Origin of the sequence: Afipia massiliensis (assembly GCF_014203115.1) — a bacterium.
GTDB classification, from domain to species: domain Bacteria; phylum Pseudomonadota; class Alphaproteobacteria; order Rhizobiales; family Xanthobacteraceae; genus Afipia; species Afipia massiliensis.
Map to the genome: position 1 here is coordinate 1 of NZ_JACHIJ010000003.1, position 55516 is coordinate 55516.

A 55516-nucleotide genomic window follows, 5' to 3' on the forward strand; every position below is an offset into this window, starting at 1 on the left:
TTCGGTAAACCTGCTCTTACGCATCGTCTGTCTCCTGGCTGGAGAACAGAAATCCTAACTCAAAATCGAGGGCGTTTCAGGGGTGCAGGTCACAACCTGTGCCGCAAGCGTGGTCTGCTAGTCGGTTTCAGAGCGGCGATGGTTTAATGGGACCTCATCGGTCATCTAGGAGATATCGTCAAACATAAACGCTGGTTTATGTTTTAAAGGGCTAAGATTGGACGCACTGATCTCGCCCAATGAAGCGACAGCTCTGCGAGTTGCCGCCTATGGTGGCTGACATGCACGACGGCCGCCATTGGCGGATCGGCACTGATGATAGAATGAGCATTGTATCATCAGTTGAGCCCAACTAATCGGGGCGCAGGCATACTACAAACGAAAAGAACTAAAACTATATAACGTAAAGTTCTTTTGATCGGAGCCGAACAGGGTATCCGAACACAGAAGGCGCTCCGTCACCTTTGGTTGAAATACCAGTGGTGTAGTCCAAGGCGTAACGCGTTGGCTGCGAATAATATGCCGGGACGTCCGGTCTCCCCGCCGTTTCTGCAGCGAGCGCAAAAAGGCACATCGCTAATGAGACTGGTTTAGGGCCATAGGGAGCCACGAGCGAGGTGCGGTGTCCCTGATCTGTTACCTGTCTAATCGCATCGAAATTTTGAGGAAGGTCAAGCGCCCCAAGATGAAGGTGGGTCACTCCGCTATTATCCAGAGTGAGTGCGTCAGAGTCAGTTCGTATGGACATTTCTAGTCGTTCCACGGACTTCCAATTACGAGAGATTCCAGGGGGGCCCGGCGGAAACGGAAACAACATCGTAACGGACTTCGGCCTTTCAATGTCGAACAGATTAAGCACGCTTTGGCTGTGGTATCCAATTCCAACCAATGCAACGTCGCAGACCGACCGGCGGTCAAGAGATGTAAAGGTCGGTATGGTGCGAACGATCTCGGGATTCGAAGAAAGACTACGCGCGTAACGATCCCCGAGGGAGTAGGTATAAATTATATCGGCCAGCGTATCGTTCGCCTTTGCAAGTCGGGCAATCACAAAAAACCATCGCTTAGGAAATGAAGTTATATCGATAATAACAGCGGAAGAGGACCCTATCGCCTCTGTAAGTATTCTCTCGATTGTGTCGACGGTAGCGAGTAGATCCGCATCTACGATCCGCGTAGATGGAATATTTTTCGCTATTGCAATCTCTTTTTGGGCATCCAAGCTAACAAGCTCGGCGTCAACATCAATAGGGTCTTCGTCGAAGATACGTACGAATGTTGGGTTGACCTGGGAGCCAGCAACAGCGCTAAAAGACGAGAAGCATCGCTCCTCGTGAGAAATGCACCCAATAAAAGCCCAGCTACGCCCATGAAGTTTGGGCATCAACCAACTCAGCTCTCCCCAGGGAACGAACTTCATCACAAAAGAGACTGTTGAGTGGGCTTATTTGGCTGCGAAAAGACGCTGGATACACCGGCACTCTCGAGCCAGAAAGCCAGCTCCTTTATCGTTGCATAGTACGGCTCTTTGATGCGCTTGTAAGGAAGTCGAAGATATGGACAGAGTATAGGGCTGAAATACCATTTGAATCTAAATGCCCGATCCTTATCCTTCGTCGTGTGAGGAAGCATGATGAGATTGCTGTAGTCCGACAGTTCCTCGAGAAAGGCTCGCACTTTTGGAAACGCGTCAAGCTCTGATTCCTTAAGTGAGAATCCAGATGCTCCTGGATAAGTCATCTTACGATCGCTCATTACTCGTTCACGCAGCACTCTCGCTACTTCTGAAATGAAGCGCAGGCGCTCGGCGCTTTTTCCTGTTTCTTCAGCTATCTTCATGTACCAATGTTCGCTGGCCTTAAAAATTCCAACGCTCTGAAGGTCGCGCCCGATCTTTGGAATACCATGATCAACATCACTTCGGTTCGCTGCGAACCTGAGGTATTGGTCCCAGATATGCTGATTGATGCTTATAAAAACCAATATATTCCCGTTCGACAAATCGAAGATCTCTTCAGCGCCAGAGTAGATAGGTCTCTGTTGGTTCGCAGAAGCCAACTGTAGGAGAGCAAGGTCAATACGTTCCTTCCGCCAATAGAACTGTTTCTCCCAAGGTAAGTTACTGTCTCGAACTTCGAGATCGTCCCGATCACCCTTTTGCCGTATCCATGCTTCGCCCAGTCTTGCAGAGAGAGGATGGTTGGCCGCCAAAGTGGCAAGCCGCTTCTTAGTGCTCTCTCGCCAATCGGACGGGTAAGAACGCTCTACAGACTTGTTGTAAAGCTTTCCCTTTTGGTCGGGTGTCTCGGATTTTCCGTAAATCCTTTCGACTTCAATTGTTTCGCCATCGCTCGCAATTCCCGAAACTTTCATGCGCCTCTGAAATACGTCATCGGCAAATGCCGGAAAAATGTATGTTTTCCGATTCTCTCCACGCTTCAGCAGTATGTCGAGATCTACAAACTTATAGTCACGCTCCTCTTCGAGTCGGCCTTCCGATCCGAAGATTCGATTGTGACTCCTCCAAGAGTGGCGGCGCGAGCCAATGCGGTAAGATACTCGCGGATCACGGCGAGCAATTGCGCGGTTGATAACACTCCTATAGTCGACAGGTCGGCTTACACGGGGACCGGTACGGATATTGCCTAACTCCTCATATTGATCGATATCTACAAATACATTGGTTTCTGGCGCCAAAACGTGCTGCTCACGCAGAAGATCCGCCAGTTCTCCGACCGGCTCGCCTATAGAGGTTTTTGTCTCAAGAATATTCGTTGGAATTGCCCGTGTTCTGCGGTGAAGAAAACTCCGGTATTCCCTCACACGAGCTTGAAGACGCTGTTGGAGTTCGTTCCATGTACGCGCCCCACTAAGACCACCGTTCCAGATACCCCTGTTCGCCACTACTTGCGCGAATTCGTCAAGTGCATGACTGGTCGGCTGTAGTACACCGACCTCTTCGAGCAGTTGCTTAGAGCCTTGCTCGACGTAAAGCTGAATCGAGCGGAGCAGGTCGCTGGCGAGCAATGCATTCACGAAATCGCCGAACAACATTTCCACTTCCATAGGATCGTCGTCGTGCCAGTCCCGGTATCCGAAATCCGTAGAATTGCTGTGCGCAAGGTTTACAGCGCAAGATATGAAGCGACGGCGATCCTTTGGTACGGGAAACTCTGTTTGTGTTTGCTCGTATTTTAAGCGAGTTTCCGTTCGCAAAAGTGTGAGCAACATACTCTTCCCGGAGCCTTGCATTCCAACAACGACCACATTGCCCGCTCGCCGGGCTTGGCGCGCATGCCGCCGCCGGTCAGCGCGGCCATGCTTGCGGAATGATGCGGCGCGCGGACGCATCGTTCGTCAGCATCGCCGCCCACGCCTCCGCGTCGGAGCCGGTGATCTACCTGTCGCAAAATCCCGGCGCGGACTACCGCATCTTCGTGCAGTCGCACACGTTCAGCACCCGCGACGCCGCGGCGCTCGTGGTCGGCGCCGGACGCCGCGTCCGCATGGCCGAGCGCTCGATGTGAGCTTGCACCAGACTCGGCGACAAGAATTGGCGTTAACGTCTCGTTAGCCACGATTGTATCGCCGCCGACGATCCACAGGCGCTTCAAACACTTCGAAACGTCCCCCAACACATTCTCGCGCAGACCTTCACCCAACCGCGGAGCGGCCCTTAATGTTGCGAGTCTTGCGCATCAGATCGCGCTTCCGCCGTTTTGCCCGCCGCCATCCCTGGATCAGCGTCACGATCCGCTCGGCGATGATCTTCTCCGCGACCTTTGGCGGAGCCTACGGATTCATTACGGGAAGCCGGACTGAAGCTTACGATCCGCACGCCTTTGCGCTGGGCGCGAGTTTCCTGTTCGCACTGGCCTGTGTCGCGCTGGCGACGCTCAGCATGCGGATGCGCTGGCTGCGCAAGAAAATGCGCAAGATCGAGATGCACAACGAATCGCTGGTCGATCGCAACTGGGAACTGAAAAGCGCCGAGGAACACGCCCGCAGCCTGTTCGAATCCCAAAGCGACCTGATCGTCCTGCGGGACGGCGACGGCATCATTACCTCGGTCAACGACGCGTACTGCGCGCTCGCCCGCAAGCCGCGCGAGGCCCTGATCGGCACCCGTTTCACGCTGCCCGTACTGGAACAGGGCGCGATCGCGATCGAGCCGAACGGCACCCGCGTCCACGACCAGAAGATCGACAGTGCGCTGGGCCCGCGCTGGGTCGCCTGGCGCGAGGGCCTGATCCGCAGCGACGCTCATCAACCCGCCGACCTGCAATGCGTCGGGCGCGACGTCACCGACCGCGCCGAAACCGAGCGCGCGCTGGCCGAAGCGCGCGACCTTGCCAACTCCGCCAACCGCGCGAAGTCGAAATTCCTCGCCATGGCGTCGCATGAAATCCGCACGCCGCTGAACGGTATCCTCGGCATGAGCAACCTCCTGCTCGACACCACGCTGACCGCGGAGCAGACCACTTACGCCAAGGCGATGAAAACGTCCGGCGACGCCCTGATGGCGCTGATCGACGAACTGCTCGATTTCTCCAAGATCGAAGCCGGCAAGATCGACCTCGAACAGCGCCCCTTTGCGCTCGCCGCCATGGTCGAGGACATCACCGAACTGCTCGCGCCCCGCGCGCAGGCGCGCAAACTCGAGATCGCGTCCTATGTCGATGAACGCCTGCCGCAGAACGTGATCGGCGACGCAGCACGGCTGCGCCAGGTACTGCTCAATCTCGCCGGTAACGCCATCAAGTTCACGCAGACCGGGGGTGTCGCGCTGATTGTCGAGCCGGGCATCTGGCCGGGTGAAGTGTCGTTCCTTGTGCGCGACACCGGCATCGGCATTGCCCCGGAAGCACAGCAGCGAATCTTCCGCGAATTCGAGCAGGCCTCCGAGGGCACCGCGCGCAACTACGGCGGCACGGGTCTCGGGCTCAGCATCAGTGAGCGCATCGTCCGGCGCATGGGCGGGCGGATCACCCTGGAGAGCGCCGAAGGCGAAGGCGCAACGTTCGCATTTTCGATACCGCTTGCTGCCGCGAACAGCGGCGACAGCGCGGCTTCCGCCTTCGTTGCACCCGACCTGACCGACAAGTCGATCATGCTGGTGGCGCCGCAGAGCATCGAAGCCTCGCTGATCGCGCGGCGGCTGGAGCGCTGGGGCGCGCAGACCTGCACCGTGGCCGACGCATCGATTGCACGCGCGCTGCCGCCAGAGCGATCATGGTATGCCGTGCTGGTCGATTGCAGCAGCGGCGACACGCAGTTGCGCGATCTCGGCGAGGCGGCGCTGCGCCATACCGCCCACCGGATCGCGATGTTCACGCCGGCGGAGCGCCGCGACATGACGCCTGCGATTACCGCATTGTATACGGCCTATCTGGTGAAGCCGTTGCGCGCCGCCTCGCTGGCCGCGCGCCTGACATCCTCCGGCGCAGCGCTGGTGCCGGACCTGCCCGACGACGATGCAGTCGTGATGGAAACGCCGGATGCCACCGCAGAAAATGCTTCGTCGCGCGCCCTTTCGATTCTCGTGGCGGAAGACAACGAGATCAACGCGCTGCTGATCCGCTCTCTGCTGACGCGGCTCGGTCATCGGCCTGTCATCACCACCGACGGCGAGCAGGCCCTTGAATCATGGCTCGCGGCCGACAGCGCCGGCACGCCCTACGACGTTGTGCTGATGGACATCCAGATGCCGAAGCTCGACGGCATGACCGCGACGAGGCGCATCCGCGCCCATGAGGCGGGACGCAGCCCGCGGCGAACGACGATCCTCGCGCTGACGGCGAACACACTGGTGGACGATCGCTACGCTTGTTTCGAGGCCGGAATGGACGGCTTTCTGATCAAGCCGCTCGATCGCGACAAGCTGACTGAGGCGCTCGCTGCGCTTCCTGCATCGCAAACGGTTATCGCCTAGACAGGACTTCGCGTGCGCGCGATGTCATAAATCCGTATCAGGATCATGATTATTGAAGCCTCAGGGCTGCGCTTGGCGAATCAATGCGCGCAGCCGCGAGGAAGCCATGAGCGGCAACAAACCGGCGCCTGCGAAGCCGGATGCAAATTCCAGGTTGCTTGAACGGCAGGCCGTTCGCAGCCCGCTTGAAGCGTTTCGCCAAAATCCGCTGGTCCAGATGCTCCGGCCCGCCCATGCGAAGTCGGCGGCGACGGCTGCCGCGACATGGCTGATGCCCGGCCTGCGTGGCGAGGCCGTGCCGAACATGTTGCAGCCAGCCTCGGCGCAACTCGGGAAAATCGGTTCGCTGGAAGTTCGTCTCGCACAAACCAAGAGCGACGTGAAGCGCGCGCAGAAGCTGCGCTACAAGGTGTTTTACAAGAACGGTTCAGCCATTGCCGACGCCGCGACCATGTTCGCGCAGCGCGACAAGGATTCGTTCGACAAGATCTGCGACCACCTGATGGTGATCGATCATGCCGCCAAGCCGACGATGAGCGGCAAGCAGCCCGTGGTCGGAACCTATCGCCTGTTGCGTCAGGACGTCGCCGAAAAGCATGGCGGTTTCTATACCGGCGACGAATTCGACATCACCGGCCTGATGCAACGCCAGTCCGGCTTGAAGTTTCTCGAACTGGGCCGCTCCTGCGTGCTGCCGCCCTACCGCACCAAGCGCACCGTCGAACTCTTGTGGCACGGCGTCTGGAGTTACGTGCGCCGGCATAATCTCGACGTGATGATCGGCTGCGCAAGTTTCGAGGGCACCAACCCCGATCGTCTGGCCTTGCCGCTGTCGTTCCTGCATCACTTCGCCGCCGCCCCCGAGGGCTGGCGCGCCAGCGCGCATCCATCGCGCCGGGTGGAAATGAATCGTATTGCGAAGGAAGAGATCGATACCAAGGCCGCGTTGCGGATGCTGCCGCCGCTGATCAAAGGCTATCTGCGGGTCGGTGCGTTCGTCGGCGACGGCGCGGTGGTCGATCACCAGTTCGGCACCACCGACGTTCTGATCGTGATGCCGGTGTCAGCGATCTCGGGTCGCTACCTCGATCACTTCGGCGCTGGCGCAACGCGTCACGCGGCGTAAGGCGTCCCGTTACAAGCGGCGCAACTGAACCGTCTCGATGACGTGATCGCCGCCCTTTTTCAGGATCAGCGTCGCGCGCGGTCTGGTCGGCAGGATGTTCTCTTCAAGATTGACGAGGTTGATGCCGGTCCAGAGTGAAAGCGCCTGTTCGGTCGCTTCATTGTCGGACAGCTTGGCATAGCGGCTGAAATAGGATCGCGGATCGCGGAACGCCGTGTCCCGCAGAGTGAGAAAGCGCTCGACATACCACTCGCGCAGAATCGGTTCTTCCGCGTCGATATAAACCGAGAAGTCGAAGAAGTCCGACACATAAGGAACAGCCTTGCCGTCGCGCGGCAGGCGCCCGGTCTGCAGCACGTTGACGCCTTCGACGATCAGAATGTCGGGGCGGTCGATTTCGACGCCCTCGTTCGGAATGACGTCATAGGTCAGATGCGAATAGACCGGCGCGCGTACCGGCCGCCGTCCCGCCTTGATGTCGGACAGGAAGCTGAGCAGCGCGGGAAGATCGTAGCTTTCGGGAAAGCCCTTCTTCTGCATCAGGCCTTCGCGCTCAAGAACCTTGTTCGGAAACAGGAAGCCGTCGGTGGTGACGAGATCGACCTTGGGGCGCGGCGACCAGCGCGCCAGCAGCGCCTGCAGCACGCGCGCCGTGGTTGATTTTCCAACCGCCACCGAACCGGCGACGCCGATGATGTAGGGCATCTTGCGGTCCTCGATGCCGAGGAAGTGCCGCTGCGCCACGAACAGCCGCTGGGCCGCTGCGACATAGAACGACAGCAGGCGCGACAGCGGCAGGTAGATTTCCTCGACCTCCTTCATGTCGAGGCGGTCGTGCATCGAATGCATCCGCGCGATTTCTTCGGCGGTCAAAGTCATCGGCATGTCGTCGCGCAACGCGGCCCACTGCGCGCGCGAGAAAACACGATAGGGATTGTACTGAACCTGTTCGGCTCTCACATCCATGAGCCATTCCCTCCTGTCCGGCCGGCGCGTGTCCCCGCACCTGCCGGAAATGAACTAATCGCGCTTGCGCGCGGCTTTCTCTTCAAGCCCGGACATTTGCGTCCGCTGCGCCAGCGCGTCCTCGACTTCCGTCAGGCCGATGCCGCGCGATTTCAGCAGCACCAGAAGATGGAAGATCAGATCGGCGCTTTCGGCGATCAGATGGCCACGGTCGTTCTCGATGGCCGCGATGACGGTTTCCACCGCCTCCTCGCCCAGTTTCTTGGCGCAGTGATCAGGGCCTTTGTCCAGCAGCTTGCGGGTATAGGACGCCTCTCCTCCCGACGCCGCGCGGGCGTCGATGGTGGCGGCCAGATCGTGGATCGTAAAACGGCTCATAAAGCGCCTTCTATCACTTCCGTACCCCGGTAGGGAGCGCAAAGAGTTGATCTGATTCAGGTATTTGGCATACGGCCGCGCTCATGGATCGAGCCGCATCGGCAGCCCGGCGCGGACCATATGGTCCTTGGCCTGACGGATGGTGAACTCGCCGAAATGGAAGATCGACGCAGCCAGCACAGCCGTGGCGTGTCCCTCGCGGATGCCCGCCACCAGGTGGTCGAGGTTGCCGACTCCGCCCGAGGCGATCACCGGGACGTTCACGCTGTCGGCGATGGCGCGGGTCAGCGGAATGTCGAAGCCCTGCCGGGTGCCGTCGCGGTCCATCGAGGTCAGCAGGATTTCTCCCGCGCCCAGCGAGACCACTTCCTGCGCGTATTCGATGGCGTCGATACCGGTGGACTTGCGCCCGCCATGGGTGAAAATTTCCCAACGATCCGAATTGCCTGCGCGCGGAACACGCTTGGCGTCGATCGCAACCACGATGCACTGGTCGCCGAATTTTTCTGCCGCTTCCTTGACGAACTCGCGCCGCGACACCGCCGCCGAATTGATCGACACCTTGTCGGCCCCGTAGGTCAGAAGCGTGCGGATGTCCTCGACCTTGCGCACGCCGCCGCCGACGGTCAGCGGCATGAAGCAGGCTTCCGCCGTCCGCCGCACCACATCGAGCATCGTGCCGCGATTTTCGTGAGTAGCATTGATGTCTAGAAAGCAGAGTTCGTCTGCGCCCGCCGCGTCATAGGCAATCGCAGCCTCGACCGGATCGCCGGCGTCGCGCAGGTCAACGAAATTGACGCCCTTGACGACACGGCCGTCCTTGACGTCGAGACAGGGAATGACACGGGCCTTGAACATCGTTGCCGTCCCTATGCCGCCGCGCGCGCGTTGCGGATCAGCGTCAGTGCCTCCGCCGGATCGACACGGCCGTCGTACAGCGCGCGGCCGGAAATCGCGCCTTCCAGCTTTTTGGCGCGCGGCGACAGCATCGCTTTCACGTCCGCAATGGACGCGAAGCCACCGGACGCGATCACCGGAATCGAGATCGCGTCAGCTAGCGCAATGGTCGCGTCGAGGTTGAGGCCTTTCAGCAGCCCGTCGCGGGCGATGTCGGTGAAGATGATCGCGGCGACGCCGGCATCCTCGAATCGCTGCGCGATGTCGAGCGCGGTAACAGTCGAGGTTTCCGCCCAGCCCTCAACCGCGACCTTGCCGTCGCGCGCGTCGAGACCCACCGCAACCCGACCCGGAAATTTCTTCGCGGCTTCCTTCACCAGCGCCGGATCGCGCACCGCAGCGGTGCCGATGATAACGCGGCGGATGCCCTTGGACAGCCAGGCCTCAATCGTCGCAAGATCGCGGATACCGCCGCCGAGCTGCACCGGAAACTTCACGACCTTGAGCATGCTCTCGACCGCTTGCGCATTCACGGGCTTGCCGGCGAACGCGCCGTCGAGATCGACCACGTGAAGATATTCGAAGCCCTGAGTCTCGAAGGTTTTCGCCTGCGCGGCCGGATCGAGATTGAATACGGTCGCGCGCGCCATGTCGCCCTGCTCGAGGCGCACGCACTGGCCGTTCTTGAGATCGATAGCGGGAAAGAGAATCACGGCTTCCACTTCAGAAAATTCGAGATCAGGGCGAGACCAAAACGCTGGCTCTTTTCGGGGTGAAACTGCGTGCCGATCGCGGTGTCCTTGGCCACGATGGCCGTCACCGGCCCGCCGTAGTCGGCGCGCGCCACGACATCGGCTTCATCCGCCGCGTTCAGGTGATACGAGTGCACGAAATAGGCGTGGCGGCCCTTGTCGCCGAGCGGCAGCCGCTCCAGCACCGGATGCTCGCGCACCAGATCGAGCGTGTTCCAGCCCATGTGCGGAATTTTCAGATTCTCTTCGTTCGGCGAAATCTTCACGACATCGCCCGCGATCCAGTCGAGGCCCGGCGTGGTGACATATTCCTTGCCCTGCGTCGCCATCAGCTGCATGCCGACGCAAATGCCGAAGAACGGCCGCGCCTTGTCGCGCACCGCTTCCGTCATCGCATCCACCATGCCGTTCAGGCCATCGAGACCCTTGCGGCAATCCGCGAACGCACCGACGCCCGGCAGGACAATCCGATCGGCGCGGAACACGGTATCGGGATCGCGCGTGACGACGATTTTTTGCGGCTGCTCCATGCTGCGCGCGGCGCGCTCGAAAGCCTTCGCCGCCGAGTGCAGATTGCCGGAGCCGTAATCGATAATGGCAACGCTCAACGCGACGCTCCAGGTTCAGGAAACAAGCCGATCACGCTCTCCGACTGCGTCAGCGATGCACGCGGCAACGGCGGCGGTGAACTCGCGTTGCCGCGATTGCCGTCGCGCGCCGTCTTGGCGTTCCAGCGCTCGAAGAAGCGGCGCTCGGCGGCTTCTTCCGAATCCGCCACCACGATATCGAGCTGGCGCCATTTGCGGCGCGACAGCTTCCAGCGCCGCAGCGAGCCGGCCTCAAGACCGAACAGCAATGCGATGACGCCCATCACCAGAAAGCGCGCGCCCGACCCCACGCCGAACGACCACATTGCGACTTCCGCCGCGATCGTGATCACGAGATAGCCGAACGTCGCCAGCCATAGCCGGTGCCAGAGCAACCAAAGGATGGAGGCGACGAAGGCCCAGACATAAAATCCGTCCCGCACGAACACGAGCTGCTCCGGCGCCGTGCGCACATCGGTGCCGTAATAGCTCGCCGGCCCGTGAACCGTGTAAACCGCCATGATCGTTCTCCGGAACCCCGTTGCGCACGATCCACGAAAGATCGTGCACCGCACGATGGTCCAAAAGTGAATTCCAGCGCATGCCCGGCATGCGCTTCAGGTCAAATCAGCCGCCGAGCGTGCCCTTGGTCGAGGGAATTTCGCCCGCGGCGCGCGGATCGATCGCAACCGCGGCACGGAGCGCGCGCGCCAGGCCCTTGAAGCAGGACTCGGCGATATGATGGTTGTTCTCGCCATACAGCGTCTCGACATGCAGCGTCACGCCGGCATTGATTGCGAAGGCGTTGAACCACTCGCGCACCAGCTCGGTGTCGAACTCACCGATCTTGTCGCGCGGGAATTCGGCCTTGAACACCAGCACCGGCCGCCCGGAAATGTCGATAACGACGCGCGACAGCGTCTCGTCCATCGGCATATGGATGCTGGCGTAGCGGGTAATGCCCTTCATGTCGCCGAGCGCCTGCTTCACAGCCTGCCCGAGCGCAATGCCGACATCTTCCGTGGTGTGGTGGTAATCGATATGGAGATCGCCGTCGGCCTGTACGGTGATGTCGATGCGCGAATGCCGCGCCAGGAGATCCAGCATATGATCGAAGAATCCGATGCCGGTCGCGACATTGGATATGCCGGTGCCGTCCAGATTGACCGACACCATGATGTCGGTTTCCTTGGTCTTGCGCTTGATGGTGGCCGTGCGCATGAAAAGTGCTCTCCGAACGCCTCAGAACTCTTGGGAAAGAGCGTCCTTTTAACAGGCACATGACGCCTTCGCTACTGCGGGATGACGCGATTTTTGCCTGAGTTTTCAGATATGGTGACCGGAATTCGCCGCACCGGCGGACCAATTGCAACCGCCGGCGCCAGTGCCTAGATCAGGCCCTTCAACGAGGTATTCATGCAAGCATCACAGCCTGAGATCTGGCACGGGACCACCATTCTCACGGTCCGCAAGGGCGGCAAAGTGGTCATCGGTGGCGACGGGCAGGTTTCCATCGGCCAGACCGTTATCAAGTCCAACGCCAAAAAGGTCCGCAAGCTCGGCAAGGGCGACGTCATCGGCGGATTCGCCGGGGCCACCGCCGACGCCTTCACCCTGTTCGAGCGCCTCGAGGCCAAGCTCGAGCAGTATCCCGGCCAGTTGACCCGGGCCGCCGTCGAACTGGCCAAGGACTGGCGCACCGACCGTTATCTGCGCCGCCTGGAAGCGATGATGATCGTGGCCGACAAGGACGTCTCGCTGGTGCTGACCGGCACCGGCGACGTGCTGGAGCCGGAACACGGCGTGATGGCGATTGGCTCCGGCGGCAACTACGCGCTGGCCGCCGCGCGTGCCCTGGCCGATTCCGACCAAGACGCCGAGGCCATCGTGCGCCGCTCGCTCGATATCGCCGCCGACATCTGCGTCTACACCAACCGCAACGTTACCATCGAAGCGCTGACGAGTGCTTGATGCCTGCTGATGGCTACCAGTTCGTTCCGATGACGGCTGGCGACCTGCCGATGATCCGGCTGTGGCTGGCAACTCCGGAGGTCGTGGAGTGGTGGGGCGATCCAGATGAGCAGTTTGCCATCGTCAGCGGCGACCTCAGCGAGCCTGCGATGGAACAGTTTATCGTAACAGCGGACGGACAAGCGTTCGGTTACATCCAGAGCTTCGACCTCAAGGCCTGGCCGGACGACGCGTTCCGCGAGCATCCTGACGGCACAAGAGCCATTGACCAGTTCATCGGCGACCCCGACATGATCAATCATGGCCACGGCTCGGCTTTCATTCGCGTCTTTGCCGATCAGTTATTCGCAAACGGCGCGCCTCGCGTCATTACCGATCCCGACCCTGACAATGCACGCGCGATCAGGGCTTATGAAAAGGCCGGCTTCCGCAAGGAACGCATGGTCGATACGCTCGAAGGACCTGCTCTCTTGATGGTACGCAATCCATGACAGACTTCTCCCCTCGCGAAATTGTTTCCGAACTCGATCGCTTCATCGTCGGACAGGGCGACGCCAAGCGCGCCGTCTCCATCGCGCTGCGCAACCGCTGGCGGCGGCAGCAACTGACCGGCTCGCTGCGCGAGGAAGTGCTGCCGAAGAACATCCTGATGATCGGGCCGACCGGCGTCGGCAAGACCGAAATCGCGCGGCGGCTGGCGCGCCTCGCCGGTGCGCCGTTCATCAAGGTCGAGGCCACCAAGTTCACTGAAGTGGGCTATGTCGGCCGCGACGTCGAGCAGATCGTGCGCGATCTCGTCGAGGTCGCGATCCTGCAGACCCGCGAGCGCAAGCGGAAGGATGTGCAGGCGCGCGCGCAACAGGCCGCCGAGGACCGCGTGCTCGACGCGCTGGTCGGCGCCAACGCCGGCGCGGCGACACGCGATTCGTTCCGCAAGAAACTGCGGGCGGGCGAGTTGAACGACAAGGAAATCGAGATCGAGACCCAATCGTCCGGCGGCACGCCGATGTTCGAGATTCCGGGCATGCCCGGCGCGCAGGTCGGCTCGATCTCGATCGGCGATATTTTCGGCAAGATGGGCGGCCGGACCAAGACTCGCCGCCTGAGCGTGGCCGACTCCCACGAAATCCTCGTCAACGAGGAAAGCGACAAGCTGCTGGATAGCGATCAGCTGACGCAGGAAGCCGTGCAGGCGGTGGAGAACAACGGCATCGTCTTCCTCGACGAGATCGACAAGATCTGCGTGCGCGACGGCGCGCGGGCCGGCGACGTGTCCCGCGAAGGCGTGCAGCGCGACCTGCTGCCGCTGATCGAAGGCACCACGGTGTCCACCAAGCACGGCGCGGTGAAGACCGACCACATTCTCTTCATTGCGTCGGGCGCGTTCCATATCGCCAAGCCCTCCGACCTGCTGCCCGAATTGCAGGGCCGTTTGCCGATCCGCGTCGAGCTGCAGGCGCTGACGCGCGACGACATGCGCCGCATCCTCACCGAGCCGGAGGCCTCACTGCTTAAGCAATATGTCGCGCTGATGCAGACCGAAGGCGTCACGCTCAACATCACCGACGACGGCATCGACGCGCTGGCCGATGTCGCCGTGGCGGTGAACTCGACCATCGAGAATATCGGTGCGCGCCGCCTGCAGACGGTGATGGAGCGCGTGCTGGACGAGACGTCGTTCCATGCGCCCGATATGGGCGGTCAGACCATCACGATCGACGCAGCCTACGTGCAGAAGCATATCGGCGATCTGGCGAAGAACACGGATCTAAGCCGGTTCATTCTGTAGCAACGGCGCGAGTTCTCCTGCGAGACTCGCCACATTTTTGATGTCATCCCCGCGAAAGCGGCTGTGCTTGCTACCGCGCGCGCCGCACGCGCACATACAGTGCGCCCTCGCCGCCATGGCCGATGTGAGCTTCCTCGAAGCCGACGATGAGGCTGCGGAATTCCGGCAGGCCGAGCCAATGCGGCACCTGACGGCGCAACACACCGCGCTCCGACTCCGGCCCGACAGTGCGGCCCTTGCCGGTGATGACGAGAACGAAGCTCATCCCATCGGCCTGCGCGTGCTGCAGAAAGTTCAGCAGCATGCGATGCGCCCTGGTCTGGGTCATGCCATGCAGATCGAGCCGCGCGTCGATGTCTTTCCTGCCGCGCGAGAGCTTTGATCGCTCACGCCGCCCCAGCGGCGCAAGCGGCGGCGGCGCGGGAGGCGGACTCGGAATTTTTCTGATCGTGGCTGGAAGTTTTAGCGACGGCGCGGAATTCGACGTCGCCGGAGCTTCTTCGACAATTTCCAGCGAGCCTTTCGCCGGACGCGATCTCCTGCGCAGCGGCTTGGCCTGCTTCGTCACGTTTTCCCATAGTTCGGCTTCTTCGCGGCTCAGCGCGCGCTTGCGCCGGGGCGATGGCGGCGGATCGAGATTGCGCGGACGCTTCATTGGCGATGACGATAACGCCGGTGATGACGCTTGCGACGCGGCGTATCAGGTTTGACGGTCGCCGCTGACGCAACATCCGGCGCGGTTTTGGGACGGGCTTCCGGCAACGGCACCGCCTGCGCAACCGGCGCGGGGGCCGCAACGGCGGGCGCTGTTGCCACGGTTGGCGTCTGGGCCGCGGCCGGCTGGTCCTTGGACGGAGCGCTCTTCGCCGAATCCTTCGAAGAATCCTTGGGCTGCTCTTTCGACGCGTCCTTGGAAGTTTCCTTGGAAACTTCCTTGACCGGCTCCTTCGGAGTTTCCTTGGCAGGCTCGGTTTGCGGAAACAGTTTCGCGATGGTGGCCGACGGCCGGTCTTCCGGCAGCGGCATGGTCTTGCCGCGCGCCACCGGATCGAGGCTGTTCGGCAACAGCATTACAAATCGCGCCGGATTTTTCAGGCGGCCTGCGACGCGGCCCGCATCGGCGCCCGCGCCGAAATAGATGTCCGCGCGCGCGGGGCCGATAATCGCCGAGCCGGTATCCTGCGCAATCATCAGCTTGCGGAACGGCGTGTTCGACGTGTCGGATTCAATCGGCAGATTGCCTTCGATAAAGAACGGCGTGCCGTAGACATGCAGCGACTTGTCGACGGCGATCGATCGTCCGGCTGTCAGCGGCACGCCCTGTGCGCCGACCGCTTCGTCGTCCGCCGCCAACTTCACCTCGCGGAAGAACACATAAGAGCGGTTGAACCGGCGCAATTCCTTCGCCGCATCCGGGCTCGTCTCCATGTATTCGCGAATCTTCTGCATCGACATCTGGTCTTTGGGAATGATGTTGCGCTCAATAAGCACTCGCCCGACCGGCGTATAGGGATAACCGTTATGCGCATCGTAGTTGATGCGCACGATTGATCCGTCCTCGAGCTTGATCCGCGCCGAACCCTGAATCTGGATGAACAGCAGATCGGTCTGGCTCTTCAACCAAACCACCTCGAGACCGCGCCCCGCAATCGCGCCGTCCTCAATCTCGGCGCGGTCGTAGTAAGGCACCAGCTTGCGCCGCCCGACCTTGCGGAACACCTGTCCCTTGTTGGGCATGCTGGCATTGGCCTGCGAATATCCGCGCACGAACAGGTTCGACGGCCGCCGGTAAACAGGCACGTTGTAGACATCGGTCTGCACCCGCGAGCCGTCGACGATGGGCTCGTAGTACCCGGTTACAAAGCCCGCATCCTCGCCGATCCGCGAAATCTGCAACGGGGTGAAATTTTTCTCGAAGAATTCGCGCGCCTTGGCGCTCTCGGAAATATCCTCGGCGCGGGCGGCAATGCAGGGATCGCGCAGCGAGGTGCCGAGCGCCTTGCTGTCAGCGATCGGACTTTTCTGCGCAGCGATCGGCTTGCAGCTGGTGCGAAACGTCTTGAAGGCCGGAAGCGGATCGTCGTCGGCCCAACCCACGACCCCGCTCCATTTCAGCGGTGCATATTGCCCGTCGGGAACGACCAGCGGCCAGACAACCGGTCCGCGCTTCGGAGCTTCATGATGATCGTGAGAGACATTACGGCCGGCCGATCTGGCCTCAACGTCTGTGATTGCAAGACCGGCTGCGAAAAGCCCAGCGGCTCCGGCGCTCAGCCACGCGCCAAAGCGCCCGGCTCGCACGCCGGGCGTGGCAAATTCTTTATTGTCCGCTTTCCGTCCCAACCAGCTTCCAGTTCGGATCGCGCGAAGCGATGTCACGGGCAAACGTCCAGACATCTGTGACATCGGTGAGCTTTTCCGCGTTGCCATCGACGACGGTGCCAGCCTTGTCGCGCGTCACCGAGATCATCTGGGACACGAACCGGATGGTGATCTGAGCGGCGCGATCGCGCGTTTCGGCATTGACGATCTCGGCCTTGTCGATCGACGCGAAACGCGTCTCGACTCGCTCGCCGCGCTGTTCGCGTTCCTTGATCGCGGCCTCGAATCCTTCGTAGACCTCGGACGACAACAAATCCTTCAGCGCGCGGCGGTCACCGTTGGCAAAAGCCAGCACGATCATCTCATAGGCGCTTTTCGCGCCGCTGAGGAAATGCTGCGCGTCGAACGACGGGTCGGAGACGGCAATCTGATCGAGACCGCGCGCGAGCGCCGATCCGGATTCGGCAATTCCTTTCCAGCGATCGGGCACGACAGCCGGATCTCCGGACGGCGCCAGCGGCGCCTGATCGATGGTCTTGCCCGGCATCGGCACGACATTGTCCGGCGCCCCGCGCAGAACATCACGGCCCGCGCGATCGAACGGCGGCCGCTCGTCGCCGGTCCGCTGTCCCAACACATTGCGCAACCGCAAGAAGATGAAGACGGCCAAGGCCAGAAAAATGATGGTGTAAATATCCACGTCGCATTCACTTTCTGATCGGTGCTGCACGCCGCTCGCGCGGCTTCCCGGGTTGAAACGGGGTTATAGAGGCGTTCGTTCCGTCACATGTAGGCACGAAATCCGATCCAGCCAACATCGCTATATGCCGCGCTTGAAGTGCCCAAAAGACAAGGTTTGGGGCATTCAAACGCCGATTTCGCGCAATTCTACCCGATCCAGCGGTTGCGGCCAACCGAAACACAACAGAATGCACCCATCGTCCTTGTCGAATGAGGCAAGGCTATGATAGCCACTCGCCCCGACAAGGGCCTGTCCTGTCCGGACGCGGACTTTCGCCGCCAACGGATGCCTTTTCAGAGGCAGTTCCCGGACGGATCGCTCCTGGGCGATCTCGTTTCCACATTCTCGGAGCGAATATTTATGACCAACGGCAACGGTGCACCTCTCGAGAACGCGGCTCCGCCCCAGTTCAACGTTCTGGCGCAGTACATCAAGGATTTCTCGTTCGAGAATCCGAACTCCCCGGCGTCGCTGGCCAACCAGGACAAGCAACCCACCATCAATATTCAGATCAACGTCACCGCCACTCCGGTTGCCGAGCATGACTTCGAGGTCGCGCTGTCGATCGAGGGCAAGGCCGAGAACGACAACTTCGTGCTGTTTGCGTTCGAACTGATCTATGCCGGCGTGTTTCGCATTCAGAACGTGCCGCAGGACAGCATGCACCCGTTCATCATGATCGAATGCCCGCGGCTATTGTTCCCGTTCGCCCGCGAGATCGTGGCGTCGTCGGTGCGCGCCGGCGGCTTCCCGCCGCTGATGCTCGATCCGGTCGATTTCGTCGGCCTCTATCGCCAGAATATGGCGCGTCAGGCCGAGCAGCAGCAGGGCAAGCCGAGCTGAGCTCGGTTATCGCTGCGCGAAGCGAAAATCGCTTCGCTTTAATCTTCTTTTGAGAATTCGTTCCAGATCGGCGTGCCGCCGAGCGTCGCGACGAATGCGGCATGCGCGGCCGTGTCCGCCTCGGTCACGCGCGGCGCAAGCGGCACCTCGCGCTGCCGGCGCGGTGCATCGATTTGTCCGGCGCCGAACGACTGGCGCGTTTCGGACAGAATGAGCTGCGACTGCCGCGCGCCGATCAGATCGATATAGACTTCCGCCAGCAGTTCCGCGTCGAGCAGCGCGCCGTGCTTGGTGCGGCGGGAATTATCGATGGCGTAGCGCGAGCACAGATCGTCGAGCCGGTTCGACACGCCGGGATGCTTGCGTCGGGCCAGCGTCAGCGTATCGACCAGACGGTCGCGCGGGATTGCCGCTCGCGAGACCTTGGTCAATTCCGCATTGATGAAGCCGATATCGAACGACGCATTGTGGATGACCAGCGGCGCGTCCGCGATGAATGTCAGAAAATCTTCCGCCACCGCCGCGAACAGCGGCTTGTCGGCAAGGAACTCGCTCGACAGGCCATGCACATTGAACGCTTCCTGCGGCATGTCGCGTTCGGGATTGAGATAGACGTGAAACGTCTGCCCGGTCGGCATCCGGTTGACCATCTCGACGCAGCCGATCTCGACCAGGCGATCGCCGCGCAGCGGATCAAGGCCTGTGGTTTCGGTATCGAGAACGATTTCGCGCATGATGGATATGCCGGGTGCGATATCAGCGAATCAGTTTCGCCGCCTCGGCATTTTAACGACTTCGCGGAGGATTTCACCGATCCGCTGCCGCACCGGGTCCAGACCGTGGGAGGTGTCCACCACAAAATCCGCGCGTTTGCGCTTTTCCGCGTCGGGCAACTGGCGCGCCAGAATGGCGTCCAGCTTCTCAGGTGTCATGTTGTCCCGCGTCAGGATACGTTCGCGCTGGATTTCCGGCGTTGTCGTTACCACCACCACCGCATCGACCCGGTTTTCGCCGCCGGTCTCGTACAGCAAAGGCACATCGAGCACCGCCACCGGCGCGCCGGAAGTTTCCGCATCGCTGAGAAACTTGAGCTGATGGCTGCGCAGCATCGGATGCACGATGGTCTCAAGCCGTTTCATGGCGTCGGCATTGTTCAACACCATGGCCGAGAGCTTCTGCCGGTCCACCTTGCCGTCCACGGTGCTGCCGGGAAACGCCGCCTCGACCGCCGGCGCGGCCTCACCTTCATAGACCTTATGAACGGTGGCGTCGGCATCGTAGACCGGCACCCCGGCTTCCTGAAACAACTTCGCGGTGGTCGACTTCCCCATTCCGATCGAACCCGTCAAACCCAGCAACAGCATCGGCAAATCTTTCGTCATACAGCCAGCAGATTCCGGCTGCGCAGAAAAGCAAGCACCGGCAGCAGCGGCAATCCCAGAATTGTAAAATGATCGCCCTCGATGCGATCGAACAGATGCACCCCGGTGCGCTCCAGTTGATAGGCGCCGACGCTTGCCGTGACGGCGTCGCCCGCTTCATCGACATAGGCAGCAATCTCGCTGCCAGTGAGAGCGCGCATCGTCATGCGCGCAACACTGACGTGGGAAAACAGCGTCACTCTACCTTTCACGACGCTAACCGCGCTGTGCAATGCGTGAGTCTGGCCGGACAGTGTGGTGATTTGTGCCTCTGCAGCAGCACGATTCGCGGGCTTGCTGAAAAGCTGATCGCCGAGCGCCAGCGTCTGGTCGGCGCCGACGACGTAGCGATCAGGGAATTTCGCAGAAATGAATGTCGCTTTTTCGCAAGCGAGAAGGGCTGCGATTTCGCCCGGATCTTTCAATCCCGAGCTCTGCTGGATCGCACGTTCGTCGATGTCGGCAGGGATCGTCTCGACCGCGATCCCCGCGTTTGCAAGCAGGCTTTTACGCACAGCGCTTTGCGATGCAAGAATCAAGGATTGCCGTTCACGCCAGACCGTCACGTTTCTGGTGCTTTCTGACGCTGACGATCGGCGTACAGCTTCATGATCGCCGCCGCGGTTTCCTCAATCGACCGGCGCGTAACGTCGAGCAATGCCCAGTCGAACTTCACACTCAGCTTGCGTGCGAAAGCAACTTCCTCGGTCACTGACTGGCGATCGATATAGTTATCGTCCCCGGTTCTGCCGATGCCGAGCAAACGGTTCTGCCTGACCTGGATCAATCGCTCAGGCGTGGCATGAAGGCTGACCACCAGCGGTTTCTTCAGGGTTTCGAGCTGATGCGGAATCGGAATTCCCGGCACCAGCGGCACATTCGCAGTTCGAACGCCGCGATTGGCGAGATAGATCGAGGTCGGTGTCTTCGATGTTCGCGAAACACCGACAAGAACCACGTCGGCCTCCTCAAGGCCTTCGACATGCTGACCGTCGTCGTGCATCATCGAATAATTCAGCGCGTCGATGCGCTTGAAATACTCCGCGTTGAGGGTGTGCTGCGCGCCGACGCGGCGTGAGGTCTCGGTGCCGAGATAAGCCTGGAACAGCTGCATCACCGGACCGATGATCGAGAGGCTCGGAATGTTGATTTCCTGGCACTTTGCCTCAAGCCGCTCGACCAGATCTTTCTCCAGTAGCGTGAACAGCACGATCCCCGGCGCTTCCTCGATTTCCGCGAGCACGCGGTCGAGCTGCTTCTGGCTGCGGACCAGCGGATAGACATGCTCCACCGGCGACACGTTGGAATACTGCGCGGCCACCGCGCGCGCGACTGTGATCAGCGTCTCACCAGTCGAATCGGAAATCATGTGGAGGTGAAAATAACTGCCGGAGGTGGTCGCCATGACGTCTCGAATCCGTTTCCGCTCAATCCGGCGACTGTGAATAGCTGTGAATCCCTGTGGGCATATTCGCCTCAATCCGGCGGTGGACCGCACCGCCCGGGATAACTCGCTCTTTCATTCACAGCACTGATTTCGGGATGAAATCTAACCTTTGCCGGGATGGTAGCGGGGTTGTGTGGATTTGTCTTGGGATAATGCCAAGCCCGTAACACTCAAGCGCTTGAAACTATCGGCTTATTTTCCGCCGTGCTCGTCCGATCCAACACCGGGTATAAACCGGCGGCATGTGGACGAACACTGGACAAATACGGGAGAGCGATGCGCGAGCGCTAATCACGGTTACACTGACTCAAACTAAGAATCTAAAAAGGATTCTTTAAGGAAGTCGTGCTTGCGGACAGACCTCTTCTCGCGTCATCTAGCGATGTTGCTCAACACACCGAGCAACGTTTGGTTTCTGTCTTCGCGTGCAGTCGTCAGCCTCGAAACACTGACTGGCTTAGCAGTTCAACAAATTGGTAGTTGAAGATTATCCCCATGTACGAATGGATCAAGGCGCTGCATGTGGTCGCGGTCATCTCGTGGATGGCCGGCATGCTCTATCTGCCGCGATTGTTCGTTTACCACTGCGATGCCGAGGTTGGCTCGAAGCAATCCGAAACTTTCAAGGTGATGGAGCGACGATTGCTCCGGGCGATCATCGATCCGGCGATGATCGTGACCTGGCTGGCTGGTTTGTGGCTGGTTTGGCAGGGCGGTTGGTATGTTTCCGGCTGGTTTCACGCGAAATTCGCACTGGTGCTGATTCTGTCGGGTGTTCATGGATTTTTCGCAGCCCGGGTGCGGGATTTCGCCAACGATGCGAATACCAGAAATCAGAAATTCTATCGTATTATCAATGAGGTACCGACGGTTTTGATGATCGGTATCGTGATTCTGGTGATCGTCAAGCCGTTCTAGAGCGGCCAGCTTCAGGCTCTGCGGCAATGATCGCCTTGCGTGGAGCCGGACGATTTTCTATATATCTGTCATCCCACCGAACGCAGGCGGATGTGGTTGAGTCCCGGTCTCATTGTTGGACCGGCCGCCACATCAGGTTCGAAGCCTCCCGGCACCTTCCTCGCTCAAGACCTGCGGACTTCTGATCGCGTTTGTAGTCCGTATGTCGTCAGCAAGCTGAACCTTTCGCTCCCCTCCCCTCTCTTTTCTCCACACGCTCCACAGGACAACCCCAATGCGGGAAATCAAACTACAAGACCTCAAAACCAAAACACCGGCGGAGCTTGTCTCGTTCGCCGAAGAGCTTGGGGTCGAAAATGCCAGCACCATGCGCAAGCAGGAGCTGATGTTCGCCATTCTCAAGCAGCTTGCGATCCAGGAAACCGACATCATCGGTGAAGGCGTCGTCGAAGTTCTTTCCGACGGCTTCGGATTCTTGCGCTCATGGGACGCCAATTATCTGCCCGGCCCCGACGACATTTATGTTTCGCCGTCGCAGATCCGGCGTTTCGGATTGCGTACCGGCGACACCATCGAAGGCCATATTCGCAGTCCGAAGGAAGGCGAACGCTACTTCGCGCTGCTGAAGGTCAACACGCTGAACTTCGAAGATCCGGAAAAGTCCAAGCACAAGGTCAATTTCGATAACCTGACGCCGCTGTTTCCCGACGAGCGTTTCCGTCTTGAGCTCGAAGATCCGACCCGCAAGGATCTCTCCGCGCGCGTCATCGATATCGTAGCCCCTATCGGCAAAGGCCAACGCGCACTTATCGTGGCCCCTCCCCGCACCGGCAAGACGGTGCTGATGCAGAACATCGCGCACTCGATCACAGCCAATCATCCTGAATGCTATCTGATCGTTCTTCTGATCGACGAACGTCCGGAAGAAGTCACCGACATGCAGCGTTCGGTGAAGGGCGAGGTTGTGTCCTCGACGTTCGACGAACCGGCAGTGCGTCACGTGCAGGTTGCGGAAATGGTGATCGAGAAGGCCAAGCGCCTGGTCGAACACGGCCGCGATGTTGTCATCCTGCTCGATTCGATCACGCGCCTCGGCCGTGCCTACAACACCGTGGTGCCGTCATCCGGCAAGGTGCTGACCGGCGGTGTCGACGCCAATGCATTGCAGCGTCCGAAGCGTTTCTTCGGCGCCGCGCGTAACATCGAAGAAGGCGGATCGCTCACGATCATCGCGACCGCGCTGGTCGATACCGGCAGCCGCATGGACGAAGTGATCTTTGAAGAGTTCAAGGGCACCGGCAACTCGGAGCTCATTCTGGACCGCAAGGTCTCGGACAAGCGCACCTTCCCGGCGATCGACATTTCGCGCTCCGGCACGCGCAAGGAAGAACTCATCACCGATCCGCAGCTGCTCAAGAAGATGTACGTCCTCCGCCGCATCCTCAATCCGATGGGCACCATGGACGCCATCGACTTCCTGCTCGACAAGCTCCGCAACACCAAGAACAACGCGGAATTCTTCGAGTCGATGAACACCTGATCTGGTCAGCCAACAGGCGTCAGCTCGGTTTCAATGCCCGGCCATTAGTGCGAAGCACGTCTTCGTAGCGATGCCGGGCATTTTCTTTGAAGGCGCCGCAAATCCTCCGCGCCTGAAATTGGTGCGATGCAATATCATGGATATTGCGCACTAGGTCGCAGCATATTGCGGTGCAGCACAAACCAACACCATCATCGCTGGGAATTTTCATTGCCTGTCCTGCATGTGTCCGACAAATAGGCCATGCATTCCCCTGATCAGACCATCTTCGCTTTGTCGTCCGGCCGCGCGCCGTCGGCCATTGCCATTATCCGCGTGTCCGGCCCGCAAACCCGCGCGGCGGTCGAGCGGCTTTGCGGAAAACTGCCCACGGCTCGTCTCGCCCAGTTCGTCACCCTGCGGGATCTTGATGGCAGCGCGCTCGACGAATCGGTGACGCTGTGGTTTCCGGCGCCGCACAGCGCCACCGGCGAAGACGTTGCCGAATTTCATGTTCATGGCGGCCGCGCGGTGATCACCGCGATGTTCGATGCGCTCGGGGCGATCGATGGTTTGCGTCCGGCGGAGCCCGGCGAATTTACCAGACGCGCGTTCGAGAACGGCAAACTCGATCTCACCGAAGCCGAAGGTCTCGATGATCTGATTCACGCCGACACCGATCGTCAACGCCGCCAGGCGCTGCGACATCTGAAAGGATTGCTCGGCGCAAAGGCCGAGAGCTGGCGGCAGCAGATCATCGAAGCATCGGCGCTGATTGAAGCCGGCATCGATTTTTCGGACGAGGGCGATGTCTCGACAGAACTGGTTGCGCCGGCGTTGCGAAAGATCGCGGCGCTGAAATCAGAAATCGAAGAAGCCCTTATTTCATCGGCACAAAGTGAACGTCTGCGCGAAGGCCTGACGGTTGCGATTGCCGGTCCGCCGAATGCAGGCAAGTCGACATTGCTCAATCGTCTGGCGCGGCGCGAGGCTGCGATTGTGTCGCCGCATGCCGGCACCACGCGCGACGTCATCGAAGTGCATCTCGATCTTGACGGTTATCCGGTGACGCTGATCGACACCGCAGGCGTGCGCGACACCCACGATCCGGTCGAGCAGGAGGGTGTGCGCCGCGCGCGGGACCGTGCGCGCACATCCGACCTGGTGCTGTGGCTTGTCGATGCGAACGACAACAGTGCGCTGCCGCCGAAAAATGACGACGATCACGCACCTGTCTGGATCGTGCGCAACAAGGTCGATCTGGTCGGCGGCAATGGTGACGGCGCGGCGAGGGCGCAGTTCGATATTTCCGCGTCGCGCGGTGACGGTGTGTCCGAGTTGGTGGCGGCGCTGGTGACCTACGCCCGGGATTATTTCGGATCGGGCGAAATGGCGCTGGTCAGTCGCGCCCGGCACCGGACCTTGTTGCGGGAGACTGTCTCGGCGCTGGAGCGGGCAGGGCGCTCGGCCGACAAAGGCGATGAGCTTCTGGCCGAAGAGCTACGAATCGGGATTCATTCATTAGGGCGTCTGACCGGCCGGGTGGACGTCGAAGACATCCTTGACGTCATCTTCCGAGAGTTCTGTATCGGCAAGTAGGTTGCAAAGTAGGCCATTGGCCTCCAGCTGGTTCCAGGTGGGCCAATGACCCTGTTTCACGTGAAACAAAGTCAACTTGGCGATTTGTTTCACGTGAAACATCCGGAACTCATTTCCGTCTTTCAGCTTTCGCACCAAAGCGATAGAAGTCTGCCGATGCAGACATTGGACGTCATTGTGATTGGGGGAGGCCACGCTGGCTGCGAAGCCGCAGCGGCGTCTGCGCGCATGGGCGCGAAAACCGCGCTGGTCACCCATCAGTTCGCGACCGTCGGCGCGATGTCCTGCAATCCAGCTATTGGTGGGCTCGGAAAGGGCCATCTGGTCCGCGAAATCGATGCTCTGGACGGCCTCATGGGCCGGATCGCTGATCGCGGGGGAATCCAGTTCCGGGTTTTGAACCGGCGCAAGGGGCCAGCCGTACGCGGTCCACGCGCCCAGATCGACCGCAAGCTCTATGCGGCGGCGATGCAGGCTGAAATCCGGGACACTCCCAATCTGATCGTGATCGAAGGCGAAGCGGACGAGCTTTTGCTCTCTGAGGGCCGGATTTGCGGGATTCGTCTGGGCGACGGCCGGGAATTCGCCGTTGGCGCGGTGGTTGTGACCACCGGGACCTTTTTGCGCGGGCTGATCCATCTCGGGGAGAGGAACTGGCCTGCCGGACGGGTCGGAGAGGCTCCGGCGATGGGGCTCTCAAAATCTTTCGAGCGCGCCGGCTTTACGCTGGGCCGTCTCAAGACCGGGACCCCGCCACGGCTCGATGGATCGACCATCGACTGGTCCGCGGTCGAAATGCAGCCCGGTGACGACCCGATCGAGCCGTTTTCGGTGCTGACCGACCGGATTACGACGCCACAGATCGAATGCGGCATCACCCGGACCACCAACGCCACCCACGACGTCATCCGGGCCAATGTCCATCGCTCGCCGATGTACTCCGGCCAGATCAAGAGCTCCGGCCCGCGCTATTGCCCGTCGATTGAGGACAAGATCGTCCGGTTTGGCGACCGCGACGGCCATCAGGTCTTTCTGGAGCCCGAAGGACTCGACGACACCACGGTTTATCCCAACGGCATCTCCACTTCGCTGCCGGAAGAGGTCCAGCAGGCCATTCTGGCCAGCATTCCGGGCCTCGAACGCGTGAAAATGGTCCGTCCGGGCTATGCCATCGAATACGATCACGTTGATCCCCGCGAACTGGAGCCGACCCTGCAAACCCGTCGGGTGCCGGGCCTTTTCCTGGCCGGGCAGATCAATGGCACCACCGGTTATGAAGAGGCCGGCGCGCAGGGGCTGGTGGCCGGATTGAATGCTGCGATTCTCGCGGGGGGCGGCGAACCGGCCGTGTTCGACCGCGCCGACGGCTATCTCGGGGTGATGATCGACGACCTGACGTCGCGCGGCATTACCGAACCCTATCGGATGTTCACCTCGCGGGCCGAGTATCGTTTGACCCTGCGCGCGGACAATGCCGATCAGCGCCTGACCGATCGGGGTATCGCGCTCGGCTGTGTTGGCGCGGAGCGGGCAGGGCGGCATGCCGCGAAGATGGATGCGCTTAACACCGCGAAATCATTGACAAAATCGCTCTCTGTGACGCCCAATGAGGCCGCAAAGCACGGCCTGATGCTCAATCACGACGGTCAGCGCCGCACCGCGTTTGAAATGCTGGCCTATCCCGAGGTGGAATGGGCCAGCATCACGGCAATCTGGCCGCAGCTCAACGCAATCGATCCGAAGATCGCTGTCCATCTGGAAATCGACGCCAAGTACGATGTCTATCTCGCCCGCCAGGCCGCCGACGTGCAGGCATTCCGTCGCGACGAGGGTCTGGTGCTGACCGATGTGGATTACAGCGCCGTTCCAGGTCTTTCCAATGAAGCCCGTCAGAAGCTTGAGACGGTCCGGCCCCGGACCATCGGGCAGGCGGGCCGGATCGAGGCCATGACCCCGGCGGCGCTGGCGATTCTGGCGGCCTATCTGCGCCGCGAGGCGCGCCGATCCTCAGTAGCTTCGGCATAGGCGCATCTCATGGCCAAACCGGCCCTCGTTTCCATCCCGGCCTCGGACAAGGCGGCAGCCTTGGCGCTCACTCCTGTTTCACGTGAAACAGAGGCGCGGCTCGACCGCTATGTCAGCCTGCTGGTCGAATGGCAGGCCAAGACCAATCTGATTGCGCCCTCCACGCTTCCGCAACTCTGGACCCGGCACATCTCCGATTCGCTTCAGCTTCTGGATCTGGCCCCGAACGCCCGGCGCTGGCTCGACTTCGGCAGCGGCGGCGGCTTTCCCGGTGTAGTGCTGGCCTGTGCGATGGCCGAGCATGACGGCGCAACCGTTCAGCTTGTGGAGCGCAACGCCAAGAAGGCAGCGTTTCTTCGTGAAGCGCTGCGGGTGACCGGCGCGGCCGGTTCAGTTGTCCTCGCTGACATCGGGGATTATGTGGATAGTTTGCGGACCCCGGTCGATTGCATCACTGCCCGCGCAGTTGCTCCACTACATATGTTGCTGGGTTTTGCTGCGCCTCTGGTGCAGCAAGGCACCAAAGCCTTGTTCCTGAAGGGACAAGATGTAGAGGCCGAATTGACGGAAGCTACTAAATACTGGAATATAGCGCCTCTTCTTCATCCCAGTCGTACCGGCGGACACGGCTGGATCGTCGAGCTCAATACGATTGAGCGGCGATAACCCGTCCAGCAACAAGAAAGCATGGCCAGGCACATGGTTGGCATCGACGGAATTTTTCAAGACGAGACCGGCGCGACAGCCCAACGGGGTCATCCCCGGATCCTGGCGCTCGCCAATCAGAAGGGCGGCGTTGGCAAGACCACGACCGCCATCAATCTCGGAACCGCGCTCGCCGCCATCGGCGAGCGGGTGCTGATCGTCGATCTCGATCCGCAGGGCAACGCATCGACCGGCCTCGGCATCGACCGGCGCAATCGCAACTGTTCGACCTATGACGTGCTGATCGGCGAGGCCAAGCTGCGCGAGGCGATCATCCCGACCGCGGTCCCTCGCCTGCACATCGCGGCATCGACCATGGATCTGTCGGGTCTTGAACTTGAACTCGGCACCACACGCGACCGCGCGTTTCGTCTGCGCGATGCGATTGCCGAACTCAACGTCAATGTCGCCCCCGACACCGACTACACCTACGTGCTGGTCGATTGTCCGCCGTCGCTCAACCTCATCACCGTCAACGCCATGGCGGCGTCGCACGCGATTCTCGTGCCGCTGCAGTGTGAGTTCTTCGCGCTCGAAGGTCTGTCGCAGTTGCTGCAGACTGTCGAGCAGGTGCGCTCGACGCTGAATCCGACGCTGTCGATTCATGGCATCGTGCTAACGATGTTCGACTCGCGCAACAACCTGTCGAACCAGGTCGTCGCCGATGTGCGGCAGTTCATGGGCAACAAAGTCTACAACACCATGATCCCGCGCAACGTGCGCATTTCCGAAGCGCCGTCTTACGGCAAGCCGGTGCTGGTTTACGATCTCAAATGCGTCGGCAGCGATGCGTATCTGAAACTCGCGACCGAAGTGATTCAGCGTGAGCGCGAACTGCGTTCGCACTGACTATTTTATTCTGAGCAGTTGAGATCAGGTTGAAGCGATGTCGGGAGTGCGTGGGTTGAGTGCAAGGGAGACGGCAATGGCCGACGAGCGTTCGCGATTGGGTCGCGGTCTTGCAAGTCTGATTGGCGATGTCGGTGGTGAGGCCGCTCACGTCGATCGTCCGTCGCGCACGCCGCGCCGCGTTCCGATTGAATTTCTCAAGGCCAATCCGCGCAACCCGCGCCGCACATTTTCCGATACCGAGCTCGATGAGTTGTCGGCGTCGATCAAGCAGCACGGCGTGATTCAGCCGATCGTGGTGCGTTCGGTGAAGGGTGCCACGGATCGTTTCGAAATCATCGCCGGCGAGCGCCGCTGGCGCGCGTCGCAGCGCGCCGGTCTGCATGATGTGCCGATCGTTACTGTGGAAGTGAACGACAGCGACGCGCTCGAGATCGCGATCATCGAGAACGTGCAGCGCTCGGATCTGAACGCGATGGAAGAAGCGCAGGGCTATCACGCGCTTGCCGCTGAATTCAAACGCAGCCAGGAAGATATCGCCAAGATCGTCGGCAAGAGCCGCAGCCATGTCGCCAACATGATGCGTCTGACCAAACTGCCGGATCAGGTTCAGGCTTACATTGCCGAAGGCAAGCTCTCCGCCGGACACGCTCGCGCGCTGATCAATCTGCCGGATGCCGCGGCGGCCGCGAAGCGCATCGTCGAGGAAGGTCTGAACGTGCGTCAGACCGAAGCGCTTGCGCACGAGGAAGGTGTGCCGGAGCGCAAGCCGCAGAAGGCGCACGGCGCAGCACCCGCGAAGGATCCCGACACCATCGCCCTTGAAAAGCGCGTCAGTGATGTGCTCGGCCTGAAGGTCAGCGTCGATCACCGCAATCCCGGTGGTACGGTGCAGATCAAGTACACCGATCTCGATCAGCTCGACGAGATTTTGCGCCGGCTCGAAGCGGGCAAGTAAAAGCAACGGCGGGGTGTCAGCCCCGTCGCCGCGCGTTGACCGCGATCGCAAGCAGCGCGCGCTGCGCGATGACTTCAGCCAGCGATGACTGTTTGCGCATATCGAATGCCGCATCGGCCAGTTGCGCCATCACCCGCGCCATGCGCTCGGCGCTGGTGTTTCGCAGCGCCGTCTCGACCAGCGCCTTGCGCGAGAAATGCAGCCGCGGAAATCCGCTATCGAGCGCGTCGAGTTCACTGCGGCCTTCCTCGACCGACAGCCGCGCCTTGTGCAGCAGTGCGGCGTGGCGCTGCGCCGACATAATAATCAGGCCCGGATAAGTCCCGGCCGCCATCGCCTTGGTGAACATGGTTTCGACGTCGGCGGCACGTCCCGCAAAGGCGTTGTCGACGATAGGATCAAGCGCCAGGCCTGACGCGTCGGTGACGATGGCAACCACATCGTCCAGCGTCACTTCGCGCTGACCGTGAGCGTAGAGCGCAACTTTCCGAATTTCGTTACGCGAGGCCTGCCGGTCCCCGCCGAGCAGCGACGTCAGCGCCGCGCGGGCATCGGGCGCGATCGTCAATTTCGAGGCACGCAGTTCATCATCGATCAGCCTGGCGAGATCGCGCTCGGTGTCGGCATAGCAGGCGATGGCGACCGCGCTCTTCGCTTTCTCGCAGGCTTTCCGCAAGGGCGCGTCCGGGCGCAACTCGCCGGCCTCGATCACGATACGGCAATCTTTCGGCTGCATCTCCGCGAGCGTATCGATGCCGCTGGCGAAACTGCGCGATCCGGCCCTGATCCGGATGGCCCGGCGGCCGCCGAACAGCGGCACCGTCATGGCTTCTTCGACAAGGCGCGACGGCTCGGCGGCGAGTTCGTCGCCATCCATGCGCACCAGTGAAAATGGATCGTTCGGATCGTCGACGGCTGACGCCATCAGGGCGTCGGCGCGCTCACGCACCAGGCCAGTGTCGGGACCATAGAGCAGGATGATCGGCCGCGACGGATCGGGCCGGGCCAGAAACGCGTCGATTTCTTTCCCGCGAAGCGCGACCACAAATTATCTCGAAGCTGATCGTGGATCAGGTGCCGGCAACGAAGAACGATGCGAGACGCTGATTGATGTTGTCGGCGATGACCTTGGCGGCGCGGTCTTCCGCGTCACGCAGTCCGCGCGAACGGGCGAAGCGCTGCGCCTGTCCCGGAATGTCGTAAGACACGCGCGAGAACGTCGTTCCGGTCAGCACCGTCCTGTCGGTGGCGTTGTCCTTCAGCTCATAGACCACATCGATGCCGTAGTTCTCGATATCCGGCCGGGCGGTGGTCGGATCGACGATGATCGACAGCCGCGACGTGCTGAGCCGCATCAGGAGGCGGTGGGTCGGTGGCGCGCCGACGGCGCTGCCGTACATGCTGAACATGAGATTGTTGCGAATCTCGACGCCAAGCCGCGCCTCGCGCGAACCGTTGGGCAGGTTGAGCGGAGGAACTTCGACGCCCTGCAGCTTCTCCCGCAGCGCCGATCCGCCGCTTGCGCTGCGCTCGCCATACATCGGCTGGAAGCACCCGGCCGTCAGGGCCGCAAGGGCGACCACGGCCACAAGCCGGGCTGCGATGCGCGTATCAAACCACGACATTCACGATCCTCTGCGGAACGATGATGACTTTTCGGGGAGATTTCCCATCCAAGGCCGATTTTACTGCATCGATTGCCAAAACGGCAGCCTCAATTTCCCCGTTCGAAGCATTTCGGGCGACCGTGACATCCGAGCGCTTCTTGCCATTAACCTGCACCGGAAGCGTAATTGTGTCATCCACCAGTAGTTTAGGCTCGATTTCGGGCCATTCCGCCTCGGAAACCAGCCCCGAATGACCCAGCACCTGCCAGCACTGCTCGGCCAGATGCGGCATCATGGGCGAGATCAGCCGGGCCAGGATATCGAACGCCTCCCGGGCGGCAGCTGCGACCGCCGGGTTGGTTTCCAGCGATTTCGCCGGCCCGTCGACGACGTCCGCCAACGCGCCCACAAAGGCATAGAGCTTTGCAATCGCAGTGTTGAAGCGCAGCCGTTCGATCGAGGTCGAGATGTCCGCGAGGGTGCGGTGGGCGATGCGGCGCAGCGCGAGCGCCTCCTCGGCGCCGTCGATGCCCGCAGGTGTGCCGGGCTTCGGCAGGTGCGGAGCTGCGGTGTTCACCAGCCGCCAGACCCGCTGCACGAAGCGGCTCGCGCCCTGCACGCCTTCCTCGCTCCAGATCACGTCGCGGTCGGGCGGCGAGTCGGACAGCATGAACCAGCGGGCGGTGTCGGCGCCGTAGGTGCCGATGATGTCGTCCGGATCGACCGTGTTGCGCTTCGACTTCGACATCTTCTCGATCGAGCCGATCTCGACGGATTCTTTCGTCGTCAGCAATGTCGCGCGGCGCTTGTCGCCGACGGTCTCGATATTGATCTCGGCGGGTGAAGCAAAAGTGCCGTCCTGCTTCTTGTAGGTTTCGTGCACCACCATGCCCTGCGTGAACATGCCGGCGAACGGCTCGTCCATGCCGACATGTCCCGTCGCCTTCATCGCGCGGGTGAAGAAGCGCGAATACAGAAGATGCAGGATCGCGTGTTCGACGCCGCCGATATACTGATCGACCGGCATCATGTGGTTGGCGATCGCAGGCGTCGTGGGCGCGTTCTCGTTCCAGGGATCGGTGAAGCGCGCAAAGTACCAAGACGAGTCGACGAACGTATCCATCGTGTCGGTTTCGCGCGTGGCCTTGCCGCCGCATTGCGGGCAGGTGACGTGCTTCCAGGTCGGATGGTGATCGAGCGCATTGCCCGGCTTGTCGAAGGTCACATCCTCCGGCAGCACCACCGGCAGGTCCTTGTCCGGCACCGCCACCACATCGCACTTCGGGCAATGGATCACGGGGATCGGGCAACCCCAGTAGCGTTGACGCGAAATGCCCCAGTCGCGCAGACGGAAGTTGACTTGCCGCTCGCCGACCGGCGAGTTGCCGCGGGTCGCACCCTCAAGGCGCTTGGCGACATCTTCCTTCGCTTCGTCGATGGTCATGCCATCGAGGAAGCGTGAATTGATCATGCGGCCCTCGCCGTCATAGGCGGTGTCGGAGATGACGAACGTTTTTGGGTCCTGGCCTTCGGGACACACGACGGGCGTGTTGCCAAGATTGTATTTGTTGACGAAGTCGAGGTCGCGCTGATCGTGCGCGGGGCAGCCGAAGATCGCGCCGGTGCCATATTCCATCAAAACGAAGTTGGCGACATAGACCGGCAGTTTCCAGTCCGGATCGAATGGATGGACAGCCTTGATGCCGGTGTCGAAGCCCTGCTTCTCAGCGGTGTCGATGATTTCCTGCGCGGTGCCCAGGCGCTTCGTCTCGGCGATGAACTCGGCGAGCTTTGGATTTTTCAAGGCCGCCGCCTGCGCCAGCGGATGATCGGCCGCGATCGCCATGAACTTGGCGCCGAACAGCGTGTCGGGCCGCGTCGTGAAAACCTTGAGTTCATTTTCGCCGTTCGGCGCGGTCGCGGAATCGAGCGCGAAGCGGATCAGCAGGCCCTCGGACCGGCCGATCCAGTTACGCTGCATCAGCCGCACCTTGTCGGGCCAGCGGTCGAGTGTATCCAGCGCGTCGAGCAGTTCCTGCGAGTACTTCGTGATCTTGAAGACCCACTGGTTCATCTCGCGCTGTTCGACCACAGCACCGGAGCGCCAGCCGCGCCCGTCGATCACCTGCTCGTTGGCGAGCACGGTCATGTCGACCGGATCCCAGTTGATCTTGCGCTTTTCACGCTCGGCCAATCCGGCCTTCATGAAATCGAGAAACATCTTTTGCTGATGCTTGTAGTAGCTCGGATCGCAGGTCGCGAATTCGCGCGACCAGTCGAGCGACAGACCCATGGTCTGGAGCTGCTTTTTCATCGCGGCGATGTTGTCGTAGGTCCACGCCTTGGGGGCGACCTTGCGTTCGATCGCGGCGTTTTCCGCAGGCAGGCCGAAGGCGTCCCAGCCCATCGGATGCAGCACGTTGAACCCCTTGGCGCGCATGTAGCGCGCGACCACGTCGCCCATGGTGTAGTTGCGGACGTGACCCATATGGATGCGCCCCGACGGATAGGGGAACATCTCGAGCACGTAATATTTCGGCCTGGGGTCGTCGTTGCGCGTCGCGAAAATGCCGCGCTCATCCCAGAGCTTCTGCCACCGCGGTTCGGATTCGCGGGCGTTATAGCGTTCGGTCGTCATCGGATCGGTCGTCTGCCAAAGGGGGATAAGAAGGCGGCAGACTAGCCACAAAAGACCGCGAGGGGTCAACGCTTTAGGCGCAAATATGGCCTGCGCGGCCTAGCCGGCCAGCGAAACGGGCTGATCCGCGGGCCGGATCAGCCCGTGTTCGACCACCGCGTTCCTGCCCCGGCGTTTGGCCGCATAGAGCGCTGCGTCCGCGGCCTCGATCAGGTCGTCCTGCGGCTGGGATTCGCCCGGGGCGATCGTCGCGACGCCGACGCTGACGGTGACGGTCTGGCCGGGACTGGTGAGGTGCGAAATCCCGAGACCTTCCACGGTCGCGCGCACCTGTTCGCCCACCTGCACAGCATGTGCGGGATCGCTGTTGGGCAGCAGCAGGCAGAATTCCTCGCCGCCGTAGCGTGCCGCGAAGCCGCCGCATGAATTGGCGATCGCCGCCAGCACCTCACCGATCCGCCTGAGGCAGGTATCGCCTTCCGGGTGACCGTAGGTGTCGTTGAACAATTTGAAGTGATCGACGTCGATCATCAGCACCGAAAGCCGGCCGTCGGACTGCAGCGCCTTCATCCATTCGAATTCGAGCCGGCTCTGGAAACCGCGGCGGTTCGCCAGACCGGACACAAGATCGTGCGACGCGATGACGGTCAGCCGGTCGTTGGCTGCGGCCATCTCGCGTTCACGCTCGGACAGTTGCGACGCCATCGCATCGAACGCTTTCGCGAGCGGCACGAACTCGGGCGGCAGCGTTGCACTCGATGCCCGCGCCGACAATTCACCGCGGCCCAGCCGGTTGGCCATGTCGGTCATCGTGCGGACAGGCCGCATGATGAGACGCTCGCCGGCGAACCATGCGCCGAGCAATGTAATGAGCCCGACAAGGCCAAGCTGTATGTAGGCAGTCCTGATTTCGCGATTGATGTCGCCCAGCATCACGGACTGGTTGATACTGACGATCATGCGGGCGCGTGTGCCGGTGACGCGGGCAAACGACACCGCCTTTCGCTCGCCGTCGGCGGATTGGAACGAGATTGATCCATACTCGCGATCGAGATTGATCTCGCGCAGCGTGACGGCCTCGAACAGCGAGGTGTCCTTGAGTTTTTGTCCGATCAGGTTGGCGCTCTCGGGCGGAGATGCCAGAATCGTTCCTGTTCCGTCGACGAGAACGACCGACACACCTGAGCGCCCGCCGCGGTTGGTCAGAAGTTGCGACATCCATTTCAGATCGATTGCTGCGATCACCACCGACTCCTGCCGGCCATCGACGGCGGAGACGGGATAGGCTGCGATCATTGTCGGCAGAGTGGTAATGCGGCTCGGGATGTAATCGCTGAGGACGAATTCATGAAGCTCTCGCGCCTTGAGGAAATAATCGCGATCGCTGAGGTCAAATCCGACGATGTCCGCCTTGGTCGAACAATCGATCTTGCCCTCCGGACCAATGATCGAAATGTTTCTGATCCAGGGCAAATCAACACGAAGGCTTGCGCGCATCACCGCGCAGCCGCGCCCATGCTGAGACGCGGCGGCGTAGATATAGGCGGAGGACTTCACGACGGCCTGGACCGTCGAAATGATTTCACGCTGTGCGTCGGCGGTATGTTTCGCCAGTTCCGACAGCTCGTTTGCGGCCTGTGCCACCTGCCGGGAGCGGGTGTCTTCGAGCACCCGCACGCGGTCCAGCATCAGAGGAACGACCAGAATCAACGCCAGAATCACGAGGCGCGCGCGAATCCCGACGAGCGCCTTGAGTTTTGACGTGTTGCGGCCGAAGCTGGCGATTGACATCGGTATTCCCTTGCCCCACGCCAACCCTACAAAAAAGGCTTCAAAGACCCTTTCTTGAATTCGCTAAAAATCGAATGATCCCTAATTTTTAACGCAGGTTTGCATCGATGGCTGTGGATAACGTGCCGCCGCTAACGTCTGATTCACCAAGCGGGCTCGCCGCCGTGGAGCGGGAAATTTCGCGCGCGTGCCGCGACGCGCGCCGTGAGCGCGCCTCGGTGACGCTTGTGGCCGTGTCGAAGACATTCGATGCCGACGCTATTGAGCCGGTGATTCATGCGGGTCAGCGGGTGTTCGGCGAAAACCGCGTGCAGGAGGCAAAGTCCAAGTGGCCGGACCTGATGGCAAAGCATCAAGGCCTCGCGCTTCATCTGATCGGGCCGCTGCAATCGAACAAGGCCAAGGAGGCCGTGGCGTTGTTCGATGCCATTCACTCCGTGGACCGCGCCAGTCTGTGCGAAGCGCTGGCGAAAGAAATCGTTAAACAAGACCGGCATCCGGAGCTGTTCGTTCAACTCAACACTGGTGAAGAACCGCAGAAGGCGGGAATCGCGCCGGCCGATGCCGATGCGTTCATCGCAAGCTGCCGCGATGTCTATGGCTTGCGGATCTCCGGGTTGATGTGCATTCCGCCGGTTGAGGATCCACCGGCGCCGCACTTTGCGCTCACTGCAAAGATCGCTGCGCGCAACGGACTCAAGTTACTGTCGATGGGCATGAGTGCGGATTTCGAGACCGCGATCCAGCTCGGCGCGACGCATGTGCGCGTCGGCTCGGCGATTTTCGGTCATCGCTGATTTTTGGCGGCGCTACCCGATCACGATCTTCGTTTTCGGCCCGATCCGCGCCAGCAGCCGCAACATCGCGCCTCGGGTCAGTCCGACGCAGCCGGCGGTCGGCGAAAACTTCTCGCGGGCGAGATGCAGGAAAACGGCGCTGCCGCGTCCGGAAATGCGGGGCCGGGTGTTGTGGTCGATCTCGACGATGAAATCGTAGAGGTGATCGTCTCGCGTCAGCCGGTCGCCGTTGTCGCCCGGCGCGCGCGTGACGGCCTGATTGTAATGCCGGTCGGCGGGATCCTCCGACCAAGCGTCCGTCGGCCGGATGGCCTGGATCGGCAAATGTGTGCGCGGCCGGGGGTGCCGGTCGGCCCGCCACCACAGCCGGACCGGCCGGAAGGTGCCCCGCGGGGTGCCGCCGTCGCCTTCGAACTTGTTGGCCTTGATTCCGCCGCGTCCAAGCGCGACCGGTAGGACGTGCGCTCCGGCCACCAGCCAGCCCTGGGTCGGGCGGCCTGCGGCGGCATGGATCGCAATGGCCGCCAGCGGCCGATCACGCAACGGTGTTTGATAAGCCCTTGGAAAGCCTAGATTTCCCATAATTGCTTCCGATGACTGCGCACAAACCCAGCTTGCGCTTTCGCCTGCAAATGCTCTATTTCGCCGAGGCTCTTTGAGATATGCCCCTTCGGGATCGCTCTCAAAGTCCTCTTTTACAAGCCAAAATTTTAAAGGACTGGATGGTATGGCCAACGCCCGCAAGATCCTGATCGTGGATGACGATACCGATCTGCGCGAAGCCCTGGTGGAGCAATTGTCGCTTCACGAGGAATTCGAGGCATCCGCAGTCGATACTGGTGCGAAAGGTGCACTGGCGGCCAAAAGCAATTCACCCGATCTCGTGCTGATGGATGTCGGCCTGCCCGATACCGATGGCCGCGAAGTGGTGCGCAGCCTGCGCAAGGGCGGCTTCAAGTCGCCGATCATCATGCTGACCGGACACGACACCGATTCGGACACCATCCTCGGCCTCGAATCGGGCGCGAACGACTATGTGGCAAAGCCTTTCCGCTTTGCCGTGCTGCTGGCCCGCATCCGTGCGCAGCTGCGCCAGCACGAAGCCAGCGAAGACGCGGTGTTTTCGGTCGGCCCCTACAGCTTCCGCCCCGGCTCGAAAATGCTGACCGGCGCGAACGCCAAGAAAGTCCGGCTGACCGAGAAGGAAACCGCGATCCTGCGCTTTCTCTATCGCGCCGGGCAATTGCCGGTGTCGCGCGAAACCCTGCTCCAGGAGGTCTGGGGCTACAATTCGGGCGTCACCACCCACACGCTGGAAACGCATATCTACCGCCTGCGCCAGAAGGTGGAGAAGGATGCTGCCAACCCCGAAATTCTTGTGACTGAGTCCGGGGGCTATAAGCTGGTGCCATGAGGCGAATCAACCGCCGATCTAGTGTCCCGAATCCGACGTTCGCTTCATTTTGCAGCAGCACCCAAAGCGAACGTCGGATTCGAAGGACACTAGAAAATTATGGATTCTAGTGGTCTTTTGGTTCTGACATTCGCAAGGACGGCTGCTGAGGTGGGATGCGAATGTCAGAACCAGACCACTAGCTCGGCATCCTATGGCTATTGAAGATGACATCGCCCTGTTCGCGCGCGTCCCGACATTGAGTTTGTTGGGCGCTGCGGCTTTGCAGGTGCTTGCGATCGGCGCCGAGCAGCGCGACTACGGATTTGGCGAAAAACTGTTCGTACAGGGCGAGCCGGCGGATTCCGGGTTCATCGTCAGGCGCGGCGCATTTCGTGTCGCGTCCGATGATGGTCAGGAAGCCGTCGCGGGCGAGAACGTTCTGATCGGCGAACTTGCGCTCGTGGTCGCGATGGCGCGGCCCGCGACCGCGATTGCGCTTGAGCAATCATCGGTGCTGCGCATTTCACGCAGCCTGTTTCAGCGCGTGCTTGAAAGCCATCCGGAAGCGGCGCGGCGGCTGCGCGATGATTTCGCCGCCCGTTCCACTGCCGCCATCGGCGCGATGAGCCGCGTGTCCGCGACATTGCGATAGTTCGCGCCACTGCCGCGTTCAACGGAATTCAAATGTCGAGAACCGCCGTCACCGGCACATGATCCGACGGGCGCTCCCAGCCGCGGGCGTCCTTGGTGATCTTGAAGTCCTGAACGCAATCGCCCAGCGCTTTTGAAACCCAGATGTGGTCGAGCCGACGGCCCTTGTTGGCGGCGCTCCAGTCGGCGGAGCGATAACTCCACCAGGTGTAGACCTTCTCGGACAGCGGAATCCGCTGCCGTGCGACGTCGATCCAGCCGCCATGAGTCTGTACGGCAAGCAGCTTGTCGCATTCGACCGGCGTGTGCGACACAATCTTCAGAAGCTGCTTGTGCGACCACACGTCGTGTTCGTGCGGCGCGACGTTGAGATCGCCGACAAGGATGTGCCGGTCATTCGCTTTCGGATGCAGCGGTTCGCAATCGCGCATCTCATCGAGAAACGAGAGCTTGTGCTCGAATTTCGGATTGAGCGCGGGATCGGGAATATCGCCGCCTGCCGGCACATAGAAATTGTGCAGAATGAGCGGCTCGGCGATCTGCGCGCTCGCGCCGAACGCAACGGAAATATGCCGCGAATCGATCTTGCCGCAGAACGTGCGCACGTCGCTCGATTCGAACGGAAGCTTCGAGACGATGGCGACGCCGTGATAACCCTTCTGGCCGTTGAGCGCGACATGCTCGTAGCCAAGTTGCTTGAAGCGCTTCAGCGGAAACGCATCGTCGATGCATTTCGTTTCCTGAAGGCACAGCACATCCGGCTGCACGGCCTCGATGAACTTTGCAACGAGATCGATGCGCAAGCGTACCGAATTGATATTCCAGGTGGTGAGGGTGAGGCGCATGACAACAGCGGGTGAGGGCAATCGGGCAAGACCGTTAGCCGGTTTTGTCCGCTCGCTCCAGTCCGGCTGCGCTAGTTCTGGTTGGACTGGTAGTTGGTGTAGTCGATCCTGAACATACCGGGATCGAGTTTCTTGGTGGTGTCGAGGTTATAGACCGCCACGGTGGTGTCGTACCCTTGCGGATCGGTCACGGTCCACTGCTTGAGCTGATTGTCCTTGGCGCCGATCATCAGCATCAGGCGGCTGGTCCCGACCAGCGGCTGCTTTTCCTCGATGGTCACGCTGATGAACATGTCGTCCGAGGCGACGCCCACAACATTGGTGTCGCGCATCAGGTCGATGCGGTCGGACAGGAGATAGCGCAACGGCGTCTGCGACAATGGATAGACATCCTGGGTCGCGAGTCTGCGATCCCGCACGATCACGGACGATCCATCCGCAACAAGCGCGATCGGCGACGGATCGTCATACTCGAAACGGATCTTGCCGGGCTTCTGAATGTAGAAATCTCCGGTGGAGCGTTTGCCGTCCGGGCCGACCTGCACGAAGTTGCCGGAGACGTTTTGAAGCGTCGACATGTAGGAGCTGACCTTGCTGGCGAGCGCCTTCTGATTGGCGTCGAAGGTCGGCGTGTTGCCGCCGAACAGATTGCGCAGATCAGGAATGATCGGTGTCGGCGGGGCGGCGGCCGACGGGCCCGGAATCACCGGTGACGGCAGCGACTGCTTTGGGACATCCGCGCGGGGCTTCGGCGCAGGCTTTGGAACGGGAACGGCCTGGGCCGAGGCCGTCGACATCATGAGCGCTGCGGCGAAGGCCGTCGCCACTGCGGCGGCGGGCCATTTCATTGCGAGAAAACCACGCGTGGAGAGCGGGTTGCGGCAGAACGGCTGATTGCGATGGAATTTTCTCAACGGTCCGTCCTGTCAGATGTCTTGTGATCTTTCCGCTGGGGCCTAGCCCCAAGCTATGGCGATTTCGCGGCTGCGAACAGCGTGGTTTTAGCCAAATCGTTCATCTTCCTCGGCCACCAGAATCTCGCGCTTGCCGGCGTGGTTGGGCTGTCCGACGATGCCTTCCAGTTCCATCCGCTCCATCAAGGTAGCGGCGCGGTTGTAGCCGATCTGGAGCCGGCGCTGGATGTAGCTGGTGGAAGCCTTGCGGTCGCGCTTCACGATCGCCACCGCCTGAGAGAACAGATCGCCTTCGCCGCCATTGGCGCCCATGCTGGTGCCGTCGAACACGGCGTTGCCGTCTTCGTCGGTTTCCTCTTCCGCCGTGACGGCTTCGAGGTATTCCGGCTGACCCTGCGACTTCAGATGGCGGACGATCTTTTCGACTTCCTCGTCGGACACGAACGGGCCGTGGACGCGGCTGATGCGTCCGCCGCCGGCCATGTACAGCATGTCGCCCTGGCCGAGCAGCTGCTCGGCGCCCATCTCGCCCAGGATGGTGCGGCTGTCGATCTTCGATGTCACCTGGAAGGAGATGCGGGTCGGGAAGTTCGCCTTGATGGTGCCGGTGATGACGTCGACCGACGGACGCTGCGTGGCGAGGATCACGTGCAGGCCAGCGGCACGCGCCATCTGCGCGAGACGCTGTACCGCGCCTTCGATGTCCTTGCCGGCGACCATCATCAGGTCGGCCATTTCGTCCACGATAATGACGATGAAGGGCAACGGCTCGAGCTCGAGCTTCTCTTCCTCGTAGATCGCCTTGCCGGTTTCCTTGTCGAAGCCGGTGTGAACGGTGCGGGTCAGTTCTTCGCCCTTGGCCTTGGCTTCGGCCACGCGGGCATTGTAGCCGTCGATGTTGCGGACGCCGAGCTTCGACATGTTCTTGTAACGCTGCTCCATCTCGCGCACGGCCCACTTCAGCGCGACGACGGCCTTCTTCGGATCGGTAACGACCGGCGTCAGCAGATGCGGAATGCCGTCATAGACCGACAGTTCGAGCATCTTCGGATCGACCATGATCAGGCGGCACTGATCCGGACGCAGGCGATACACCAGCGACAGGATCATGGTGTTGATGGCAACCGATTTGCCGGAGCCGGTGGTGCCTGCGATGAGCAAGTGAGGCATGCGGGCGAGGTCGACGATGGTCGAGACGCCGCCGATGGTCTTGCCGAGGCACAGCGGCAGCTTGGCCGACGACTCGTTGCCTTCCTTGGCGACCAGCAGTTCGCGCAGATAAACCTTCTCGCGATGCTGGTTCGGCAGTTCGATGCCGATGGCGTTGCGGCCGGGCACGACGGCGACGCGGGCCGATACCGCGCTCATCGAGCGGGCGATGTCGTCGGCAAGACCGATCACGCGCGAGGACTTGATGCCGGGGGCCGGTTCGAGTTCGTACAGCGTGACGACGGGGCCCGGATGCGCATTGGTGATTTCGCCGCGGACGCCGAAATCCTGCAGCACGCCTTCCAGCGCGCGCGAATTGGCTTCGAGTTCGTCCTTACTCAGGGGCTGGCGATCGGTTGATTTCGGCGCTGCCAATACGGAGATCGGCGGTAGCACGAAGGTGCCCTTGCGTTTTGACGCCTTTGGCTCGGCGCGCTTGCGCGAACGGGCGGCGGGCTCTTCCTCTTCTTCCTCCTCCTCCTCGTCCTCTTCTTCCTGTTCTTCTTCGTATTCGTCTTGCGGCACCAGCGACGGAGCGCGGCGCTCGCCGCCAAGATTCGGCTCCATGCGCTCGAACGACGACCGCGTGCGGTGGGAGTCCGTCCGTCCGACCATCATTGCGAAAAGCGCCGAGGCCATGCGGACAACGCGTGCTTTCGCGCTCATGACGGCATGGACCAGCCATCCCAGCGAAATCGAGCGGCGGTCGTCCTCTTCGAACTCGTCCTCGTCGTCGATCATCGGCGGCCGGGTGCGTTCGACAATCTTTTCCTTCGCGCCTGCGCCGCAGGCGAAGACGAAGCTTCCGATCATAGCCGCGAACAGGATGACACCCAGCACGGTGCGATAGATCACGCCCGGCGGGCCGAACACGACTGCCGGAAAGCGCACCAGCGCATCGCCGACGACGCCACCGAGCCCGGTCGGCAGCGGCCATGCGCCGCTGCGCGGCAGGCAGCTGGCAAATCCCGCGGCAATCACCGCGCACAGAATCCAGCAGGCGATCCGCAAGGCTTCGCGGTCGAAGAGGCGATGGGTCATCAGCCGCCAGCCCCACACTGCGATCGGCAGGATCAGCATGATCGCGCCGAGGCCGAAGATCTGCATCAGCAGGTCGGAGCCGATAGCGCCGGGCCGACCCATCAGGTTGCGGATGGTGCCGGATGTCGCGTGGCTGAGGCTCGGGTCCTGCACCGACCATGTCATCAGGGCGGCGGCAACAACGCACGACAGGGCAATGACGCCGAGGCCGGTCAGTTCGCGCAGGCGGCGCCCCAGCATTTCGCGCAGCGGGTCCGAGATCTGGCCGACGATGGGGATGACGCGTTCGATCGCTGGCATAGTTCTAGCCCCGAGCTTCATTCAAGACGTCGACCATACGGTGCAACGCCTCAGCCGTTGTTTCACTGTCCTGCTGCACCATGGCGACGCGGATGTACCCGGCGCCGGGGTTGCTGCCATCGGCCTGCGGCCGGGCCAGGTAACTTCCCGGAATGACGCGCACGCCGCCTTCCCTGAAAAGCTTCACGGTCGCGGCTTCGTCGCCGCCATGGGCGGAGACGTCGAGCCAGATGCAGAATCCGCCGGCGGGCCGCCGATAATCGAACCGGTTACCGAGAATCTGGTCTGCAAGATCGAACTTGATCCGGTAGAGCCTGCGATTTTCATCGACATGGGCTTCATCGCTGTAAGCGGCGACGGCGACATGCTGCAACGGTACCGGCACCTGAGGGGCGGCGACGTTGCGCAGCTCATGAAAGCGCGCGAGAAATTTGCTGTCGCCGGCGACGAAGCCGACGCGCATGCCCGGCAGGTTCGAGCGTTTCGATAGCGACTGGAACGCGACCACGTTGGCGAAATCAGAGCCAGCCGAGGCAAGCATGCTGCCCGGCGCTTCGCCTGTATAGACTTCGGAATAGCACTCGTCGCTGAGCACGATGAAGCCATGACGATCGGCGAGCTGTTTCACGCGATCGAAGTAAGCACGCGATGCAACCGCGCCCTGCGGATTGGCCGGGGATGCGAGATAGAACGCAACGGTGCGGTCGAGGGTTTCGGCGCTCAGCGAATCCAGATCGGGCAGAAAGCCGTTGTCGCGGGTGGTCGGCAGAAACACCGCCTCGCATCCGGCGGCGCGCGCACCGGCCGCGTAGGCCGGATAGAACGGATTGGGCACCAGGATCGCGGGCGCGCCCTTGCGCGGGCCGACGTAACGGGCCGCGGCGATCGCTGCGAAGAACAAGCCCTCGCGGCTGCCGTTGAGCACCAGAATCTCGGTTTCCGGATCGACCGCCTTCGGAAGATCGAAGCGCCTGGTGGCCCAGGCGGCGGCCGCCTGCCGGAACGGCTCGGTGCCCTTTGCGGCGGGGTAGCGGCCGAACTCGTTGATGTGTTTGGCCAGCACCGGGCCGACAAAGCCCGGCACCGGATGCTGCGGTTCCCCAATCGACATGTTTATCAATGGCTTACCAGGCTGGAAGGGACTCAGCAGATCGGTCAGCCGGGCAAAGGGGGAGCGCTCGCTGACCTGAGCGCCATCTTGGGCGCCGGCAGCAGCCGCCGAGCGGGAAGAAGCGGTTATGGCCATTCGAGAAACGCCAGCACTTTAGGGTCTGTCGATCCCTCGGAATTGATCCCAAGGATCGCGCAGCATTGGATCACATCACCATAGGTGGGGCGAGGTTAAGGCGCGATTAACCATCGCTGCGCGGGCGGATTTTCGATGCGTTTTGCTGAGGTTGCGGACGGTGTTTTTGTTCTCTGGACGGTGCAAAAAGTAAGGGCCCCAGCTTGCGCTGGGGCCCTCCGACGGATGGGGCATTGCCGGGTTTGTGCCCCACCCGTTGTCCTTATTCAGGCTTGAGCATGATCTTGTCGGAAAACCGGTATCCACTTTTCCGGATCATGCTCGTTACATGTTGTACGCACGCTCGGTGTGGTCGGTGATGTCGAGGCCTTCGCGCTCCGCATCGACCGGAACACGCAGACCCACGATCACATCGACGACCTTGAACAGGATCGCCGAACCGATGCCCGAGAACAGCAGCGTGGTGCCGACGCCCCAGAACTGGGATGTCATCTGCGCCACGAGGTCGTACTCGCCGACCTTGCCGGCGACGTAGTCCATCACGCCGGTGCCACCGAGGGCGGGGTTGACCAGGATGCCGGTGCCCAGAGCGCCGACGATGCCGCCGACGCAGTGGATGCCAAATACGTCGAGCGAGTCGTCATAGCCGAGCGCATTCTTCACCACGGTGCAGAAGAACAGGCAGACGACGCCGACGATGAGGCCGAGCACGATCGCGCCCATCGGACCGGAGAAACCGGCCGCCGGTGTGACCGCAACGAGACCCGCGACTGCGCCGGACAATGCGCCGAGCAGCGAGGGGTGACCCTTGATCATCCATTCCGCGAACATCCACGACAGAGCCGCCGCTGCGGTTGCAACGAAGGTGTTGGTCATGGCGAGCGCAGCGCCGCCCGAGGCTTCGAGGTTCGATCCGGCGTTGAAGCCGAACCAGCCCACCCAGAGAAGGGCAGCGCCGATCATGGTCATGGTCAGCGAGTGCGGAGCCATCAGCTCCTTGCCGTAGCCGGTGCGCTTGCCGATCAGCAGAGCACCGACCAGACCCGCGATGCCGGCGTTGATATGCACAACCGTGCCGCCTGCGAAGTCGAGTGCGCCCTTCTTGAAGATGAAGCCGCCGTCAGCCATCACCTCGTCGAGTTTCGCCTGTGCCGCAGTCTTTGCTGCACCGTCAGCCGCTGTCGCAAGTGCCTTGGCTGCATCGGTGATCGCATCCGGACCGGCCCAGTACCAAACCATGTGCGCCATCGGGAAGTAGATGAGCGTCACCCAGAGAGGGACGAACAGCGCGACCGCCGCGAACTTCGTGCGTTCCGCAAAAGCGCCGACGATGAGCGCCGGGGTGATCGCAGCGAAGGTGAGCTGGAAGCAGAAATACACCAGTTCGGAAATGTTGACATCGACGCTAAAGGTCGCCGCCGCAGATTCCAGAGTGATGCCGGACATGAAGGCTTTCGAGAAGCCGCCGATGTAATCGGAGCCGCCGGTGAAGGCGAGGCTGTAGCCGTACACCGCCCAGATAATGGTGACGATGCAGACGGTGTAGAAAACCTGAGCCAGAACCGAGAGCATGTTCTTGGAGCGGACGAGTCCGCCGTAGAACAGCGCGAGGCCCGGAATGGTCATCAGCAGCACGAGAATCGCCGATGTCATGACCCAGGCGTTATCGCCCTTGTTGATGGTCGGCGCTGCGTAGGCGGCTGTCGTGGCGAAGAGGCCGACTGCGAGAGCTGCCAATCCCGCGCTGGTGGGACGCTTGAACGTCATTTGTTTGTACTCCTGATAAGATGAGGTTTGCGCGAAATCAAAGCGCCGCGTCATCGGCTTCGCCCGTACGGATGCGCACCGCATGGTCGAGATTGATGACGAAGATTTTGCCGTCGCCGATCTGGCCGGTCTTTGCAGCACCGGTGATCGCTTCGATGGTTTTGTCGACTTGGGACGAGGCGACAGCGACCTCGATCTTGATCTTGGGCAGGAAGCTCACGGCGTACTCAGCGCCGCGGTAGATTTCCGTATGGCCCTTCTGGCGGCCGTAGCCCTTCACTTCCGTCACCGTGAGACCGTGAACGCCGATGGCGGTCAGGGCATCGCGGACCTCTTCCAGCTTGAATGGCTTGATGATGGCCATAACAATTTTCATGGATTCTTCCCCGCTTGGGCCCGGTCGTACGGACCGGGCGATCTCGACTGAGGGTCACCGCGCGAAGACAGATCACTCCACGGGCACAGCCGGGTCCCATAGAATCAAATGCCGTGCCAACACCGCCAAAATCGCTAACGGTTTATGAATCCGAGGGTTTTCGGCCCCGAGGGGGGTGCTCTGGAAAGAGGCGATCTGGCCACGCCTAAAAGTGCGACAGGAGTGCCAAAAACATAGGCAGGCCAGACTGTCGACACATTCGTGCCCATCGGAGCGGCAAAAGAGATCTGCGCCCTGGAAGGGGCCGCAGATCCTTGACCGATTAAGCGCTTACTGGAGAGCTTCGCCGTGCTGGGTGATGTCCAGCCCCTCGACCTCATGCTCGTGAGAGACCCGCAAGCCAGCCAGCATGTCGACGACCTTGAGCAGGATGAAGGTCACCCCGCCGGTCCAGGCAAACACGACCGCGACGCCATAGGCCTGGGTCAGCAGCAATTTGGGATTGCCCTCGATCAATCCGGCGGTCCCGCCGATGGCGGCAGTGGCGAAAATCCCGGTCATCAGGGTGCCCAGCACTCCGCCGATGCCGTGAATGCCAAACACGTCGAGGGTGTCGTCGTAATTGAAGCGATGCTTGAGGCTGGTGCAGGCCCAGAAGCAAACCGCGCCGGCAATCAAGCCGATCACGATGCCATGCCATGGCTCCACGAAGCCGGAGGCGGGCGTGATGGTGCCGAGACCAGCCACGGCTCCCGAGATCATGCCGAGCACCGATGGCTTGCGCCGCGTGATCCATTCGATCGCGCACCATGTCAGCGCACCGGCGCAGGCGGCCAGATGCGTTGTGAGGATTGCCATCACCGCGCGTGAGTTGGCCTGCAAGGCCGAGCCGCCGTTGAAGCCGAACCAGCCGACCCACAGCATGCCGGTGCCGATCACCGCAAGCGACAGATTGTACGGCGACAGATTCTCCGTGCCGTAGCCCCGGCGACGGCCCATCACGACGGCGGCGACGAGGCCGGCGGTGCCGGCGCTGAGATGCACAACGAGACCACCGGCAAAATCCAGCACGCCCGCTTGCGCCAGGAAGCCACCGCCCCACACCCAGTGTGCCAGCGGGATGTACACGAACGTGAACCAGCCGATGCAGAACAGCACGTAGGATGAAAACCGCATGCGGTCCGCGACCGCTCCGGCCACCAGCGCAACGGTGATCACCGCGAAGGTCATCTGATGGCGGCGGCGTTGACGCCATCCATCGTCATGCCGGACAGCAGAAAACGCTCCAGCGTGCCGAGCCAGGCGCCGTCGCCGACGAACACCAGGCTGTAGCCGTAGATCACCCACAGAATTGAAATCAGCGCCACTGCCATCAGGCTCTGCGCCATCGTCGCCAGCACGTTCTTCTTGCGCACCATGCCGGCATAGAACAGCGCGAGACCCGGGATCGTCATCATCAGCACGAGCGCGGTCGCCGTGATCATCCACGCGGTGTCGGCGGCATCGATTTTTGCGGGCTGAGCAAGGGCGGGTGTGACGGATGCAAGGCTGGTCAGCAGAAAAGCCGCAGCGACACGCGCGGCGGCACATGGCAATCTCAACATGGATTTTCCCCCGGCTACGATAATCTCCCGGCGTCTTGCGCGCGCCGTTGCAGTCGCTTGGTGATGCTGTGCGAGAGCTTGGTTCAGTGTGTCTGAATTGAACGCTCGCCTACTTCTTGTCTGAGCAGGATTCCGAAACGTGAAAACCGGCTTTCGGAATCACGCTCGTAATCAAAGTGCGTCGTTGTCGGTCTCGCCGGTCCGGATGCGGACGGCGTTCTCGATGGGCGTGACGAAAACCTTGCCGTCGCCGATCTGTCCGGTGCGTGCACCGGCGGTGATGACCTGTACGGCCTGGTCGGCGAGATCGCTTCCGACTGCGATTTCGATCCGGAGCTTGGGCAGGAAATTCACGATGTATTCGGCGCCGCGATAAATTTCGGTGTGGCCCTTCTGGCGGCCAAAACCCTTCACCTCGGTGACGGTCATGCCGTGAACCCCGATCGCGGTCAGGGCCAGACGAACCTCTTCTAGTTTGAAGGGTTTGATGATGGCGGTGATAAGCTTCATGGTCGCTCTTCATCCCTTAAATCAGTGCGGAAGCGTCAGGAGTCTTTACGCGCGCCTGCGGAAATCCGCTACCTTTTTGGGCAAAGGGGCAGAAAAATATGCAGGCTGGCTCGAAAACCGTTGCGGCAGCGCGGGGTCAGTTTGTAGCATCGGCTTCTGTCGGGGGCTGAGACCGATTGCGATTTGCTCTGATGCTGCAAGACAGTCTTGCGGCCGGTCCGGCACTCCATTTTTCCGAAAGAAAAGGAATTATCATGCCGGGCCGATCTTGGTTTGTTGCCGCCGGGGATAAGCAGGAAGGCCCATACTCAGAGGACGAATTTCGCGACCTGATCACGCGGGGGAATGTCAGGGCCGATACCTATGTGTGGGCCGACGGGATGCAGGATTGGCAATATGCCGGAGACATCCCGGGCCTGCTGTCACCCGGCCGCGCGCCGCCTTCGATCCCACGCCCGGGCGCATCCGCACCGTCCGCCAACGGCGACCAGTCAGGCGGATCGCTTTCGATCGAGATCAGCATCTGGGAGATGCTCGGCCGCGCGCTGGTTTTCCTGATCGGATTCCTGCTGATCATTCCGGCGCCCTGGGTTGCGGCGAGTTTCTACGGCTGGATCATCTCGCGCATCCATGTGCCGCAACGCGGCTACCTTGGCTTCACCGGCAAACCCCTCGACATCTGGTACGTCTTCATCGGGTTGGCGCTGCTGACATATGCCGGCGGGGTCACCGACATTCCTTACCTGAGCTACCTGCTGTTTCCGCTTCAGGCGTATTTGTCGTGGCTCACAGTGCGGTGGGTTGTGGCGAACATCACGGCGGAAGGTCAGCCGCTTCAGCTCAGCTTCGACGGCAGCCCATGGATCTATATCGGCTGGTACCTTTTGCTGGCGCTGTCGTTCATCACCATCATCGGTTGGGCGTGGGTTCTCACAGCCTGGATGCGATGGACGTGCAGCAACATCACAGGTACCCGGCGCGCCATTTCGTTCAACGCGACCGGACTGGAGACGCTGTGGCGAACGCTGGTCTTCTCCATCGGTTCGGTGTTGATTATTCCGATTCCGTGGGTGATGGGCTGGTACACCCGCTGGTACGTGTCGCAGTTTTCCGCATCGGAACGCTTGTCGTAAACCGACGTCAGCGCGATCAGTCGTCTGAAGCCGCCGGTTACGCCTTCGGCTTTTCCTTGCGTTCGCGCACCGAGCCTTCCTGTGCAACGGATGCGACCAGCGTGCCATCCTGCTTGAAAATCATGCCGCGCGTCAGACCGCGGCCGCCCTGTGCGCTCGGTGAATCCTGCACGTAGAGCAGCCATTCATCGGCGCGGAACGGGCGGTGAAACCACATCGCATGATCGAGGCTCGCAGGCATCATGCGCTGATCGAACAAGGTGCGCCCGTAACGCGCCATCACCGCATCGAGCAGCGAGAAGTCCGATGCGTAAGCCAGCGCGCACATGTGCAACGCCGGATCGTCCGGCAGTTTGGCGACGGTGCGAATCCAGACATGGATGCGGCCGTCGTCGATTTTCTGACCGAAGTATCGGCCAAGCTCGACAGGGCGCAGTTCGATCGGCCGGTCGGATTCGTAGTAGCGCCGGATGAAGTCCGGCATCTCCTTGAAGATTGGCTGCTTGGACACTTCTTCCGCAGTCAGCTTCTCCGGCGGCGGAACGTCCGGCATCTTGTCCTGATGGTTGAACGAGCCTTCTTCCTCGGCGTGGAACGACACCATGATCGAGAAGATCGCTTGGCCATGCTGGATCGCGGTGACGCGCCGCGTCGCGTAGCTCTTGCCGTCGCGCAGCCGCTCGACCTCGTAGATGATCGGAATCTGCGGATCGCCGGGAAGGATGAAATAGCAATGCAGCGAATGCGGCAGGCGGCCCTCGACGGTGCGGCACGCTGCCACCATCGCCTGACCGATCACCTGTCCGCCGAACACCCGCTGCCAGCGTGTCTTGGGGCTGGTGCCGCGGAACATGTTCACTTCGAGCTGTTCGATATCGAGGATCGAGAGCAGATCAATCAGGCTTTTCGACATTCACGATGTTCCGATCTTCGGCATTTCAGGGACGAGGAGCGGTTTCCGGTCACCCGCAAACCCTGATAAACAGCGCAGGTCCTTTTTCCGGACCCATTCATGGGCATATTTCCCCCATGGCCGGGCCTGAAGCAAGGGCGGTCGAGACAGGAATTACCGGGGTATCATGTCGTCACAGCGAAGCATCGTGATCGGAGGGGGCGCATTTGCCGGTCTGGGACTGGCGCTGGCGCTGCGGCAGGGTCTCGGTCCGGAAATTCCGATCGTTGTTGCCGATCCGGCTTTCGCGATGAAGCCGAGCCGAGATCCGCGCGCGTCGGCAATCGTCGCCGCCTGCCGCCGGCTGTTCGAGGTGGTCGGTGTTTGGGATCAGGTGGCCGACAGCGCCCAGCCGATCCTCGACATGGTGGTGACCGACTCGCGGCTTGAGGACGTGACGCGCCCCATCTTTCTGACCTTCGGCGGCGAGGTCGAGCCCGGCGAACCGTTCGCGCACATGGTCGAGAACCGCCACCTGATCAACGCGCTGGTGATGCGCGCGGAATCCGAAGGCATCGAGCTCAACGCGGTTGCGGTCTCTGCCTATGAATCGAATCCCGAAGGCACACGCGTCACCTTGAGCGACGGCCGCGCGATCGATGCGAGTCTGCTGGTGGCCGCCGATGGCGCTCGCTCGAAGCTGCGCGAACGCGCCGGCATTGCGACCCACGGCTGGGATTACGATCAGTCCGGCATCGTTGTCACGGTCGGACACGAGCGCGATCATCAGGGCCGTGCCGAAGAGCACTTTCTGCCCGCGGGGCCGTTCGCGATCCTGCCGCTGAAGAACAACCGGTCCTCGCTGGTGTGGACCGAGAGCCGCCGCGAAGCCGCGCGGCTCATCGAGCTGCCCGACACTGAATTTCAGAAAGAACTGGAGACACGGTTCGGGCTTCACCTCGGCGAGGTGAAAGCGCTCGACAAGCCGCGCGCGTTCCCGCTCGGCTATTTCGTCGCGCGGTCGTTCATCGCGGAACGCCTGGCGCTGGTCGGCGACGCCGCACATGTGATTCATCCCATTGCGGGGCAGGGGCTCAACATGGGCCTGAAGGATGCGGCGGCGCTGGCGGAAGTGATCGTCGATGCTGCGCGGCTCGGCATCGATCCCGGGCAGGCCGATGTACTGGAGCGCTACCAGCGCTGGCGGCGGTTCGATACCGTGGCGATGGGCGTCGCGACCAATTCGCTGAACATGCTGTTCTCGAACAAGTCGACGCTGCTGCGCACGGTGCGTGACATCGGTCTGGGTCTGGTTGATCGCATGCCGCCGCTGAAAAGCGCGTTCATTCGTCAGGCGGCAGGTTTGTCCGGCGAAGTGCCGCGGCTGCTGCGCGGCGAGGCGCTCTAGAGACGCTGTTTGGTCGGCGAACTCCGCCTGACGTAAGGTCAGGCGGAAAGCTTCGCCAGCTGTTCGCCCATCAGGCGATGCAGCAGGTTGATCGCCTTGAGCGGCCGGACCATCACCTTGAAATGAGTGATCAGGCGTCCGTCATCGCTGAACGTGATGATGTCGACGCCGTTGATCTTGACGCCCTCGATCTCGTTCTCGAACTCCAGCACCGCGCCGTTGTCGTTGCGCCATTCGCCGAGATACTTGAAGCCCGGGCCGCCGAGCACCGTTCCGGCGCTGGCCAGATACTTGAATGTGATCTCGCGTCCGCGCTGCGGCGTGTGGACGACGGGGCTTTCGAACACGGCGTCAGGGTGAAGCAGGTCCCACAGCGCTTTCTCATCATGAGATTTGAGGAAGTCATGCCAGCGGTCGAGGGCGAAGGGTCGCATCGGTCGTCTCCGATGTTGATGTGTCCGGCGTCGAGGCGTCGCCGCCTGTACGGTGGGTGAGCGCAGTCCAGGTCTTAGTCGATACGCCGCGCTTCTTCCGGCAGCATGATCGGGATGCCGTCGCGGATCGGATAGGCAAGCTTGGCCGACCGCGAAATCAGTTCCTGCCGCGCGCTGTCGAACTCCAGCGGCCCCTTGGTCTGTGGGCACACCAGAATTTCCAGCAGTTTCGGATCGACGCCGATTTCGGGTCGTTCGTTCGGCGAGGTCGTCATAGGTCAGCTCCACAGTCTTGGCTTGGCTCTTTGTATCACACCCGCGGCGGTCCGGATCAACTGACCGCGCGGTTTCGTTGTCGCAGCCCGTTACGCCGGGGCGTTGGCGATCCTGATCAGTTCAGCGAGAATCTCCTCTTGCCGTGGCTTTGGCAAAGACTTGTCGGAGAGCGTGAAGCCGAGAAAAGTCCAGTAGAGAATCTGGGCGCGCGCCTGCGCCACGGCGGGGGAATATCCCTGCGCCACAAACAGGCTCTCCATGTAGGACAACCTCCGCTTGTCGATGGCCTGCACTGCAGCGCGGGCGGTCGGATCGACTGTGGCCCAGGTGCGCACCGCAACGTCCAGTGTGAGCCTGCTACCGCCGAACGCCCGGCGCAGCAGCACATTCATCGGAATCTCGCCCTCCGGCGATCGTTCGAGACTGGCGATGATCTGCTCGGTCGTGACCTCCCGCCAGCGTTTCAGCAGGGCGGTATGGAACGCGCCGACATCCGCGAAATGCCAATAGAAGCTGCCGCGTGAGACGCCCATGGCCTTGGCAAGCGGCTCGGCCTTCAACGCCGTGAACCCGCTTTCGGTCAGAGTTTTCAAACCCTGATCGAGCCAGTCGGCGGCGGATAGCTGGTCGGGTTTCGCGCTGTTCTTCACCGATGAACTCCTCCGTCAATGACACCATACACAACTGTATTGACGGGCGCCAGCGCCGGGTGCATAAGCCATACACAACTGTATGGCCAGGAGAAGCGCCAATGCGCGATCTGTTGCTGCAAGTCTCGGGAGCTCTCGCCATTGTCGTGGCGCTGATTCACGGCACGCTGGGAGAAACAAGAATATTCGCGCAGGGCAATAGCAGGATCACCATCGAACCCGCGCAGGTGCGGACCTTGCTGCGCCTAGTCTGGCAGACCGGTACGGTGGCGTGGATCGGCGGAGGGGTTCTGTTGCTGACGGCGCCGTTGATGGGCTCGGACACGGCGCGCCATTGGATCGTTGTCATAATGGCCGTGGTGTTTGCCTTCGCAGCCGCGGCCAATGCCTGGGCCAAGCGCGGCCGTCATTTCGGATGGATGCTGCTGAGTGTGGTGGTCGTGCTGGCGATCGCCGGATACTAACCCGGACATCATTCGCTACTGTAGCGGTGGATCGCCGGATGTCTGCTTCTTGGCGAGATCCATCTCGGTCACGGCGATCAGGATTTCCGCGCGGGTCTTGAGGTTCGGCGCTTCCAGCAGCGCCTGCTTTTCCGCCGGGCCATAGGGCGACATCATCGCGAGTGCATTGACCAGCGCCTCATTGGGCGCGCTTTCGATGCCGTCCCAGTCCACCTTGAGCTGGTTGGCTTTGAGAAACTGCGTCAGTGCTTCCAGCAGTGCCTTGCGATCGACTTCTTCCTCGCCCTTGCGCGCAATGAAATCGTCGAGGAATGGACTGAAATCCACCTGGCACTGGCGGTACGGTGTCAGCACCGTCTTCTCATCGAGAATCCTGAAGCGCGCAACGCCGGTCAGTTCGAGGATGTAGCGGCCGTCTCCGGATTCCGCGAGCTGGGTGATGCGGCCGACGCAGCCGACCTTGAACAGGGCCGGCCGTTCGTTGCTTTGGGAATGGGTCACATCGGGCTGGATCATTCCGATCAGGCGGTGTCCGTCGCGAAATGCGTCGTCCACCATCTGAAGATAGCGCGGCTCGAAAATATTGAGCGGCATCTGGCCGCGCGGCAGCAGCAACGCTCCGGGCAACGGAAACACCGGAATGACTTTCGGCAGATCGGCGGGCCCACGGTATTCAGCGTTGATCGGCATCCGCTTTCCTCAACTCAGGCGTAAGAAGCTCGGTCAGGAGCTTCAGGAGAAAAGGATCGTCGACAGACGTTTGCGGCCGTCCACGGTCGCGTCGTCGTCCGGCCCCCACGCCTCGAAAAACTGCACGAGCTTCTTGCGCGCGCCGTCGTCGTCCCATTTGCGGTCGCGCTTGACGATGTCCAGCAGATGACCGGCGGCCTCGGCGCGTTTACCGCTGGCGTTGAGCGCGACGGCGAGATCGAAGCGTGCCTGATGGTCGAGCGGGTCGGCGGCGACCTTCTGCTCCAGTTCGGTCACCGGGCCGACGGCCTTCGCCTGTTCCGCGAGATCGAGCATTGTCTGCACCGCGGAAATCGCTGCATCGCCGCGCTTGGACTCCGGCACCATCGCCAGTGTCTGCTTGGCCTGCTCGAGCGCGCCGGCGGAGACATAGCATCGCGCAAGCCCGGCGAGCGCGGTGAGATTGGTGGCATCGACCCCGAGCACCTCGGCATAGATCGACGCGGCGGTTGCCGGATCGCCCGCCGCCATCGCGGCTTCGGCTTCATTCAGAATCAGGGCGACATCGTCTTCCGGCGCGGGCATTCCGGCGGTCAACTTGTCGATGAAGGCGGTGACCTGGCTTTCGGGCACAGCGCCCATGAAGCCGTCGGCCGGCTGGCCGTTGACGAAGGCGATCACGGCCGGGATCGACTGGATGCCCATCTGTCCCGGAATGGCGGGATGCTCGTCGATGTTCATCTTGACCAGCTTGACCTTGCCCTTCGCAGCGCGGACGGCCTTTTCGATCACCGGCGTGAGCTGCTTGCAGGGGCCGCACCACGGCGCCCAGAAGTCGATCAACACCGGCTGGCGCTTCGATTCCTCGATAACGTCCTTCACGAAGGTCTGGGTCGTGGTGTCCTTGATCAGGTCCGGCGGCGTCGCTGCCGCGGGTCCGGTGCCTTGCTCGACTATCGTCACGTGATCCTCGCCTGCCGCGTTATTTGGTGGAGTTGAGCCGCTTCTAGCACGCCTCGGGCCTTTTCCGGCAGCTTCGATCCGCCGCAGAGAAAATGGCCGATATGCAAGAAGGCGCGATTTTCGTGCGGCCTCGGGTGGCCGTCGGGGCGAAAATCGCGCAAAGCCACA

At 61.4% G+C, this 55516-nt stretch carries 54 protein-coding genes and 2 pseudogenes; 20 read left to right on the plus strand and 36 right to left on the minus strand.

Going from position 1 to position 55516, the window contains the following annotated elements; all coding sequences use genetic code 11:
- Positions 1 to 394: 394 nt before the first annotated feature.
- From HNQ36_RS09520 to HNQ36_RS09530, 3 genes and pseudogenes are all read right to left on the minus strand, one after another.
- Positions 395 to 1384: a hypothetical protein gene (locus tag HNQ36_RS09520; RefSeq protein WP_210311994.1), complete on the minus strand. Its 990-nt coding sequence runs from the start codon at positions 1382 to 1384 to the stop codon at positions 395 to 397.
- A gap of 35 nt (positions 1385 to 1419) precedes the next feature.
- On the minus strand, positions 1420 to 3231 hold the full coding sequence (locus HNQ36_RS09525; protein WP_184084168.1) for an ORC-CDC6 family AAA ATPase: 1812 nt from the start codon (positions 3229 to 3231) through the stop codon (positions 1420 to 1422).
- Positions 3232 to 3275: 44 nt separating this feature from the next.
- Positions 3276 to 3353, minus strand: a pseudogene (locus tag HNQ36_RS09530) (ATP-binding protein); the annotation flags it as partial.
- Here HNQ36_RS09530 and HNQ36_RS09535 point away from each other — a divergent pair.
- The 3 genes from HNQ36_RS09535 (at position 3330) to olsB (ending at position 7058) form a co-directional block, all read left to right on the plus strand.
- Positions 3330 to 3527 (plus strand): hypothetical protein, encoded by a 198-nt coding sequence (locus HNQ36_RS09535; protein ID WP_246395385.1) that lies wholly within the window; start codon positions 3330 to 3332, stop codon positions 3525 to 3527. The pseudogene HNQ36_RS09530 and the gene HNQ36_RS09535 overlap by 24 nt on opposite strands.
- Positions 3528 to 3679: 152 nt before the next feature.
- Positions 3680 to 5932, plus strand: a complete 2253-nt coding sequence (locus tag HNQ36_RS09540; protein WP_184084170.1) for an ATP-binding protein — start codon at positions 3680 to 3682, stop codon at positions 5930 to 5932.
- Positions 5933 to 6038: 106 nt separating this feature from the next.
- Complete coding sequence (gene olsB / locus HNQ36_RS09545) at positions 6039 to 7058, plus strand: l-ornithine N(alpha)-acyltransferase (protein ID WP_184084172.1); 1020 nt, start codon at positions 6039 to 6041, stop codon at positions 7056 to 7058.
- A gap of 9 nt (positions 7059 to 7067) precedes the next feature.
- Here the strand turns inward: olsB and coaA are convergent, their stop codons facing one another.
- The 7 genes from coaA to hisB form a co-directional block, all read right to left on the minus strand.
- A complete protein-coding gene (gene coaA, locus HNQ36_RS09550; protein WP_184084174.1) occupies positions 7068 to 8024 on the minus strand; it encodes a type I pantothenate kinase in 957 nt (318 codons plus the stop codon).
- A 54-nt stretch (positions 8025 to 8078) separates the two neighbouring features.
- Entirely contained in the window at positions 8079 to 8402 is a 324-nt protein-coding gene (locus tag HNQ36_RS09555; RefSeq protein ID WP_184084176.1) for a phosphoribosyl-ATP diphosphatase, read from the minus strand.
- Positions 8403 to 8483: 81 nt separating this feature from the next.
- Positions 8484 to 9260, minus strand: coding sequence for an imidazole glycerol phosphate synthase subunit HisF (hisF, locus tag HNQ36_RS09560; RefSeq protein WP_184084178.1), 777 nt, complete (start codon positions 9258 to 9260; stop codon positions 8484 to 8486).
- 11 nt (positions 9261 to 9271) lie between these two features.
- Positions 9272 to 10012 (minus strand): 1-(5-phosphoribosyl)-5-[(5-phosphoribosylamino)methylideneamino]imidazole-4-carboxamide isomerase, encoded by a 741-nt coding sequence (gene hisA / locus HNQ36_RS09565; RefSeq protein WP_184084180.1) that lies wholly within the window; start codon positions 10010 to 10012, stop codon positions 9272 to 9274.
- Positions 10009 to 10659 carry an imidazole glycerol phosphate synthase subunit HisH gene (gene hisH / locus HNQ36_RS09570; protein WP_184084182.1) on the minus strand — a complete coding sequence of 217 codons (651 nt, stop codon included), beginning with the start codon at positions 10657 to 10659 and terminating at the stop codon, positions 10009 to 10011. Before hisH ends, hisA begins: the two co-directional genes overlap by 4 nt.
- The gene (locus tag HNQ36_RS09575; protein WP_184084184.1) at positions 10656 to 11159 is read right to left on the minus strand and encodes a DUF2628 domain-containing protein; all 504 of its coding nucleotides are present in this window, start codon (positions 11157 to 11159) and stop codon (positions 10656 to 10658) included. Before HNQ36_RS09575 ends, hisH begins: the two co-directional genes overlap by 4 nt.
- Before the next feature lie 106 nt (positions 11160 to 11265).
- A complete protein-coding gene (hisB, locus tag HNQ36_RS09580) occupies positions 11266 to 11859 on the minus strand; it encodes an imidazoleglycerol-phosphate dehydratase HisB (protein WP_019199261.1) in 594 nt (197 codons plus the stop codon).
- A 195-nt stretch (positions 11860 to 12054) separates the two neighbouring features.
- Between hisB and hslV the strand changes: the two genes are divergently transcribed.
- Genes hslV through hslU form a run of 3 tightly spaced genes read left to right on the plus strand, consistent with a single transcriptional unit; the run spans position 12055 to position 14398 of the window.
- On the plus strand, positions 12055 to 12609 hold the full coding sequence (gene hslV / locus HNQ36_RS09585) for an ATP-dependent protease subunit HslV (protein ID WP_184084186.1): 555 nt from the start codon (positions 12055 to 12057) through the stop codon (positions 12607 to 12609).
- Positions 12609 to 13100 carry a GNAT family N-acetyltransferase gene (locus tag HNQ36_RS09590; RefSeq protein WP_184084188.1) on the plus strand — a complete coding sequence of 164 codons (492 nt, stop codon included), beginning with the start codon at positions 12609 to 12611 and terminating at the stop codon, positions 13098 to 13100. The genes hslV and HNQ36_RS09590 overlap by 1 nt, the downstream gene beginning before the upstream one ends.
- Entirely contained in the window at positions 13097 to 14398 is a 1302-nt protein-coding gene (hslU, locus tag HNQ36_RS09595; protein WP_184084190.1) for an ATP-dependent protease ATPase subunit HslU, read from the plus strand. Before HNQ36_RS09590 ends, hslU begins: the two co-directional genes overlap by 4 nt.
- Before the next feature lie 70 nt (positions 14399 to 14468).
- On the opposite strand, the gene HNQ36_RS09600 is transcribed toward hslU, so the two are convergent.
- From HNQ36_RS09600 to HNQ36_RS09610, 3 genes are read right to left on the minus strand one after another with little or no spacing between them, the layout of a single operon-like run.
- Complete coding sequence (locus HNQ36_RS09600) at positions 14469 to 15053, minus strand: Smr/MutS family protein (protein ID WP_184084192.1); 585 nt, start codon at positions 15051 to 15053, stop codon at positions 14469 to 14471.
- Complete coding sequence (gene mltA / locus HNQ36_RS09605) at positions 15050 to 16741, minus strand: murein transglycosylase A (RefSeq protein WP_184085901.1); 1692 nt, start codon at positions 16739 to 16741, stop codon at positions 15050 to 15052. Before mltA ends, HNQ36_RS09600 begins: the two co-directional genes overlap by 4 nt.
- Positions 16719 to 17420, minus strand: a complete 702-nt coding sequence (locus HNQ36_RS09610) for a Tim44/TimA family putative adaptor protein (protein WP_184084194.1) — start codon at positions 17418 to 17420, stop codon at positions 16719 to 16721. The genes mltA and HNQ36_RS09610 overlap by 23 nt, the downstream gene beginning before the upstream one ends.
- A gap of 402 nt (positions 17421 to 17822) precedes the next feature.
- Between HNQ36_RS09610 and secB the strand changes: the two genes are divergently transcribed.
- Positions 17823 to 18305: a protein-export chaperone SecB gene (secB, locus tag HNQ36_RS09615; protein ID WP_046828138.1), complete on the plus strand. Its 483-nt coding sequence runs from the start codon at positions 17823 to 17825 to the stop codon at positions 18303 to 18305.
- 38 nt (positions 18306 to 18343) lie between these two features.
- On the opposite strand, the gene dnaQ is transcribed toward secB, so the two are convergent.
- The 4 genes from dnaQ to HNQ36_RS09635 are packed head-to-tail and all read right to left on the minus strand — an operon-like array spanning position 18344 to position 21131.
- Positions 18344 to 19039 carry a DNA polymerase III subunit epsilon gene (gene dnaQ / locus HNQ36_RS09620; protein ID WP_184084196.1) on the minus strand — a complete coding sequence of 232 codons (696 nt, stop codon included), beginning with the start codon at positions 19037 to 19039 and terminating at the stop codon, positions 18344 to 18346.
- A gap of 30 nt (positions 19040 to 19069) precedes the next feature.
- Complete coding sequence (coaE, locus tag HNQ36_RS09625; RefSeq protein WP_184085903.1) at positions 19070 to 19669, minus strand: dephospho-CoA kinase; 600 nt, start codon at positions 19667 to 19669, stop codon at positions 19070 to 19072.
- 14 nt (positions 19670 to 19683) lie between these two features.
- Complete coding sequence (locus tag HNQ36_RS09630) at positions 19684 to 20292, minus strand: Maf family protein (protein WP_184084198.1); 609 nt, start codon at positions 20290 to 20292, stop codon at positions 19684 to 19686.
- Complete coding sequence (locus HNQ36_RS09635) at positions 20289 to 21131, minus strand: pyruvate, water dikinase regulatory protein (protein ID WP_046828141.1); 843 nt, start codon at positions 21129 to 21131, stop codon at positions 20289 to 20291. The genes HNQ36_RS09630 and HNQ36_RS09635 overlap by 4 nt, the downstream gene beginning before the upstream one ends.
- Positions 21132 to 21668: 537 nt before the next feature.
- Here HNQ36_RS09635 and hemJ point away from each other — a divergent pair.
- The 7 genes from hemJ to HNQ36_RS09670 all read left to right on the plus strand — a co-directional run bounded on the left by hemJ (position 21669) and on the right by HNQ36_RS09670 (position 29746).
- The gene (gene hemJ / locus HNQ36_RS09640; protein WP_184084200.1) at positions 21669 to 22091 is read left to right on the plus strand and encodes a protoporphyrinogen oxidase HemJ; all 423 of its coding nucleotides are present in this window, start codon (positions 21669 to 21671) and stop codon (positions 22089 to 22091) included.
- Between the two features lie 274 nt (positions 22092 to 22365).
- Positions 22366 to 23631, plus strand: coding sequence for a transcription termination factor Rho (gene rho / locus HNQ36_RS09645; RefSeq protein WP_046828143.1), 1266 nt, complete (start codon positions 22366 to 22368; stop codon positions 23629 to 23631).
- Between the two features lie 243 nt (positions 23632 to 23874).
- Positions 23875 to 25209, plus strand: coding sequence for a tRNA uridine-5-carboxymethylaminomethyl(34) synthesis GTPase MnmE (mnmE, locus tag HNQ36_RS09650; RefSeq protein ID WP_184084202.1), 1335 nt, complete (start codon positions 23875 to 23877; stop codon positions 25207 to 25209).
- Positions 25210 to 25365: 156 nt separating this feature from the next.
- On the plus strand, positions 25366 to 27234 hold the full coding sequence (gene mnmG / locus HNQ36_RS09655; RefSeq protein ID WP_184084204.1) for a tRNA uridine-5-carboxymethylaminomethyl(34) synthesis enzyme MnmG: 1869 nt from the start codon (positions 25366 to 25368) through the stop codon (positions 27232 to 27234).
- Positions 27235 to 27243: 9 nt separating this feature from the next.
- Positions 27244 to 27900: a 16S rRNA (guanine(527)-N(7))-methyltransferase RsmG gene (gene rsmG / locus HNQ36_RS09660; RefSeq protein ID WP_184084206.1), complete on the plus strand. Its 657-nt coding sequence runs from the start codon at positions 27244 to 27246 to the stop codon at positions 27898 to 27900.
- Positions 27901 to 27933: 33 nt separating this feature from the next.
- Complete coding sequence (locus tag HNQ36_RS09665; protein ID WP_046829687.1) at positions 27934 to 28788, plus strand: ParA family protein; 855 nt, start codon at positions 27934 to 27936, stop codon at positions 28786 to 28788.
- Positions 28789 to 28864: 76 nt separating this feature from the next.
- A complete protein-coding gene (locus HNQ36_RS09670) occupies positions 28865 to 29746 on the plus strand; it encodes a ParB/RepB/Spo0J family partition protein (protein WP_184084208.1) in 882 nt (293 codons plus the stop codon).
- Positions 29747 to 29762: 16 nt separating this feature from the next.
- Here the strand turns inward: HNQ36_RS09670 and holA are convergent, their stop codons facing one another.
- From holA to HNQ36_RS09690, 4 genes are all read right to left on the minus strand, one after another.
- Positions 29763 to 30791 carry a DNA polymerase III subunit delta gene (holA, locus tag HNQ36_RS09675; RefSeq protein WP_184084210.1) on the minus strand — a complete coding sequence of 343 codons (1029 nt, stop codon included), beginning with the start codon at positions 30789 to 30791 and terminating at the stop codon, positions 29763 to 29765.
- Between the two features lie 25 nt (positions 30792 to 30816).
- Complete coding sequence (locus tag HNQ36_RS09680) at positions 30817 to 31371, minus strand: LPS assembly lipoprotein LptE (protein WP_184084212.1); 555 nt, start codon at positions 31369 to 31371, stop codon at positions 30817 to 30819.
- Entirely contained in the window at positions 31358 to 33991 is a 2634-nt protein-coding gene (gene leuS, locus HNQ36_RS09685) for a leucine--tRNA ligase (RefSeq protein ID WP_184084214.1), read from the minus strand. The genes HNQ36_RS09680 and leuS overlap by 14 nt, the downstream gene beginning before the upstream one ends.
- A gap of 99 nt (positions 33992 to 34090) precedes the next feature.
- Positions 34091 to 35782 carry a sensor domain-containing diguanylate cyclase gene (locus HNQ36_RS09690; RefSeq protein WP_184084222.1) on the minus strand — a complete coding sequence of 564 codons (1692 nt, stop codon included), beginning with the start codon at positions 35780 to 35782 and terminating at the stop codon, positions 34091 to 34093.
- A gap of 107 nt (positions 35783 to 35889) precedes the next feature.
- On the opposite strand from HNQ36_RS09690, the gene HNQ36_RS09695 reads away from it, so the two are divergent.
- Positions 35890 to 36579: a YggS family pyridoxal phosphate-dependent enzyme gene (locus HNQ36_RS09695; RefSeq protein ID WP_184084224.1), complete on the plus strand. Its 690-nt coding sequence runs from the start codon at positions 35890 to 35892 to the stop codon at positions 36577 to 36579.
- 12 nt (positions 36580 to 36591) lie between these two features.
- On the opposite strand, the gene HNQ36_RS09700 is transcribed toward HNQ36_RS09695, so the two are convergent.
- The gene (locus HNQ36_RS09700; RefSeq protein WP_184084226.1) at positions 36592 to 37161 is read right to left on the minus strand and encodes a L,D-transpeptidase family protein; all 570 of its coding nucleotides are present in this window, start codon (positions 37159 to 37161) and stop codon (positions 36592 to 36594) included.
- Between the two features lie 145 nt (positions 37162 to 37306).
- Between HNQ36_RS09700 and HNQ36_RS09705 the strand changes: the two genes are divergently transcribed.
- Together HNQ36_RS09705 and HNQ36_RS09710 are read left to right on the plus strand one after the other, a co-directional pair.
- Complete coding sequence (locus HNQ36_RS09705; RefSeq protein WP_046828154.1) at positions 37307 to 37993, plus strand: response regulator transcription factor; 687 nt, start codon at positions 37307 to 37309, stop codon at positions 37991 to 37993.
- A gap of 193 nt (positions 37994 to 38186) precedes the next feature.
- Positions 38187 to 38627 carry a cyclic nucleotide-binding domain-containing protein gene (locus HNQ36_RS09710; RefSeq protein WP_184084228.1) on the plus strand — a complete coding sequence of 147 codons (441 nt, stop codon included), beginning with the start codon at positions 38187 to 38189 and terminating at the stop codon, positions 38625 to 38627.
- Between the two features lie 28 nt (positions 38628 to 38655).
- Here HNQ36_RS09710 and HNQ36_RS09715 read toward each other — a convergent pair whose 3' ends face one another.
- From HNQ36_RS09715 to HNQ36_RS09750, 8 genes and pseudogenes are all read right to left on the minus strand, one after another.
- Positions 38656 to 39471 (minus strand): exodeoxyribonuclease III, encoded by an 816-nt coding sequence (locus tag HNQ36_RS09715; protein WP_184084230.1) that lies wholly within the window; start codon positions 39469 to 39471, stop codon positions 38656 to 38658.
- A gap of 71 nt (positions 39472 to 39542) precedes the next feature.
- Positions 39543 to 40385, minus strand: a complete 843-nt coding sequence (locus HNQ36_RS09720) for an outer membrane lipoprotein carrier protein LolA (RefSeq protein ID WP_184084232.1) — start codon at positions 40383 to 40385, stop codon at positions 39543 to 39545.
- An 87-nt stretch (positions 40386 to 40472) separates the two neighbouring features.
- Complete coding sequence (locus HNQ36_RS09725; RefSeq protein WP_184084234.1) at positions 40473 to 42935, minus strand: DNA translocase FtsK; 2463 nt, start codon at positions 42933 to 42935, stop codon at positions 40473 to 40475.
- 4 nt (positions 42936 to 42939) lie between these two features.
- Positions 42940 to 44181, minus strand: coding sequence for an aminotransferase class I/II-fold pyridoxal phosphate-dependent enzyme (locus HNQ36_RS09730; protein ID WP_184084236.1), 1242 nt, complete (start codon positions 44179 to 44181; stop codon positions 42940 to 42942).
- Between the two features lie 324 nt (positions 44182 to 44505).
- Positions 44506 to 45948, minus strand: coding sequence for an ammonium transporter (locus HNQ36_RS09735; RefSeq protein WP_184084238.1), 1443 nt, complete (start codon positions 45946 to 45948; stop codon positions 44506 to 44508).
- Between the two features lie 37 nt (positions 45949 to 45985).
- Positions 45986 to 46324 carry a P-II family nitrogen regulator gene (locus HNQ36_RS09740; protein WP_002713927.1) on the minus strand — a complete coding sequence of 113 codons (339 nt, stop codon included), beginning with the start codon at positions 46322 to 46324 and terminating at the stop codon, positions 45986 to 45988.
- A 330-nt stretch (positions 46325 to 46654) separates the two neighbouring features.
- Positions 46655 to 47928 (minus strand): annotated as a pseudogene (locus HNQ36_RS09745) (ammonium transporter).
- A gap of 171 nt (positions 47929 to 48099) precedes the next feature.
- A complete protein-coding gene (locus HNQ36_RS09750; RefSeq protein WP_046828160.1) occupies positions 48100 to 48438 on the minus strand; it encodes a P-II family nitrogen regulator in 339 nt (112 codons plus the stop codon).
- 254 nt (positions 48439 to 48692) lie between these two features.
- On the opposite strand from HNQ36_RS09750, the gene HNQ36_RS09755 reads away from it, so the two are divergent.
- A complete protein-coding gene (locus HNQ36_RS09755) occupies positions 48693 to 49571 on the plus strand; it encodes a DUF4339 domain-containing protein (RefSeq protein WP_184084240.1) in 879 nt (292 codons plus the stop codon).
- A gap of 37 nt (positions 49572 to 49608) precedes the next feature.
- On the opposite strand, the gene tesB is transcribed toward HNQ36_RS09755, so the two are convergent.
- Entirely contained in the window at positions 49609 to 50484 is an 876-nt protein-coding gene (gene tesB, locus HNQ36_RS09760) for an acyl-CoA thioesterase II (RefSeq protein WP_046828162.1), read from the minus strand.
- A 166-nt stretch (positions 50485 to 50650) separates the two neighbouring features.
- On the opposite strand from tesB, the gene HNQ36_RS09765 reads away from it, so the two are divergent.
- Positions 50651 to 51871: a ubiquinone biosynthesis hydroxylase gene (locus tag HNQ36_RS09765; protein ID WP_184084242.1), complete on the plus strand. Its 1221-nt coding sequence runs from the start codon at positions 50651 to 50653 to the stop codon at positions 51869 to 51871.
- Positions 51872 to 51909: 38 nt separating this feature from the next.
- Here the strand turns inward: HNQ36_RS09765 and HNQ36_RS09770 are convergent, their stop codons facing one another.
- From HNQ36_RS09770 to HNQ36_RS09780, 3 genes are all read right to left on the minus strand, one after another.
- Positions 51910 to 52305 (minus strand): nuclear transport factor 2 family protein, encoded by a 396-nt coding sequence (locus HNQ36_RS09770; RefSeq protein ID WP_184084244.1) that lies wholly within the window; start codon positions 52303 to 52305, stop codon positions 51910 to 51912.
- Positions 52306 to 52379: 74 nt separating this feature from the next.
- Positions 52380 to 52580 carry a Trm112 family protein gene (locus tag HNQ36_RS09775; protein WP_046828165.1) on the minus strand — a complete coding sequence of 67 codons (201 nt, stop codon included), beginning with the start codon at positions 52578 to 52580 and terminating at the stop codon, positions 52380 to 52382.
- A gap of 90 nt (positions 52581 to 52670) precedes the next feature.
- Entirely contained in the window at positions 52671 to 53231 is a 561-nt protein-coding gene (locus HNQ36_RS09780; protein ID WP_184084246.1) for a TetR family transcriptional regulator, read from the minus strand.
- Between the two features lie 101 nt (positions 53232 to 53332).
- On the opposite strand from HNQ36_RS09780, the gene HNQ36_RS09785 reads away from it, so the two are divergent.
- Positions 53333 to 53695, plus strand: coding sequence for a hypothetical protein (locus HNQ36_RS09785; protein WP_184084248.1), 363 nt, complete (start codon positions 53333 to 53335; stop codon positions 53693 to 53695).
- Positions 53696 to 53710: 15 nt separating this feature from the next.
- Here the strand turns inward: HNQ36_RS09785 and HNQ36_RS09790 are convergent, their stop codons facing one another.
- Entirely contained in the window at positions 53711 to 54385 is a 675-nt protein-coding gene (locus HNQ36_RS09790; RefSeq protein ID WP_184084250.1) for an LON peptidase substrate-binding domain-containing protein, read from the minus strand.
- A 42-nt stretch (positions 54386 to 54427) separates the two neighbouring features.
- On the minus strand, positions 54428 to 55348 hold the full coding sequence (gene trxA, locus HNQ36_RS09795; RefSeq protein WP_184084252.1) for a thioredoxin: 921 nt from the start codon (positions 55346 to 55348) through the stop codon (positions 54428 to 54430).
- Positions 55349 to 55516: the final 168 nt, after the last annotated feature.

What these genes read in the sequence shown, in the direction of transcription:
- HNQ36_RS09555 (WP_184084176.1), bottom strand. Translation starts at nt 8,402, where the DNA reads ATGAGCCGTTTTACGATCCACGATCTGGCCGCCACCATCGACGCCCGC.
- HNQ36_RS09535 (WP_246395385.1), top strand. Translation starts at nt 3,330, where the DNA reads ATGATGCGGCGCGCGGACGCATCGTTCGTCAGCATCGCCGCCCACGCC.
- hslU (WP_184084190.1), top strand. Translation starts at nt 13,097, where the DNA reads ATGACAGACTTCTCCCCTCGCGAAATTGTTTCCGAACTCGATCGCTTC.
- rho (WP_046828143.1), top strand. Translation starts at nt 22,366, where the DNA reads ATGCGGGAAATCAAACTACAAGACCTCAAAACCAAAACACCGGCGGAG.
- HNQ36_RS09725 (WP_184084234.1), bottom strand. Translation starts at nt 42,935, where the DNA reads ATGCCAGCGATCGAACGCGTCATCCCCATCGTCGGCCAGATCTCGGAC.
- hisF (WP_184084178.1), bottom strand. Translation starts at nt 9,260, where the DNA reads ATGTTCAAGGCCCGTGTCATTCCCTGTCTCGACGTCAAGGACGGCCGT.
- hisB (WP_019199261.1), bottom strand. Translation starts at nt 11,859, where the DNA reads ATGCGCACGGCCACCATCAAGCGCAAGACCAAGGAAACCGACATCATG.
- HNQ36_RS09740 (WP_002713927.1), bottom strand. Translation starts at nt 46,324, where the DNA reads ATGAAAATTGTTATGGCCATCATCAAGCCATTCAAGCTGGAAGAGGTC.
- HNQ36_RS09665 (WP_046829687.1), top strand. Translation starts at nt 27,934, where the DNA reads ATGGTTGGCATCGACGGAATTTTTCAAGACGAGACCGGCGCGACAGCC.
- HNQ36_RS09770 (WP_184084244.1), bottom strand. Translation starts at nt 52,305, where the DNA reads ATGCGACCCTTCGCCCTCGACCGCTGGCATGACTTCCTCAAATCTCAT.
- HNQ36_RS09680 (WP_184084212.1), bottom strand. Translation starts at nt 31,371, where the DNA reads ATGTCGTGGTTTGATACGCGCATCGCAGCCCGGCTTGTGGCCGTGGTC.
- secB (WP_046828138.1), top strand. Translation starts at nt 17,823, where the DNA reads ATGACCAACGGCAACGGTGCACCTCTCGAGAACGCGGCTCCGCCCCAG.
- hemJ (WP_184084200.1), top strand. Translation starts at nt 21,669, where the DNA reads ATGTACGAATGGATCAAGGCGCTGCATGTGGTCGCGGTCATCTCGTGG.
- mnmG (WP_184084204.1), top strand. Translation starts at nt 25,366, where the DNA reads ATGCAGACATTGGACGTCATTGTGATTGGGGGAGGCCACGCTGGCTGC.
- leuS (WP_184084214.1), bottom strand. Translation starts at nt 33,991, where the DNA reads ATGACGACCGAACGCTATAACGCCCGCGAATCCGAACCGCGGTGGCAG.
- HNQ36_RS09750 (WP_046828160.1), bottom strand. Translation starts at nt 48,438, where the DNA reads ATGAAGCTTATCACCGCCATCATCAAACCCTTCAAACTAGAAGAGGTT.
- HNQ36_RS09540 (WP_184084170.1), top strand. Translation starts at nt 3,680, where the DNA reads ATGTTGCGAGTCTTGCGCATCAGATCGCGCTTCCGCCGTTTTGCCCGC.
- HNQ36_RS09775 (WP_046828165.1), bottom strand. Translation starts at nt 52,580, where the DNA reads ATGACGACCTCGCCGAACGAACGACCCGAAATCGGCGTCGATCCGAAA.
- olsB (WP_184084172.1), top strand. Translation starts at nt 6,039, where the DNA reads ATGAGCGGCAACAAACCGGCGCCTGCGAAGCCGGATGCAAATTCCAGG.
- HNQ36_RS09700 (WP_184084226.1), bottom strand. Translation starts at nt 37,161, where the DNA reads ATGGGAAATCTAGGCTTTCCAAGGGCTTATCAAACACCGTTGCGTGAT.
- HNQ36_RS09735 (WP_184084238.1), bottom strand. Translation starts at nt 45,948, where the DNA reads ATGACGTTCAAGCGTCCCACCAGCGCGGGATTGGCAGCTCTCGCAGTC.
- mnmE (WP_184084202.1), top strand. Translation starts at nt 23,875, where the DNA reads ATGCATTCCCCTGATCAGACCATCTTCGCTTTGTCGTCCGGCCGCGCG.
- dnaQ (WP_184084196.1), bottom strand. Translation starts at nt 19,039, where the DNA reads ATGCGCGAAATCGTTCTCGATACCGAAACCACAGGCCTTGATCCGCTG.
- HNQ36_RS09790 (WP_184084250.1), bottom strand. Translation starts at nt 54,385, where the DNA reads ATGCCGATCAACGCTGAATACCGTGGGCCCGCCGATCTGCCGAAAGTC.
- hslV (WP_184084186.1), top strand. Translation starts at nt 12,055, where the DNA reads ATGCAAGCATCACAGCCTGAGATCTGGCACGGGACCACCATTCTCACG.
- HNQ36_RS09755 (WP_184084240.1), top strand. Translation starts at nt 48,693, where the DNA reads ATGCCGGGCCGATCTTGGTTTGTTGCCGCCGGGGATAAGCAGGAAGGC.
- HNQ36_RS09670 (WP_184084208.1), top strand. Translation starts at nt 28,865, where the DNA reads ATGGCCGACGAGCGTTCGCGATTGGGTCGCGGTCTTGCAAGTCTGATT.
- HNQ36_RS09785 (WP_184084248.1), top strand. Translation starts at nt 53,333, where the DNA reads ATGCGCGATCTGTTGCTGCAAGTCTCGGGAGCTCTCGCCATTGTCGTG.
- coaA (WP_184084174.1), bottom strand. Translation starts at nt 8,024, where the DNA reads ATGGATGTGAGAGCCGAACAGGTTCAGTACAATCCCTATCGTGTTTTC.
- HNQ36_RS09705 (WP_046828154.1), top strand. Translation starts at nt 37,307, where the DNA reads ATGGCCAACGCCCGCAAGATCCTGATCGTGGATGACGATACCGATCTG.
- HNQ36_RS09635 (WP_046828141.1), bottom strand. Translation starts at nt 21,131, where the DNA reads ATGGCGACCACCTCCGGCAGTTATTTTCACCTCCACATGATTTCCGAT.
- HNQ36_RS09765 (WP_184084242.1), top strand. Translation starts at nt 50,651, where the DNA reads ATGTCGTCACAGCGAAGCATCGTGATCGGAGGGGGCGCATTTGCCGGT.
- HNQ36_RS09710 (WP_184084228.1), top strand. Translation starts at nt 38,187, where the DNA reads ATGGCTATTGAAGATGACATCGCCCTGTTCGCGCGCGTCCCGACATTG.
- rsmG (WP_184084206.1), top strand. Translation starts at nt 27,244, where the DNA reads ATGGCCAAACCGGCCCTCGTTTCCATCCCGGCCTCGGACAAGGCGGCA.
- HNQ36_RS09600 (WP_184084192.1), bottom strand. Translation starts at nt 15,053, where the DNA reads ATGAAGCGTCCGCGCAATCTCGATCCGCCGCCATCGCCCCGGCGCAAG.
- HNQ36_RS09715 (WP_184084230.1), bottom strand. Translation starts at nt 39,471, where the DNA reads ATGCGCCTCACCCTCACCACCTGGAATATCAATTCGGTACGCTTGCGC.
- HNQ36_RS09520 (WP_210311994.1), bottom strand. Translation starts at nt 1,384, where the DNA reads ATGCCCAAACTTCATGGGCGTAGCTGGGCTTTTATTGGGTGCATTTCT.
- HNQ36_RS09590 (WP_184084188.1), top strand. Translation starts at nt 12,609, where the DNA reads ATGCCTGCTGATGGCTACCAGTTCGTTCCGATGACGGCTGGCGACCTG.
- HNQ36_RS09690 (WP_184084222.1), bottom strand. Translation starts at nt 35,782, where the DNA reads ATGTCAATCGCCAGCTTCGGCCGCAACACGTCAAAACTCAAGGCGCTC.
- HNQ36_RS09525 (WP_184084168.1), bottom strand. Translation starts at nt 3,231, where the DNA reads ATGTTGCTCACACTTTTGCGAACGGAAACTCGCTTAAAATACGAGCAA.
- coaE (WP_184085903.1), bottom strand. Translation starts at nt 19,669, where the DNA reads ATGCTGTTGCTGGGTTTGACGGGTTCGATCGGAATGGGGAAGTCGACC.
- HNQ36_RS09695 (WP_184084224.1), top strand. Translation starts at nt 35,890, where the DNA reads ATGGCTGTGGATAACGTGCCGCCGCTAACGTCTGATTCACCAAGCGGG.
- HNQ36_RS09575 (WP_184084184.1), bottom strand. Translation starts at nt 11,159, where the DNA reads ATGGCGGTTTACACGGTTCACGGGCCGGCGAGCTATTACGGCACCGAT.
- HNQ36_RS09730 (WP_184084236.1), bottom strand. Translation starts at nt 44,181, where the DNA reads ATGGCCATAACCGCTTCTTCCCGCTCGGCGGCTGCTGCCGGCGCCCAA.
- tesB (WP_046828162.1), bottom strand. Translation starts at nt 50,484, where the DNA reads ATGTCGAAAAGCCTGATTGATCTGCTCTCGATCCTCGATATCGAACAG.